We start from the raw sequence: 57671 nt of genomic DNA, 5'->3' as shown, positions 1-57671 counted from the left end.
CGAGCCACGGTCTCAAACCGAGATAACCACTCGGTTAATCAGTCAGTCTCACTGTTTTCATGCATTCTCCCTGTATCTGGGGATGCTGCCCAGTTGTTTCAAGCATAACAACCTTTTGCCCATTCGCTAACACGGAAAAAGAGCTTAGCCGATAATTTGCCGATTAATTAAGCAAATAGAGGACAAATCTGTGTACTTAGCGCCAGAAACGAAAAAGCCCGCGACTTTTCAGTCACGGGCTTAGCACTAACGGTTAACGAATAAATCAGGCCGCTGAGGTCTGGTTCATCAGTTCCTGGAAGTTAGTGGCTTTATCGGTCACTTTGGCTTTCGCCAGTACCGCTTCAACCGCTTGCTCTTCCAGAGCCACGTTACGCATGTTGTTCATCAGCTCGCTGTTCTTGCTGTAGAACTCGATCACTTCCTGCGGATCTTCGTACGCAGAAGCCATCTCTTCGATCAGCGTTTTAACGCGATCTTCGTCAGCCTGCAGTTCGTTGATACGAATTACTTCGCCCAACAGCAGACCCACAACAACGCGACGTTTAGCCTGCTCTTCGAACAGTTCACGTGGCAGTTCCAGCGCTTGCTTCTCGTTGCCACCAAAACGCTGTGCAGCCTGACGACGCAGAACGTCGATTTCGCTGTCGATCAGCGCAACCGGAACGTCGATGTCGTTGGCGTTAACCAGACCGTCGATTGCCTGAGTCTTCACGCGATTACGGATCGCGCCTTTCAGCTCGCGATCCATGTTCTTACGTACTTCAGCACGCAGACCGGCGATTGAACCATCTTCCACGCCAAAGCGCTTGATGAACTCTTCAGTCAGTTCTGGCAGCTCACGGGTTTCAACTTTTTTCAGCACGATTTCAAACTTCGCGTCTTTCCCTTTCAGGTTTTCTGCGTGGTAATCGTCTGGGAATTTCACGTCGATAGTGAAGGTTTCGCCGGCTTTATGGCCAACAACGCCTTCTTCGAAGCCTGGAATCATACGACCCTGGCCCATCGCCAGCACGAAGTCAGAGGCTTTGCCGCCTTCGAACTCTTCGCCGTCAACAGAACCGCTGAAATCGATGGTCGCGCGATCTTCAGCTGTCGCTGCGGCATCGCTCTCTTTCCAGGTCGCCTGCTGCTTCTGCAGGGTTTCCAGCATGGTATCAACGTCAGCGTCAGTCACTTCTACGACTGGCTTCTCGACTTCGATGGCGTCCAGGCCTTTCAGCTCAACTTCTGGATACACTTCGAACTCAACCGCGTAGGTGAAGTCTTCACCTTCTTTATATTCGCCCGGCACATAGTTAGGTGCGCCAGCCGGATTGATTTTCTCTTTGATGATGGCGTCAACGAAGTTGCGCGTCATCAGCTCGCCCAGCACGTCCTGGCGAACAGAAGCACCGTAGCGCTGAGAAATGATGTGTGCCGGCACTTTGCCTTTACGGAAACCGTCGATACGGACTTTCTTAGCCACTTCCACCAGTTCTTTCTTCACTGCGCTTTCGATGCTGTCAGCTGCAACAGTAATCGAAATGCGACGGCCCAGACCCTGAGTGGTTTCTACTGAAACTGTCATCTTGTTACCTCAAAAAATCACGTGCTCGGTCAACTTCAGACACCACACATAAATGCGCCGTATCCAACAACCGGGACGGCCTCTGCAGGCAGAACCTAATCCCTGTCACCAGAAGCGTCCCGAAGACATTCCGGAAAAATAGACGCCGCATTATAGCGGCATCGCTGGAATGAGTCGAGGCTGCAAACTCACCACTTTTTAGCGGTTTTGCTGCTTTTTTGCGCCGTAGATCGCGTTTGAGTGTAATAAATGAAAAGAAAACGGCCCGCAGGCCGTTTTTTGAGAAGGGTGAAGAAAGAAAATCAGGCGAGGGTGCCGGCTCCGCGACAATTCGGTGAAGCCAGAACCGTATCCTGCAATCCATCCCACTCTTTTTGCGTGTAGGTATGCAGTGCCAGCGCATGTACGCTGCCCGCTAATTCAGTTGCCAGTTCGCCATAAATAGCGCGATGACGTTGCAGAAAGCGCTGACCGGTAAATCGATCGCTTACAATCACTACTTTAAAGTGACTTTCAGAACCGGCGGGCACGTTATGACGATAGCTCTCATCATGCACTTCAAGAAGTGCAGGCTCGAAAGCGTTACGCAACTTTTCTTCTATTTGTTCGCGAATCATGATTAACACTCCTTTCCGGCGAGCGCTGTGCCCATCTGTTTAAATATTAGTAGGTTTTACACCGCTTCCGCAGATTAGCCGCAAATAAATCCCCCGGCGCTGCGCATACTAACCTGCTTATCTCATAGGTCAATGACACAGCACTTCACCCTGTGCGAAAAAAGCCTTTACAATCAATTTCCATTGGCCCGGGGCTTTTTTCGCCGCGTCGCAATGCTATGATGGCCGCAGTTTTGCAAACCAACCTATATGCTAACGAGAATGAGTATGTTGAAAAAACTGTTATTCCCTCTGCTGGCTGCTTTTATTTTGGCCGGCTGTGCCAGCAACAACACCACATTGGATATTCAACCGAAGATCCAGTTACCGCAGCAAGATCCAAGCCTGATGGGCGTCACCATCAGCGTTAATGGTGCCGATCAACGTTCCGATCAGGCGCTGGCGAAAGTGAACCGCGATGGGCAGTTAATCACGCTGACACCATCACGCGATCTGCGCTTCCTGCTGCAGGAAGTGTTAGAGAAGCAGATGACGTCACGCGGCTATATGATTGGCCCAAGCGGTGCCGTTGATCTGCAGATTGTCGTTAATGGTCTGTATGCTGATGTGACACAAGGCAACGTGCGCTACAGCATTACCACTAAGGCCGATATTTCCATCATTGCAACCGCGAAAAACGGCAACAAGCAGGTGAAAAATTATCGTCAGACTTACAGCGTAGAAGGCGCGTTCACTGCCACTAACGCTAAGATCACTAACGCGGTTAACTCAACCCTGAGTGACGTGATTGCTGATATGGCGCAAGACACCAGCGTTCACAACTTCATCAAGCAGAACGCCCGCTAATTTCCGCAGTAATTTGCCCGGCTAAACTTCGCCGGGCTTCATTTCAGGTTGGCTATGACATCTCACTATCTGCGTATTTTTACCCAACGTAATGCAGCGGTATTGCTGCTGCTGGGCTTTGCCTCTGGCTTGCCGCTGGCGTTAACCGCCGGGACATTACAGGCGTGGATGACGGTAGAGAATGTTGATCTGAAAACCATCGGTTTCTTTTCCCTTGTCGGCCAGGCATACGTGTTTAAGTTCTTGTGGTCGCCGATGATGGATCGCTACACGCCGCCGTTTCTCGGTCGGCGTCGCGGCTGGCTGCTGGTCACACAGTTAACGCTGATTGGCGGCATTATCGCCATGGGCTTTATGCAACCTTCGCACGACTTAACCCTGCTAGCCGCGCTAGCCGTGCTGGTTGCCTTCTGTTCGGCTTCGCAGGATATCGTGTTTGATGCCTGGAAAACGGACGTGCTGCCCCCGGAAGAACGCGGCAGCGGTGCGGCCATTACCGTGCTGGGTTATCGTCTGGCGATGTTGATTTCAGGCGGATTGGCTCTGTGGTTAGCCGATCGCTATCTCGGCTGGCAAGCCACTTACTGGCTGATGGCGATGCTGATGGTGCCGGGCCTGATTGCGACGCTGCTCGCAAAAGAACCGGTTACGCCAGCGCGCGAACCACACTCGCTCCGACAAGCCGTGACGTTCCCACTCAAAGATTTCTTCCAGCGCAACAATGCCTGGCTGCTAATCACGTTGATTATCCTTTATAAGCTCGGCGACGCCTTTGCTGCCTCGCTCACGACAACCTTCCTGATTCGCGGCGTCGGTTTTAGCGCCGGTGACGTCGGACTGGTGAACAAAACGCTTGGCCTGCTTGCCACCATTATTGGTGCACTGTATGGCGGCGTGCTCATGCAGCGGCTGAGTTTGTTCCGCGCCTTGATGATTTTCGGCGTACTGCAAGCGGTGTCGAACTTTGCTTACTGGTTGTTGGCGGTGACGCCGCCGCATTTGTGGAGCATGGCGAGCGCGGTATTTATTGAAAACCTGTGTGGGGGCATGGGCACCGCGGCATTTGTCGCGCTGTTGATGACGCTGTGCAACAAATCCTTCTCGGCAACCCAATTTGCGCTGCTGTCGGCCCTTTCTGCCGTGGGACGCGTTTACGTCGGTCCCGCCGCCGGTTGGCTGGTTGAAATGTGGGGCTGGCCGACCTTCTATGCCTTCACGGTATTTGCCGGCGTGCCGGGATTGCTGTTGTTGTGGCTGTGTCGTGGCACCTTGCACAGCATTCAGCAAAGCGGGGAGTTTGTGATACGCAGCTTATGGCCACAAGGCTATCGCTGGACGGTACGTCTGTTCAGCATGGGCTGCGGCTTACTGGCGTTGTGGCTGCTGGCGTTGGCGCTCAATGTCAGCGGAATTTTGCAGATCGATGCGCTGCTCACGCCAATCTTTGAAGCCGGTATGGCATTCGCGCTGATCGCCGTCGCGTTGGGTGTGATATTAGATAGTTTGGCATTGAAAAAAGCGGCGCAAGAAAATCTGGGTTAAGTCATCCAATTTTGGTGATGAAATAATTGGCTAAACAATGTCGGTAACTGATTTTACCAATAGCATTTTTTTTAAAGCGAATTAGAAACATTAAATTAACAATTAATGGCGAATATTTAAATCCGGTGCGCAATTACTTTGTATAAAAGTCATCGCTGAAATGATGCAGAAATGTTAAATAAATGAGTATTAAGAGTACGGGTTATACTTTCCCTGATTTTTCTGCGGTTTCTACCATTGTTTTTTGTTATATTAACGCCAACTGCTTGTCGCAGTTAATAATTTGTCACCCTGCGTAACATCTGTGACACCCTTAGCAAAAGGTGTCAACAGCCTTCTGACACATCCTTAAGCTGGTTTACACTGCATAAACCTTCCCGTAAAATGCGCGCACACTTAAACGACAATAGAGCCCTTTGTCATTGAGGTCGTTAAATGAGACTCAGTAAATACAATAAAAGTTTGGGGATTTTGTCATTAATTGCAGGCGCTGTATTACTCAGCGGCTGTGATAGTGCGTTGTTAAATCCCAAAGGACAGATTGCACTGGAGCAACGTTCGTTGATTCTGACAGCTTTCGGCTTGATGATGATCGTAGTTATCCCGGCAGTCTTCATGGCAGTATTCTTTGCCTGGAAATATCGGGCAACCAATACTAACGCAACTTATAGCCCTAACTGGTCACACTCGAACAAAGTGGAAGCCGTGGTCTGGACCATTCCGATCCTGATCATTATCTTCCTCGGCGTTTTGACCTGGAAATCAACCCACGCGCTGGAGCCGAGCAAACCGCTGGTTTCTGACGTTAAACCGGTTGAGATCGATGTAGTCGCGCTGGACTGGAAATGGCTGTTCATTTACCCGGAACAGGGTATTGCCACCGTTAACCAGATTGCCTTCCCGGCAAATACTCCGGTGAACTTCAAGATCACTTCCAACTCCGTGATGAACTCCTTCTTTATTCCTACTCTCGGCAGCCAGATCTATGCGATGGCCGGTATGCAGACCAAACTGCATCTGATCGCCAACGAGCCAGGAACATTTGACGGTATCTCTGCCAACTTCAGTGGTCGTGGTTTCTCTGGTATGAAGTTCAAAGCCATTGCAACGAAAGACGATGCGGAATTCCAGCAGTGGGTTGCCAAAGTTAAAGCGGCACCTAACGCGCTGAACACCATGGATGATTTCGAGAAACTGGCTACGCCAAGCGAAAATCACCCGGTGGAATATTTCTCTACGACGAATCCTGAACTGTTCAAGCAAGTTATTGATAAGTTCAAGATGAGCCACGGGAAGATGGACATGCCAGGACATGAAGGCATGGACATGAGTCACGCCGCTTCCGCGGGAGCCGAGGAATAATACGATGTTCGGAAAATTAACACTGGATGCAGTGCCATACCACGAACCCATTATCGTGGTTACGGTCGCCGCTATCATCTTAGGTGGTCTGGCACTGGTTGCTGCGATTACCTATTTTGGTAAGTGGCAGTACCTGTGGTCAGAATGGTTCACCTCCATTGACCACAAAAAACTGGGTATCATGTACATCATCATGGCTTTCGTCATGTTGCTGCGCGGCTTTGCCGATGCGGTAATGATGCGTACCCAACAAGTGATGGCTTCCGCTGGGGAAGCCGGCATACTCCCGCCACACCACTACGACCAGATCTTCACGGCTCACGGCGTGATCATGATCTTCTTCGTGGCGATGCCATTTGTGGTAGGTCTGATGAACATCGCAGTACCGCTGCAAATCGGTGCACGTGACGTTGCCTTCCCGTTCCTGAACAACCTGAGCTTCTGGTTTACCGCGATCGGTGTGATCCTGGTGAACATCTCTCTGGGTGTGGGCGAGTTTGCACAGACCGGCTGGTTGGCTTATCCGCCGCTTTCGGGTGCGGAGTACAGTCCTGGCGTCGGGGTCGATTACTGGATCTGGAGTCTCCAGCTGTCCGGTATCGGTACCACGCTGACCGGTATCAACTTCTTCGTTACCATTCTGAAGATGCGTGCGCCGGGCATGGACCTGTTCAAAATGCCGGTGTTTACCTGGGCATCACTGTGTACTAACGTCCTGATCATCGCTGCGTTCCCGGTACTGACCGTTACGCTGGCACTGTTGACACTTGACCGTTACCTTGGCTTCCATTTCTTCACCAATGAAATGGGCGGTAACATGATGATGTACGTCAACCTGATTTGGGTCTGGGGTCACCCAGAAGTGTACATCCTTGTTCTGCCGGTATTTGGTGTCTTCGCTGAAGTCACTGCGACCTTCTCTAAAAAGCGTCTGTTCGGTTACACCTCTCTGGTGTGGGCGACCATCGCGATTACCGTACTGTCGTTCATCGTTTGGCTGCACCACTTCTTCACCATGGGTGCAGGCGCTAACGTAAACGCCTTCTTCGGTATTATGACGATGATCATCGCTATCCCGACCGGCGTGAAAATCTTCAACTGGCTGTTCACCATGTATCAGGGTCGCGTTGAGTTCCACTCAGCGATGCTGTGGACCATCGGCTTCCTGGTTACCTTCTCTATTGGTGGTATGACAGGTGTTCTGCTGGCGGTTCCGGGTGCAGACTTCATTCTGCACAACAGCCTGTTCCTGATCGCGCACTTCCATAACGTGATTATCGGTGGTGTGGTGTTCGGTTGTATGGCTGGCGTGACCTACTGGTTCCCGAAAGCATTTGGCTTCACGCTGAATGAAAAATGGGGTATTCGCGCGTTCTGGTTCTGGATCATCGGCTTCTTCGTGGCATTCATGCCGCTGTATGCGCTGGGCTTCATGGGTATGACGCGTCGTATCAGTCAGGATATCGATCCACAGTTCCACTCTCTGCTGGTGGTTGCAGCAGGCGGTGCGGCGCTGATCGCGTGCGGTATTCTGTGCCAGCTGACCCAGTTCTACGTTTCTGTGCGTGACCGCGACCAGAACCGCGATCTGACCGGTGACCCGTGGGGTGGACGTACGCTGGAGTGGGCAACCTCTTCACCGCCGCCGTTCTACAACTTTGCTGTTATCCCTCAGATCCACGAGCGCGATGCGTTCTGGGAAATGAAAGAGAAAGGCGAAGCGTACAAGCAGCCAGAAAAATATGAAGAAATTCATATGCCGAAAAACAGCGGCGCAGCTGTTGTTATCGCGGCCCTGATGACTGTGTTCGGTTTCGCTATGATCTGGCATATCTGGTGGCTGGCTGGCCTCACATTCGTGGGTACTATCGTGACCTGGATTGTGAAGAGCTTCGACGAAGACGTGGATTACTACGTACCGGTTGCCGAAGTCGAGCAGATCGAGAAGAAGCACTTTGACGAAATCAGCAAAGCAGGTCTGAAATAATGTCAACTGAAACTGCAAAACACCACCACGACGCCCATGCGGAGCATGGGCATCACGATGCAGGAGCCAATAAAGTCTTTGGCTTCTGGATCTACCTGATGAGTGACTGCATTATCTTCGCAACCCTGTTTGCGACCTATGCAGTTATGGTCAATAACACTGCCGGTGGCCCGGCAGGTAAAGACATCTTCGAACTGCCGTTCGTCCTGGTCGAAACCGCGCTGCTGCTGCTCAGCTCCATTACCTATGGTATGGCAGTGATCGCGATGAACAACCAGAACAAGGGCTCGGTCATCAGCTGGTTAGCCTTGACCTTCCTGTTCGGTGCGGGCTTCATCGGGATGGAAATCTATGAATTCCATCACCTGATCAAGGAAGGCTTTGGTCCTGACCGCAGCGGCTTCCTGTCAGCGTTCTTTACGCTGGTCGGCACGCACGGTCTGCACGTGACCTCTGGCCTGATCTGGATGGCAGTCATGATGTTCCAGATTTCTAAACGTGGTCTGACTGCAACCAACCGCACCCGTATCATGTGCCTCAGCTTGTTCTGGCACTTCCTGGATGTGGTATGGATCTGCGTATTCACCGTTGTCTACCTGATGGGAGCCATGTAATGAGTCATTCTGTTAACGAACATGGCGCTTCGCACGGTAGCGTGAAGTCTTACATGATCGGCTTCGTCCTCTCTATCATCCTGACCGGTATTCCGTTCTGGATGGTAATGGATGGCGGCGCTTCACACGGCACTATTCTGGGTGTGGTTCTGGTGTGTGCGGTAGTTCAGGTGCTGGTTCACCTGGTCTACTTCCTGCACCTGGACAGCAAATCAGAAGGTGGCTGGAACATGGTGGCCATTGTCTTCTCAGCACTCATCATCTTGATTGTTGTAGTGGGCTCACTGTGGATTATGTGGAACCTCAACTACAACATGATGGCCCACTAAAGAGTCGCGTAATGATTAAGCAATACCTGCAAGTAACAAAACCAGGAATTATTTTCGGCAATTTAATTTCTGTGATCGGTGGATTCCTGCTGGCTTCGAAAGGCAGCATTGATTACACCCTGTTTCTCGCCTCGCTGGTTGGCGTATCGCTGGTTGTCGCATCAGGTTGTGTTTTCAACAACGTGATTGACCGCGATATCGACATCAAAATGGAGAGAACGCGGAACCGTGTTCTGGTCAAAGGCCTGATCTCGGCGAAAGTAAGCCTGGTTTATGCAACCGCATTGGGTATTGCTGGCTTTGCGTTGCTGTATTTCGGCGCTAATCCGCTGGCCATGTGGCTGGCGGTGATGGGCTTCGTGGTCTACGTAGGCGTTTACAGCCTCTATATGAAGCGTAACTCTGTCTACGGCACACTGATTGGTAGCCTTTCTGGCGCTGCGCCGCCGGTAATTGGCTACTGTGCAGTGACCAACCAGTTTGATGCTGGCGCGTTGATTTTACTGGCTATCTTTAGCCTGTGGCAGATGCCGCACTCCTACGCGATTGCCATCTTCCGCTTTAAAGATTATCAGGCGGCCAACATTCCGGTTCTGCCGGTGGTGAAAGGCATCTCGGTGGCAAAAAATCATATTACGCTGTATATCCTGGCGTTCATGATTGCCACGCTGATGCTGACCCTTGGCGGTTACGCGGGCTACAAATATCTGGTGGTGGCTGCGGCCGTTAGCGTGTGGTGGCTCGGCATGGCACTCTCAGGTTACAAAACTTCAAACGATAAAGTTTGGGCGCGTAAACTGTTTGTGTTCTCGATTGTTGCGATAACCGCCCTGAGCGTGATGATGTCGGTTGATTTCATGACGCCAGCATCGAAAGACCTGCTGACTTACGTCTGGTAATTCAGCTCCGCAAAACCAGAAAGGGCGCGATTTTCGCGCCCTTTCTTTTTGTTACCACTGCTTAAGAACAAATGTTTTACCCGCCCTGCCCTGCTGCCTAAAATGGGCGCAGCATAATTTTGAGGTAAACATGAACGACAATAAAATGACGCCAGTAGAGCTTCGCGCTACATGGGGTTTAGGTACGGTTTTTTCCCTGCGCATGCTGGGGATGTTTATGGTCTTGCCGGTACTGACCACGTACGGCATGGCGTTACAGGGCGCCAGTGAAACATTGATTGGTCTCGCCATCGGTATCTATGGTTTGGCACAAGCCCTCTTCCAGATCCCCTTCGGTCTCCTTTCCGATCGCGTTGGCCGTAAGCCGCTGATCGTCGGCGGACTGCTGCTGTTTGTTTTCGGCAGTATCATCGCGGCCACTTCAGATTCCATTTGGGGCATTATTTTAGGCCGCGCCTTACAAGGCTCAGGCGCGATTGCTGCTGCCGTAATGGCGCTGCTGTCAGATTTAACCCGTGAACAGAACCGCACCAAAGCGATGGCGTTTATCGGCATCAGTTTTGGCGTCACCTTTGCCATTGCGATGGTAGTTGGCCCGATAGTGACTCATGCCTTGGGCTTGCACGCGCTATTCTGGATGATCGCTATCCTCGCCACGCTCGGTATTGTGATTACGTTATTAGTGGTGCCGAACGCGCCGAACCATGTATTGAATCGTGAATCGGGCATGGTGAAAGGCAGCATTCGCGCGGTGCTGGCCAATCCAAAACTGTTAAAACTGAATATCGGCATTCTTTGCCTACACATTCTGCTGATGTCGAGCTTCGTCGCGCTGCCGGGACAGTTTGAACAAGCGGGTTTACCGGCAGCCGAACACTGGAAAGTCTATCTGGTGACGATGCTGGTGGCCTTTGTTGCCGTGGTGCCTTTCATCATCTACGCCGAAGTGAAGCGCCGCATGAAGCGCGTGTTCGTTGCCTGTGTGGCCATCATCATCATCGCAGAAATCGTTTTATGGGGCGCAGCGGGCCACTTCTGGACGCTGGTGATTGGTGTGCAGCTGTTCTTCCTCGCCTTCAACCTGATGGAAGCCATTCTGCCGTCGCTGATCAGCAAAGAGTCGCCGCCGGGCTACAAAGGCACCGCGATGGGCATCTACTCCACCAGCCAGTTCATTGGCGTAGCGATTGGCGGCAGTATGGGGGGTTGGATCTTTGGTCACGTCGATGCACAAACTGTATTTCTGGTCGGTGCGATTGTCGCGGCAGCATGGCTGTTTGTGGCGATGTCGATGCAGGAACCGCCTTACGTGAGCAGCCTGCGCATCATGCTCAGCGATGCCGTTTTGGCGGTACCGAACCTTGAAAAGCGTTTGAAAGCACAGCCGGGCGTGGCGTCAGTGTTCATCGTGCCGGAAGAGAAAAGCGCTTACATCAAAATAGACAGTAAAGTGACGAGCCGCGTCGAACTCGAAGCGCTGCTCGCCAGCTGCTAAAGCATCAGCCCGACCGTTGCGTCGGGCTTGTTGTTACAGCGACATATCCACCACGATGCGCCCTTCAATTTTACCGGCGTGCATACGCGCAAAAATATCGTTGATGTTAGCGAGCGGCTCCACCGCCACGGTGGCTTTCACCTTGTGACGACCGGCGAAATCCAGCGCTTCCTGCAGGTCTTTGCGCGTACCGACAATAGAACCACGCACCGTAATGCCATCCAGCACCATATTGAAGATCGACAGATCGAATTTGCCCGGCGGCAAACCGTTCAGCACCATGGTGCCGCCACGACGCAGCGTACCAATCGCCTGTTCAAATGCTTTCGGTGAAACAGCCGTGACCAGCACGCCATGTGCTCCGCCGAAGCTCTCCTGAAACACTTTCGCCGGATCGACATTTTTCGCATTCGCCACCACGCTGGCACCCAGACGTTTCGCGAACGCCAGCTTCTCATCATCGATATCCACTGCTGCGACGTTCAGGCCCATGGCGACCGCATACTGCACCGCCATATGCCCTAAACCGCCGATGCCAGAAATCACCACCCAATCGCCGGGTTTGGTATCGGTCATTTTTAATCCTTTGTACACGGTGACGCCCGCACAAAGGATTGGCGCGATTTCGTTGTAATCGACGTTATCCGGAATGATGCCGACATAGTTGGCATCGGCGAGGCAATATTCCGCGAAGCTGCCATTCACCGAGTAACCGGCATTTTGCTGCGCCAGACACAGTGTTTCCCAACTATCCAGACAGTGTTCGCAGTGGCCGCAGGCGGAATAAAGCCATGGCACGCCGACGCGATCGCCCATTTTCAGATGCTTGACGCCTTCACCCAACGCCACAACCTGACCTACGCCTTCGTGGCCGGGAATAAACGGAGGATTGGGTTTGACTGGCCAGTCACCTTCAGCCGCGTGCAAATCGGTGTGGCACACACCGGTTGCTGCAATCTTCACCAAAACCTGTCCCGGCCCGACCTGCGGTACCGGCACCTGCTCAATCACCAGCGGCTCGCCAAAAGCTTTCACGACAGCGGCTTTCATGGTGGTTTTGATTTGCATATTCATCTTTCACTCTCCATTTGATCGGATGCGGTCTCAGAACAGGCCCAAAGGCGCGGTACCGTAGCTAACCAGCAGATTTTTGGTTTGTTGATAGGCGCTCAATGCCATTTTGTGCGTCTCACGACCCACACCCGATTGCTTGTAGCCGCCGAATGCTGCGTGAGCGGGATAGATGTGATAGCAGTTGGTCCAGACGCGACCGGCTTTGATGCCGCGTCCCATGCGATACGCCAGATTGGTATCGCGCGTCCACACGCCAGCCCCGAGACCGAACTGGGTTTCGTTGGCGATGGCGAGTGCTTCTGCCTCATCCTTAAACGTGGTGACGCCAATCACCGGCCCAAAAATCTCCTCCTGGAAACAGCGCATCTGGTTAGTTCCTTTGATTAACGTCGGCTGAATATAGAATCCGTCATTCAACTCAGCGGCAACGCTTGCGCGATCGCCTCCGGTCAGAATCTGCCCGCCTTCGTCGCGTGCGATGTTGATATACGACAATATTTTGTCGAATTGCTGGCGCGAAGCCTGCGCGCCGATCATGGTGTCAGTATCCAGCGGATCGCCGCGGCGGATGTTCGCCACCTTCGCCATAACGCGATCCATAAAAGGTTGATAAATCGATTCATGAATCAATGCGCGCGATGGACAGGTACAGACTTCGCCCTGATTGAAGAAGCCGAGCACCAACCCTTCCACCGCTTTCTCAATAAACTCATCCTCACCATCCATCACATCGGCGAAGTAGATGTTCGGCGACTTGCCGCCCAGCTCAACGGTGCAGGGAATGATGTTTTCGGCGGCGCAGGCCATAATGTGTCGGCCCACGGGCGTTGAACCGGTAAAGGCGATTTTGGCGATGCGTTTGCTGGTCGCCAGCGCTTCACCCGCTTCACGACCAAAGCCCTGAACCACATTCAACACGCCAGCCGGGAACAGATCGCCAATCACTTCCATCAGCAGCGTAATGCCCAGCGGCGTTTGTTCCGCCGGTTTCAGCACCACACAGTTCCCCGCCGCTAACGCTGGCGCCAGTTTCCACGCCGCCATTAACAGTGGGAAGTTCCACGGAATAATTTGCCCCACTACACCCAGCGGTTCATGGAAGTGGTACGCCACGGTCGTTTCATCGATCTCGGCGGTGCTGCCCTCTTGCGCACGCAGACAACCGGCGAAATAGCGGAAGTGATCCACCGCCAGCGGCAAATCGGCATTCAGGGTTTCGCGGATCGGTTTGCCGTTATCCCAGCTCTCCGCCACCGCCAGTTGTTCGAGATTGGCTTCGATGCGTTCCGCCACCTGCAACAGAATGTTAGCGCGATGCTGCACGCTGGTTTTCCCCCAGGCGTCGGCAGCCTGATGCGCCGCATCCAGCGCTAAATCGATATCGCGCGCATCCGAACGAGGGAACTGCGCGATATCGCTGCCATTCACTGGCGAAGTGTTAGTAAAGTAGTGGCCGCTGAGCGGCTCGACGAATTTGCCCGCAATATAGTTGCCGTAAGTCGCCTGAAATGAAACCAACGCGCCGGGCGTGCCGGGATGTGCATAACGCATCGCAAACTCCTTTATGTAGGGTCAGATAATCTGAAAGGAAAATCTCCCTCCAGATCACTCGCTGTCAAAGGAGCTATTGCAGCGTGCGTGCCAGCTTTTTTCATCAGACGATTATTGGAGAAATTGTTATCTACATCATCATGTTATTCATCTGATCGCAGCATGGCTTGCAGATGTTGTGCAGAAAACTTCACCATCTGTGTTGCGTATCGCAACAGTAAAGAAACTGACTCGCTACAATGCCGCAACACTTTCGCTTGGGCATGAGGTCATCAATGCAGGGAAATCTATCCGCGTCTGCCGTTAACACCAATCCGCTGTTAAGCGACTCCTGGTTCCGTAGCCAGCAGTATGGTCTCGACCGCACCGCCGATGACTTCCCGCGAGTTCGACAAGGTGAGCTTGCCGACTTACTCGCCAGCAATGCCGGCCTGCAACAGTTCGCGCAGCCCGTCATTAAGCAACTGGCGCAAAAGTTAGCCGAGAAACAATCAGTGCTGATTTTGTCGGATGCCACCGGTTTGGTGCTCAATACGTTTGGCGATATGCCCTCAATGAAAAAAGCCCAGCGTTATGCATTGGCGCCGGGTAATTTGTGGAGTGAATGTGGCCGTGGCACCAATGCGATTGGCACCGCGCTGGCGATTGATGACGGCTGTGAGATTGACGGTCATCAGCACTTCCTGACGCTCAATCAAGGCTTGTATTGTGCAGCGATGCCGCTGCAAATGCCGACGGGTCAAATTGCGGGCGTACTGGATATTTCTGGCCCAGCCCACTTCCCCCACCCGCAAACCTTTAACTGGGTCAAAGCGGCAGCAAAACAGATCGAATATCTGTGGGTGAAGCAGAGCCTGCATCCGCAGCAGTGGTTGATGAGCCTGCATTTTCAGCCGCAGGGCATTGATACCAGCGATGAACTGCTGCTGGTGTTCTCAGATAACGTCCTGACCGCCGCCAATCGTCTGGCGATCCGCGAACTGGCGCTCAAGGTCGAGCAACTTGGCAGCGTAACTTTCCAACAGCTGTTCCCGCAGCAGCCGCAACAAGCCAACACCCTTCCCGTTCCGCTTGATTACGCCACGCAGCGCTACTATTTCCGCCTGCGGGCACCACAGCGTAGCCATTTCGCCACGCCGGGCGAGCCCGCCCGCGATCTGCCCTTCCCGCTGAGTCGCGATGGCGAAAAAATGGTGCGCCTGCTCAATGCGGGCGTTTCGTTATGCATTCATGGAGAAACCGGCAGTGGAAAAGAGTATGTCAGCCGCGCACTGCATCAGCAAAGCCGCTGGCGTACAGGCAAGTTTATTGCCATTAACTGCGCAGCGATCCCCGAAGCGCTGATTGAATCCGAGCTGTTTGGTTATCAACCTGGCGCATTTACCGGCGCGAGCAAAAATGGCTACATCGGCAAAATCCGTGAAGCGGATGGCGGCGTGCTGTTTCTTGATGAAATCGGCGATATGCCGCTGACGCTGCAAACTCGCTTACTGCGTGTGCTGCAGGAGAAAGAAGTCGCGCCGCTCGGATCCAGCCGCAGCTGGCCGGTGAATTTTGCGGTGATTTGCGCTACCCACCGTGATTTGGCACAGCGTGTAGCTGAAGGTGAATTCCGTGAAGATTTACTCTATCGGCTGCAGGAATTTTCCATGACCATTCCACCGCTGCGCGATTGGCCCGATGTGGAAGGTTTTATCCGCCGTTTATGGCTGGAACTGGGCGGCGCGGATCGCGATATTCAGATTTCGCCGGCACTGCTGACGGCTCTGGCGCAGCTGCCATGGCCGGGCAACGTGCGGCAATTGCGCAGCTTGCTACGCGTGCTGCTGGCGCTGGCGGATGACGGCGAGGAAGTGACTGAGGTGCATTTACCGGCAGAATATCGTCGCGCAGCGTCGCAGCCACCCTTCGATCGGCAGAGTCATGATGAGCGCTTGATTAGCGAAACGCTGCAGCGCTTCAATGGCAATATCAGTAAAGCGGCGGCCGCATTGGGCGTCGCGCGCAGCACGCTCTATCGTCGTGCGGCGCGCGACAAACGCGATTAGTCGCGGAAGTTTTTGAACTGGAAAGGCTGACCGAGGTTGCCACCGCGCACCAGCGCCATCGCACCTTGCAGATCGTCGCGTGACTTACCGGTGACGCGCAGTTCTTCACCCTGAATCTGCGTCTGCACTTTCAGCTTGCTGTCTTTGATCAGCTTCACCAGCTTTTTCGCGATATCGCTTTCAATACCTTTCTTCAGCTTGGCTTCCACCGACCAGCTTTTACCGCTGTGCACGATCTCTTCTGGCACGTCAATCGCCGCGCCTTCAATACCACGCTTCAGCAGCTTTTCACGCAAAATATCCACCAGCTGTTTGACCTGGAAATCAGATTCACTGCTGAGTTTGATGGTCTCATTCTTTTCGTTGAGCTCAATGGTTGCACTCACGTTACGGAAATCGAAACGGGTTGAGATCTCGCGGCTCGCATTCTCCACGGCATTTCGCACTTCCGACAATTCGACTTCGGAAACGATATCGAAAGATGGCATCTTTTCTTCTCCTGATACTAAAGTGACATGCATAATACGCGTCTTGTGGCGCTAATAAAACACGATACGCGGAAAGCTATACTTACTCGTATCGTGAAAACAGGAACCCGCCCACGGGAGGCAAAATGAAAATTACCGTGTTAGGGTGTGGCGCCTTAGGTCAAATTTGGCTCGCCGCTCTCGCCCGTCAGGGACATGATGTGCAGGGTTGGTTACGTGTGCCGCAGCCGTATTGCTCAGCCAACGTGGTCGATCCGCAAGGCCAGGTGAGTAATCACACCTTTATCGCCAACGATCCGCTGTTCCTCGCCGAAAGCCAGCTGTTACTGGTGACACTTAAAGCGCCGCAGGTTTCACCTGCGGTGAAGAACCTGCAAAGCGTGCTGCCGACGCATGCCCCCATTCTGCTGCTGCATAACGGCATGGGAACGCTGGAGGAGCTGAAAGATCTGCGCCAGCCTCTGCTGCGCGGCATCACCACGCACGCTGCGATGCGCGATGGCACAGTGATCAAACATATTGCGCACGGCATCACGCACATCGGTCCTGCCAATCGGGAGAGCGCCGCGCTAAGCGATGTCGCCGATATTCTGCATCAGGCGCTGCCGGATGTGGCCTGGCATGACAATATTGCCGCCGCCAGCTGGCGCAAACTGGCGATCAACTGCGTCATCAATCCGATGACCGTTGAGCATGATTGCCAGAACGGCGCACTGCGCGCCTGGCCGGCACAAATCGCCACCTTGTGCGAAGAGATCGCCTGGGTGATGGAGCGCGAAGGCCAGCATATAGCGGTGGATAATCTGCGCGACATTATTTACGACGTGATCGATAGCACCGCCGCCAATACCTCATCGATGTTGCAGGATGTGCGGGCGCAGCGTCTGACTGAAATTGATTACATCACTGGCTACCTGTTACGTCGCGCCCGCGCGCAGGGCATTTCGCTGCCGGAAAATACCCGTCTCTACGATCTGATTAAACGTAAGGAGTCCCACTATGAGCGCGAACGCATCGGTTCTGGTTTGCCTGGCACATGGAAGTGAAGAGACCGAAGCGGTCACCACTATCGATTTGCTGGTACGCGGCGGGATAAGCGTCACCACCGCCAGCGTGGAGAGCGATGGCACACGTGAGATCGTCTGTTCGCGCGGCGTGCGCCTGCTGGCGGATGCGCCTTTAGTTGAGGTCGCGGACAACGAATACGACGCGATTGTGCTGCCCGGTGGTTTGAAAGGCGCGGAAACCTTCCGCGATAGTCCATTGCTGGTAGAAACCGTGCGCCAGTTCCATCTCTCCAGCAAGATTGTGGCGGCAATCTGTGCTGCACCGGGCACGGTGTTGGTGCCGCACGATCTCTTTCCCGTTGGCAATATGACCGGCTTTCCCGGCCTGCGTGACACCATTCCGGACAGCAAATGGATGGAGCGTCGCGTGGTGTGGGATCCGCGCGTCAATCTGCTGACCAGTCAGGGACCGGGCACTGCCATTGATTTTGCGTTAAAGCTGATTGATTTGCTGGTGGATAAAGAGACGGCGCGCGAAGTGGCTTCGCAACTGGTGCTGGCGGCGGGCATTTATAACTATCAGGAGTTCGAAGAGCGCTGAATGGCAGAGGTCGCCATGAAGGGCGTAATGACGCCCCATTGAGCATAGAATTGCCTGGTTATGCAGGTGCGCATGAATGCGCACCCTACGAAAACCCAGCGCTGTAAACCCAGGGTCGCCATTTAGGGTGACCCTGGCTATTACGGGCGATAAACCTTCACGTTTTTGAAGCCTTGCTCATGCAGGTAAAGCGCCTGCAGACGACTCATCACACCGCGATCGCAATACAACAGCCAGGTTTTACTCTGGTCCAAATCGCCGAATTGGGTGCTGAGCTTATAAAACGCCAGAGGTTTGACCTCAACGCCTTCCAGCTCCAGCGGCTTCGCGTCCTGCTCATCAGCCGAACGAATATCTAACACCACATCGTTGCTGGTGAAGGAGTCGACGGTTTCAACTTCCACCACTTCTTCTTCCGTCTGCTCGGCGATTTCACGAATATCGACGTTGCTGGCTTCCTGCACCACACGATTCAGTATCTCAAAATCGAAATTCAGCTCTTCTTCTTCGATTTTTGCCTTCACCGCTTTTACGGTTGGGCTCTTCGAAATCACGCCACAATATTCCGGCATGGTACGGGCAAAATCTTCGGTGCCGATCTTACGCGCCACATCAATGATGTGCTCTTTGTCATGGGAAATCAGCGGACGCAGAATCAACGTATCAGAGGCGTTATCGATCAGACGCAGGTTAGTCAACGTCTGGCTGGAAACCTGTCCCAGCGCTTCGCCAGTGACCAGCGCTTGCACGCCATAACGTTCCGCCACCATCGACGCCGCACGCACCATCATGCGTTTCAGCACGACGCCCATCTGGCCGTCGTCCACTTTCTCCAGAATCTCACCCACCACCGGCTCGAAGTTGATCGCCACGAAACGCACGCGATGCGATCGACCAAAACGCTGCCACAGGTAATGTGCGACCTGACGTACGCCAATCTCATGTGCCGCACCGCCAAGGTTGAAGAAGCAGTAATGCACGCGGCAGCCGCGACGCATCAGCATATAGCTGGACACGCCGGAGTCGAAACCGCCCGAAATCAGTGACAATACATCTTCCTGCGTACCAATCGGGAATCCGCCCAAGCCTTCATAGCGTGCGGTGATCAGCAACAGGCGATCGTCGTCGATTTCCAGATTGACCGTTTCATCCGGACGATTGAGTTGCACGCGCGCGCTGGCGATGTGCTGGTTGAGGCCGCCGCCCACGTAACGCTCGACGTCCTGCGAGCTGAAGCTATGCTTACCGCGACGCTTCACGCGAACGCTGAAGCTTTTGCCTTCCAGCCGTTCACGATTCAGCGCCAACGTCTGCTCGAAGATATCGTGCATATCGGTGTACGAGCGATCTTCTACCGCCAGAACGTGGTGAATGCCGGGAATGCGCGTCAGCTCGGTGACAATAGTCTCGCGCAGCGACTCATTCTTAGAACGCACTTCAATGTGGTCCCAGTGACGCACCACCTTGATGTCGTCATCGACGGTGCGCAGGATATTGCGAATGCTGCTGGAAAGAATCTTGATAAAGCGCAGACGCACCGACTGACTTTTGATGGTGATTTCTGGGAACAGCTTGATGATAAACTTCATGGCGACAGGGGTTCGTTTGGGCAAATAAGTGCTAAAAGCATCGGCACTTAGCTGTTAAAATCATATAATTGCGGGTTGATTCAGGAGCCCCCGCATCCGAGGCGCAAAAGTATATCACCTTTGAGGGGTGACTGCTTTAAGCAACCTTCATCACATTCATTATTTTGCTAATTAATCCTCGTCGGCTACCATGACCGATTGCAAGATGATGTTCTAACCTGTGAGTCGACACTGATTATGCCGAAAAAAGCCGAAGCGCCAGCCAGTTTTGAAAGCGCATTACAGCAGCTGGAACAGATTGTCAGCCGCCTGGAAAGTGGCGAGCTGCCGCTCGAGCAGGCGCTGAACGAATTCGAACGCGGCGTACAATTGGCACGTACCGGTCAGCAAACCCTGCAGCAGGCAGAGCAGCGCGTGCAAATCTTGCTCAACGACGAGAAAGACGCCGCTCTCGCCCCTTTTACCCCGGAAAATGAGTAATGGATTTTGCTAAACTGCTGAGCGCGTACCATCAACGCGTCAATCAGGCGTTGACACGCTTAATAGATCCACTTCCTTTTCAGAGTTCTCCTCTGGTGAATGCCATGGAATATGGGGCATTATTAGGCGGTAAGCGTCTGCGTCCCTTTCTGGTGTACGCCACAGGCGAAATGCTAAAGGCCGATACGGCCAGCCTGGATGTGCCGGCCGCGGCCGTAGAGTGCATCCATGCTTATTCCCTGATTCATGACGATCTGCCGGCGATGGATGACGATGCGTTACGCCGCGGTCAGCCAACCTGCCATATTAAATATGGTGAAGATACGGCGATTCTTGCCGGCGATGCTCTGCAAACTCTGGCCTTTTCGATTCTGGCCGATCAGCCGATGCCCGGCGTCAGCGCCGAAGCGCGTATTGCGATGATTTCCGAACTGGCACAGGCCAGCGGCGTGGCAGGTATGTGCGGCGGCCAGGCCTTAGATTTGGCGGCAGAAGGCAAACATATCGATCTGGCGCAGCTGGAACAGATTCACCGTCATAAAACCGGTGCGTTAATTCGTGCTGCGGTGCGATTAGGTGCTTTAGCTGCGGGCGATCGTGGCCGCGCCGCGTTACCGGTATTAGATACCTATGCAAACGCCATCGGACTGGCGTTTCAGGTACAGGACGACATCCTTGATGTCGTCGGCGATACCAGCGTGTTAGGGAAAACGCAGGGCTCGGATCAGGCATTGGGTAAAAGCACCTATCCTGCATTGATGGGGCTGGAAAATGCCCGCAGTAAAGCCTGGGATCTCTATCAAGAGGCACTCGGCGCGCTCGATATTCTGGCGGCACAGTCTTACAACACAATCGCCTTACAAGCGCTGGCAAGCTTCATAATTGAACGCGATAAATAACTTTCATAATGAGTCTCTGATGAGTTTTGATATTGCAAAATACCCGACACTGGCGTTAGCAAACACGGTTCAGGAATTACGTTTATTACCGAAAGAAAAACTTCCGGAGCTGTGTGACGAGCTGCGTCAATATCTGTTGGACAGCGTGAGCCGCTCCTCTGGCCACTTTGCTTCGGGTCTGGGCGTCGTCGAGCTAACAGTGGCGCTACATTATGTTTATAACACCCCGTTTGACCATCTGGTGTGGGACGTGGGCCATCAAGCCTATCCGCACAAGATTCTGACCGGACGCCGCGATCGTATCGGCACTATCCGTCAGAAAAATGGCCTGCATCCGTTCCCGTGGCGCGGTGAGAGTGAATACGACGTGCTAAGCGTGGGTCACTCCTCCACCTCAATCAGCGCCGGCCTCGGTATGGCGGTTGCCGCCGAGCGTGAAGGCAAAGGCCGCCGCACCGCCTGCATTATTGGCGATGGCGCGATCACTGCCGGCATGGCGTTTGAAGCCATGAACCATGCGGGTGACATCAAACCGGATATGCTGGTGATCCTTAACGACAATGAGATGTCGATCTCCGAAAACGTCGGCGCGCTTAACAATCGTTTGGCACAGATCCTCTCCGGGAAAACCTATTCACGCCTGCGCGAAGGCGGCAAGCGCGTGCTAGGCGGTTTACCGCCGATTAAAGAGCTGGTGAAGCGCACCGAAGAGCACCTGAAAGGCATGGTGGTGCCGGGCACGCTGTTTGAAGAGCTGGGCTTCAACTATATCGGTCCGGTGGATGGCCATGACGTGCTGACGCTGGTGAGCACGTTGAAGAACATGCGCGATCTGAAAGGCCCGCAGTTCCTGCACATCATGACCAAAAAAGGCAAAGGTTATGCCCCGGCGGAAGAAGATCCGATCGCCTGGCATGCGGTACCGAAATTTGATCCGGCGAGCTTAGCACTGCCGAAAAGCGTGCCGGGCCTGCCAAGCTACTCGAAAATCTTTGGCAACTGGTTGAGCGAAATGGCCGCCGACGATCCGCGCTTGATGGCGGTGACGCCAGCGATGCGCGAAGGTTCAGGAATGGTGAGCTATTCACGCGATTATCCGCAGCAATATTTTGACGTGGCGATTGCGGAACAGCATGCGGTGACGTTCGCGGCGGGTATGGCGATTGGTGGCTATAAACCGATTGTGGCGATCTACTCCACCTTCCTGCAGCGCGCCTATGATCAGCTGATCCACGATGTCGCCATCCAGAAATTGCCGGTCCTGTTTGCTATCGATCGCGGCGGCATTGTCGGCGCGGATGGTCAAACCCATCAGGGCGCATTTGATATCGCGTTTTTACGCTGCGTGCCAGAGATGGTGATCATGACGCCAAGCGACGAAAACGAGTGTCGTCTGATGCTGTATACCGGTTATCACTATCAGGATGGCCCAAGCGCGGTGCGTTATCCACGCGGTACCGGCACGGGTGCGGTGCTGGAACCACTGGCGAGTTTGCCGCTGGGCAAAGGTATCGTGAAGCGTCGCGGCGAAAAGCTGGCGATCCTTAACTTCGGTACTTTGCTGCCAGAAGCGGCAGCGGCGGCTGAAGCGCTAAACGCCACGCTGGTGGATATGCGTTTTGTGAAGCCGCTCGACGAAGCCTTGCTTGCCGAGCTGGCGGCCAGTCACGATTCGCTGATCACGCTGGAAGAAGGCGCAATCAAAGGTGGTGCCGGTAGCGGCGTCAACGAGTACGTGATGGCAAAACGCCTGCGCGTGCCGGTGCTCAACCTTGGCCTGCCGGATGAGTTCATCCCGCAAGGTACCCAGGAAGAAGTCCGTCAGGATTATCAGCTGGATGCCGCCGGTATTCAGCAGCAAATCGTTGACTGGCTCGCCCAGTAAACTGCCCGACTCGCTCACCGCCCGGTGAGCGAGCCTGCTGCTATGCTTAGGGAACGATTTCCCTCAAGCATAAGAGCAGGAGCCCAAATACATGAAAACCATTCCCTTAGGCCACACCGACTTACAGGTATCGCGTCTCTGTTTAGGCTGCATGACCTATGGCGATCCAACGCGCGGTAATCACGCCTGGACATTGCCGGAAGAGAGCAGCCGACCGCTGATCAAGCAGGCGCTGGAGGCTGGCATTAACTTCTTCGATACCGCAAACAGTTATTCCGACGGCAGCAGCGAAGAGATCGTTGGCCGCGCGCTAAAAGATTTTGCCCGCCGCGATCAGGTTGTGGTCGCCACCAAGGTCTATTTTCCGCTCAGCAATTTGTCACAAGGCTTATCGCGTAAGAATATCCTGCAATCGATTGATGACAGCCTGACGCGCCTGGGCATGGAATATGTCGATCTGTTGCAGATTCACCGCTGGGATTACGACACGCCAATTGAAGAGACGCTGGAAGCACTGCATGAAGTGGTGAAATCCGGCAAGGCGCGCTACATCGGCGCATCATCAATGCATGCATCGCAGTTTGCTCAGGCGCTGGATCTGCAGAAGCAATATAACTGGGCACGCTTTGTCAGCATGCAGGATCAGTACAACCTGATTCAGCGCGAAGAAGAGAACGACATGCATCCGCTGTGTCAGCGCGAAGGGATTGCGGTACTGCCGTGGAGTCCGCTGGCGCGTGGCAAGTTAACGCGTCCCTGGGGCGAAACCACCGCGCGTTCGGTCTCTGATAATGTGATGGAAAAACTGTATACCGGCACCGAAGAGAACGATGCGGCGATTGCCGAGCGTCTGGCGAATGTTGCCGCCGATAAAGGCGTGACGCGCGCGCAAGTGGCGCTAGCGTGGCTGTTGCATAAACCGGCGGTCACCGCACCAATTATTGGTGCCTCGCGCGAGCAGCAGTTTGCCGAGCTGGTTAAAGCGGTAGATGTGGAGTTGAGTGCGAATGAGATTGCAGAGCTGGAAAGCGTTTATCATTCGCATCCAGCGGTGGGATTTGAGTGATTCAGAAACCAGGTCGCCATTTATGGCGACCCTACGGGTTTTGTAGGGTGGCCATTCATGGCCACCACTTTCACCTGGTACCGAAGTGATCAAACCCTTTCACATCCACGCGGCGCGGCTTGCCGTTCTCCAGCAAACTCAGCCCTTCCGATTCCGGGGCAATCTGACCAATGCAGGTATAAGGCACGCCAAAGTGGCCAAGCGCCACGTCCAGCGCACCGCGATTGACTTCCGGCACGGTGAAGCACAGCTCGTAGTCTTCGCCGCCGCTCAGCGCCCATTGCAGCACCAGCTCAGGCTCAAAGTGATCGCGCAGCGCGGGTGAAAGCGGTAACGCGTCGAGATTGAGACGCGCACCGACACGGCTGGCAGTCAGCACATGGCCGAGATCAGAAATCAGGCCATCAGAGATATCGATCGCCGAGGTCGCCAGACCACGCAACGCCTGGCCTTGCAATACACGTGGCATCGGGCGCAGATGACGTTTGATCAACGCTTCGTGCACCGCCGGATCGTTCAGACGATGACGATGTTGCAGCAACGACAAACCGGCCGCGCTGTCACCCAGCGTACCGGTGACAAAAATCCAGTCGCCCGGCTTCGCACCCGAGCGCTTCAGCGCCCTTCCCACCGGCACCAAACCGTGAATGCCGAGCGTCATGCTGAGCGGACCGCGCGTGGTATCACCGCCAATCAGCTGCATATCGTAGTAATCCAGCAGCTCAAACAGGCTATCGCTAAAGGCCGCAACCCAATCTTCATCGATGTCAGGCAGCGTGAGCGCCAGCGTCAGCCAGGCAGGATCGGCGCCCATGGCCGCTAAATCGCTGAGATTAACCGCGACGGCTTTATAGCCGAGATCGGCGGGATGGATATCACGTAAGAAGTGGACGCCCGCAACCAGCGTGTCGGTGCTGATGGCAAGAGTCTGTTTTTCTGGCACGTTGAGTAACGCGCAGTCATCACCAATTCCTTTCTCCACATCGCGGCGGGAGCTGGTGACGCGGTTAAAGTAACGTGCAATCAGTTCAAATTCACCACAAGACATAAATCAGGTCTCAATGAGAAAAAGGCCGGTAAACCGGCCTTTAAAACTATTTTTTATTGGGTCGAATTTGCGGGGCAGCTTTGTCGAGGACACCGTTGACGAATTTGTGGCTATCTTCAGCACCAAACACTTTTGCCAACTCAATGCCTTCGTTGATGGCCACTTTATAGGGCACATCAGAACGCTTGCTCAGCTCATACAGCGAAATACGCAGGATGGCTTTTTCTACCTGGCCCAGCTCTTCCAGCTGACGCGACAGGTAAGGCTTCATCAGACCGTCCAGGTACGCGCTGTTGGTCGCCACACCGGCCAGCAATTCGCGGAAATAACTAATATCGACGTCTTTGACGTCTTGTTCCGCCAGAAACTGGTATTCCACATCGGCAATGTCGTTCTTTGACAACTGCCAGGAGTAAAGCGCCTGAACAGCGCACTCACGGGCGCGACGACGAGCAGCAGGTTTCACAAAATTCCCCTTACAAAAATCAGGCTTTGATGGCTTTCAATACGTTGATCATTTCGAGTGCAGTCAGGGCCGCTTCGGCACCTTTATTCCCTGCTTTCGTGCCGGCGCGTTCAATCGCCTGCTCGATATTTTCAGTGGTCAACACGCCGAAGGTCACCGGGATTTCGCTGGTCATAGCGACGTGCGCAATGCCCGAGCTGGCTTCACCGGCCACATATTCGAAGTGTGCGGTGCCGCCACGGATCACCGTGCCCAACGCAACGATAGCGTCGTGCTTACCGGCATTCGCCAGTGCGCGTGCTGCGAGCGGCAGTTCGTATGCACCTGGAACCCAGACCACAGTGATGTTATCTGCTTTAACCTGGCCGATACGCTTAAGCGCATCAACCGCGCCGTCCAGCAGGCTGTCATTAATGAAGTTGTTAAAACGCGCAATTACGATGGCAATGTTTGCATCAGGCGTGGCAACAGGAGCTTCGATAACTTTCATACATATCCTTTGGGTTGTTTTATGGCCCCGCAGAAGGGGGCGGATTCTATCATACTCTTTGGCGACGCGCTCAGGCTTTTCCGCGCGCTTTCAACGCGGCGTCAGCGTCAGGCGCAGGTCCTCGCCGACCAGGCGGATATCACTAAAATTCAGCGCGGGCGCATCGGCCAATTGTTCCAATCCTGGCAGCGCGCATAAGCCGCGTGCCGTGTTACCCAGCAGCTTCGGTGCCATGTAAACGATCAGTTCATCTACCAGCCCCGCTTGCAGCAGCGCGCCTGCTAAGTTCGCGCCTGCTTCAACCCACACGCTGTTGATCTGTCGCTGACCGAGTAACATCATCATGGCGACCAAATCGAGCTGCTCACCGTGCAGCGGCACCGCAATCTGGCTCACGCTGGCAGGCCACTCCTGTTCATCAGGCTCGCTGCGCATCAGCCAGGTTTCGCCCGGCTGATCAATCAAACGGTGTTGCGGCGAGACGCGCTGTTGGCTGTCGATGACCACGCGCACCGGTTGGCGCAGCTGGCTTTCGTCGAGCTGCGCACGTACCTCTTCATTCAATTCATTCCAGCGCACCGTTAAGGACGGATTATCCGCCAACACCGTGGCGCTGGTGCTAAGGATAGCTGAACTCTGGGCGCGTAAACGTTGCACATCGCGCCTTGCCGCTGCCGAAGTGATCCACTGACTTTCGCCATTAGCCATCGCGGTGCGCCCATCAAGGGATGCGCCGAGTTTCAGTTGAATCCACGGGAAGCCGGTGCGCATGCGTTTCAGAAAACCACGATTCAACGCTTCCGCTTCATTCATCATCAAGCCGTGACTGACATCAATGCCCGCCTGCTGTAAACGATAGAGTCCACGTCCCGCCACTTGCGGATTGGGGTCCTGCATCGCGGCGACTACGCGCGTCACGCCTGCGGCAATCAGCGCATCGCAGCACGGCGGCGTGCGCCCATGATGGCTGCAAGGTTCCAGCGTGACATAGGCGGTTGCGCCATTGGCGCGTTCCCCGGCCATACGCAGCGCGTGCACTTCGGCATGCGGTTCACCGGCGCGCTGATGCCAGCCTTCGCCGACGATCTCGCCCTCGCGCACAATCACACAGCCAACGTTGGGATTCGGTGTCGTCGTAAAGCGTCCGCGGCGCGCCAGTTCCAGCGCGCGCGCCATGTAGCGTTCGTCAGTCATGGATTAGTCCTGTAAGCGGGCGATCTCTTCACCAAAATCGCGAATATCTTCAAAGCTGCGATAGACCGAGGCAAAGCGAATGTAGGCCACTTTATCGAGCTTTTTCAGCTCATCCATCACCAGATTGCCGATCAGCGCGCTCGGCACTTCGCGTTCGCCGGTGGCACGCAGCTGGGTTTTAATATGATTGACCGCGCTTTCAACCGCATCGGCGCTCACCGGGCGTTTTTCCAATGCCTTGATCATGCCGCTGCTGAGTTTATCTTCGTTGAAGGGTTCGCGCACATCGTTGCTTTTCACCACGCGCGGCATCACCAGTTCCGCCACTTCAAAGGTGGTAAAACGCTCATGACAGACCAGACACTGACGACGGCGACGCACCGACGATCCTTCACTAACCAGACGAGAATCAATCACTTTGGTGTCCACAGCGGAGCAGAATGGGCAATGCATGAGGCTTCCTGATGCGAGATAAATAGGCCACACAGTGTAGCGCGATCGCGACACAAAATGTATGTGTGTGGCACAGAATGTGTGAATGGCGGTTTGTGACATTAAGCCAAATGCCAGACATCACCTACATGACCTCAGGCAAAAACCCACTACGCTTATAAAGCCGCCAGCCAGGCGGCCAACATCATAAAAATCTGGAGGATGTATGGGTCTGTTTGATTTCGTGAAAGAGGCTGGAGAAAAACTGTGGGATGCCGTAAGTGGCGGCGGTGACGATGCCAGCAAGAAATTGCAGGATCACATCAACAAACTCGGTTTGCCTGACAGCGATAAGGTGAAGGTGGATGTGAAAGGCGATACGGTGACGGTCACCGGTGATGGCATTTCCCAGGAGCTGAAAGAGAAGATTTTGGTGGCGGCGGGTAACGTTGCAGGGATCACCAAGGTGGATGACAAGGTCACCACCAGCGATTCCGCTACGCCCGCGAAGTTCTATACCGTGAAAAAAGGCGATACCTTGAGTGCGGTATCGAAAGAGGTCTACGGAAATCCTAATCAATACAACAAGATTTTCGAAGCAAACAAGCCAATGCTGACGCATCCTGATAAGATCTACCCTGGCCAGGTTTTACGAATTCCCGAATAAAGAAAGGACATTGCATGACGATCAGGACGTTTTGGGCACCGGCAGCACTCTCTTTGCTGGTTCTCAGTGGTTGTAGTTCAACGCCGGTTTCACCGCAGGTCAAAGAGTTGCATCAGGAAGTAAGTCAGCTTAATCAGCAGATGCGCAAGCTGACTAATCAGGCAACGGCGTTGGAGATTCAGGGTCAGCTGAACAGCCAATCCACTCAGGGCGCGTGGCTGTTGCCGCAGGCCAATACGCCGGTAGAGCTGCAGACGCAGCTCGGTAAATTGCGTTTGTCGCTTACGCAGGTGGCGGGTGAAGCCAGCGGCAGTCGCGCTAACCTGAATATCCGCGCCACGGATGACCAGCCAATTCCGGCACTGCGCGCTACTGTGGTATGGGGCGAAATGGATCCGGCCAGCGGTAAACCGCTTAATGCGGGCAGCCTGAGTCAGACCATCGATGTTCCCGCCGAGTTAATGCCGCGCAGTTCCGTGACTGTGCCGCTGCGGCTTAGCGGATTAACCCCGGATCAGCTCGGCTACGTGCGCGTGCATGATGTTGAGCATACCGCAGCAAAAAACACGCCCTGATCGCCAGGCATAAAAAAACGGGCTGCCACTGGCAGCCCGTTTACTTTCTTACACAGCGTTACGGCAGAATCGAAGGCTGATCTGCGCCCTCTTTTTCCACTTTCTGCACCAGCATGTGTTCACGCTTCATGCCAAGTTTCAGCGCCAGCGCTGAAGAGACATAAATCGATGAAATGGTACCGATGGTGACACCGATCAGCATGGTCAATGAGAAGCCTTTCAGCAACGCACCACCAAACACGAACAGGATCATGATCATCGCCAGCGTGGTGAGGGAGGTGATCAAGGTACGGCTCAGCGTTTGGGTCAGCGACACGTTGGTGATGTCGTAAGAAGACCCGCGGCGAATCTTGCGGAAGTTCTCACGAATACGGTCGGATACCACGATCTTATCGTTAAGCGAGTAACCAATTACCGACATCAGCGAGGCGACAATCGTCAGATCGATCTCCACGCGTGACAGCGACAAAATGCCGCAGGTGATGATCACATCGTGCGCCAGCGCCAGTACGGTGCCGAGCGCCAAACGCCACTCAAAGCGGATGCCGATGTAGATCAAAATCGCAATCAGCGCCGACAACAGCGCCATCGCACCGGCCTGCGCCAGATCGCTTCCCACGCTTGGGCCAACGAACTCGATACGTTTCACGGTGGCGTTCTGCTGCGTGGTCTGGCTGATGGACGCCAACACCTTGTTGCCCAGTTCGGTACCGGCATTGCCGGTCGCCGGTGGCATACGCACCATCACATCGCGGCTGCTACCAAAGTTCTGCACCAGCGGCTCTTCAAAGCCCGCCTTCACCAAACCTTCGCGCAGCGCATCGAGATCCGCCGGTTTTTCCAGGTTAATCTCAATCACCGTTCCGCCGGTAAAGTCGAGGCCCCAGTTGAAGCCTCGCACACCGATAATGGCAATAGACGCCACAATCAGCAGACCGGAGATGATGAAAGCCAGCCGATCCCAGCGCATAAAGTCGACGACTTTACGCCCGTGGTTTAGCTGCTCAATACTATATTCCTGTGCCACAACGCACTCCTCAGATAGACAGCTTGTTGATGCGTTTGCCGCCGTACACCAGGTTAACGATGGCACGGGTGCCGACGATAGCGGTAAACATTGAAGTTGCGATACCGATAGCCGTAGTAATCGCAAAGCCTTTGATTGAACCGGTACCGACCGCATAAAGAATGATGACTTTAATCAGCGTCGTAACGTTGGCATCGACGATACTGGAGAAGGCGCCTTTATAGCCTTCATGAATCGCCTGCTGCACCGAGCGTCCGTTACGCAACTCTTCTTTAATACGTTCGTTAATCAATACGTTAGCATCAACCGCCACCGCCAGCGTCAGCACGATACCGGCGATACCCGGCATGGTGAGCGTGGCGCCAGGCAGCAGTGACATGATGCCGACAATCAGCACCAGGTTACACAGCAGTGCGCTGGTGGCGATAAGGCCAAACTTCTTGTAGAACACCACCATAAAGATGATGGACGCGATCAAACCCCACAGACAGGCTTCGAGACCTTGTGTGATGTTCTGCTGGCCCATGGTTGGACCGATGGTGCGTTCTTCTACAATCTGGATTGGCGCAATCAACGCACCCGCGCGCAGCAGCAGCGACAGCTGGCGTGCTTCGTTCGGGTTATTAATGCCGGTGATACGGAAGCTGTTGCCGAGGCGCGACTGGATGTTCGCCACGTTAATCACTTCTTCCTGTTTCACCAGAATCGAACGGCCGTTGGCATCTTTCTTACCGCTGTCTTTGTACTCCACAAACAGGGTCGCCATCGGCTTACCGATGTTGTCCTTGGTGAAGTTCGACATCATGTTGCCGCCCGCGCCATCCAGTGAAATGTTCACCTGTGGCTGGTTGTACTCATCCATGCTCGACGTAGAGTCGGTGATGTGGTCACCGGTCAGAATGACACGCTTGTACAGCACCACTGGCTGCCCTTCGCGCGTTTTCTTCACTTCCGAATCGCCCGGCACACGGCCGCTGGCTGCGGCAGTAGGATCAACGCTGGTATTAACCAGACGGAATTCCAGCGTGGCAGTTGCGCCCAAAATCTCTTTCGCGCGCGCGGTGTCCTGAATACCCGGCAGTTCTACCACGATGCGGTCAGAACCTTGACGCTGCACCAGCGGTTCGGCGACGCCAAGCTGGTTCACACGGTTACGCAGAATCGTGATGTTTTGCTGCACCGCATATTCACGCGCTTCGCTCAGACGTGCATCGCTCATTACCGCACGCAGCGCATCGCTGCCCTGGCTTGAGATCACCAGATCGCGGTGGCGCGTGGACAAGTAGCTGATTGCCGCGTCACGGCTGGCGCCGTCACGGAAACGCACTTCTACGCCATAGTTCGCGATTTTATTAACGGTGGTATACGGAATGCTTTTGTCGCGCAGGTCGCTGCGCAGGCTGTCGGCGTTCTGCTCTTGCAGTTTGCCCAGAGCCGTATCCATATCCACTTCCATCAGGAAGTGAACGCCGCCGCGCAGATCAAGACCGAGTTTCATCGGCTCCGCGGCCAGCATGCTCAGCCAGCGAGGGGTTGCTGGCGCGAGGTTGAGTGCCACAATGTAGTCTTCGCCCAGCGTGGTGGTGAGTGCATCACGCGCGCGCAGTTGCGCATCCTGGGTCGCAAAGCGGGCCAGAATGGCACCATTTTCCAGAGCGAGGGATTTGCTCTCGATATTGTCTTGTTTTAATACGTTCTGGATCTGATCCAACGTTTGCTCACTGGCGGCGCCACCGCGCGCACCAGTGATCTGAACGGCCGGATCCTCACCATAGAGGTTAGGAAGCGCATAGAGCAGGCCGACGAGAATCACGACGACCAGCATGATGTACTTCCACAAAGGATAACGGTTTAACACGGCAGTTCCCTTCGGGAAGAAAAAATTACAGCGCCTTCATAGTACCTTTCGGCAGAACGGCGGCCACGAAATCACGTTTAACAACTACTTCAGTGGTGTCGTTCAGGGCAATTGAAACATAGCCAGTTTCTGCCACTTTGGTCACACGGCCAACTAAACCACCGCTGGTCAGCACTTCATCACCTTTAGAGATGGAATCCATCAGCTTCTTGTGATCTTTGGTACGCTTCTGCTGTGGACGCAGAATCATGAAGTAGAAGATCAGACCAAATACCACCAGCATGATCACCAGAGAATACGGACTTCCCTGAGACGGTGCGCCTGCTGCGGCTACGGCGTCAGAAATGAAAAAGCTCATTAAATTTCCCTCATTGATGAATTATCAGACGTTCAGCGGAGGAACCGCTTTCCCCGTCCGTTGGTAGAACTCGCTAACAAAGTGCTCTAATTTACCCTCTTCGATAGCCTTACGTAAACCGGCCATCAAACGCTGGTAATAGCGCAGATTGTGAATCGTATTCAGGCGTGCGCCCAGTATTTCGTTACAGCGATCAAGATGATGCAAGTAGGCACGGCTATAATTGCGACAGGTGTAACAATCACACTCAGCATCCAGCGTTGCGGTGTCATCTTTATACTTGGCATTACGGATTTTCACCACGCCATCGGTAACAAACAGATGACCGTTGCGCGCATTGCGCGTTGGCATAACGCAGTCAAACATATCGATACCGCGGCGAACGCCTTCCACCAGATCTTCTGGCTTGCCGACGCCCATCAAATAACGCGGTTTGTCTTGCGGAATTTGCGGACAGACGTGCTCCAGGATTCGGTGCATGTCCTCTTTAGGCTCACCCACCGCCAGGCCGCCCACAGCGTACCCATCAAAGCCAATCTCTACCAGACCTTTAACGGAGACATCTCGTAAATCTTCGTAAACACCGCCCTGAATAATGCCGAACAATGCATTTTTATTTCCCAGCGAATCGAAGCGGTCACGGCTGCGCTGTGCCCAACGTAAAGACATCTCCATCGAACGTTTGGCGTAATCCCAATCCGCAGGATAAGGCGTACATTCGTCGAAGATCATCACTACGTCAGAGCCGAGATCGAACTGAATCTCCATCGACTTTTCCGGATCAAGGAAAATCGGGTCGCCATTGATCGGGTTGCGGAAGTGCACGCCGGCTTCGGTGATCTTGCGGATATCACCGAGGCTGAACACCTGGAAACCGCCTGAATCGGTGAGGATTGGACTTTGCCAGTTCATGAAATCATGCAGATCGCCGTGCAGTTTCATGATCTCCTGGCCTGGGCGCAGCCACAGGTGGAAAGTGTTGCCGAGCAGGATTTGTGCGCCGGTCTCTTTCACTTCTTCCGGCGTCATGCCTTTCACCGTGCCGTAGGTGCCCACGGGCATAAAGGCCGGGGTTTCGACAACGCCACGATCAAAGACCAGACGGCCACGGCGCGCGCGCCCGTCGGTAGTATCTAATTCAAATTTCACATTAACCTCTAATCAGAGAAACAGTCTGATTCAATTACGCACCAACGCTTTCGTCAGGTGCCTGGGGATTACGGGTGATGTACATCGCATCGCCGTAGCTAAAGAAACGGTACTGCTCTGCCACCGCGCTGTGATAAGCCGCCATGGTGTGCTGGTAACCGGCAAAGGCCGATACCAGCATAATCAGGGTCGATTCCGGCAGATGGAAATTGGTGATCAACGCATCAATCACCTGATAGTGGTAGCCGGGATAGATAAAGATCTGGGTGTCATCGAAGAACGGGGCAATCAGCGCATCCTGGCTGGCCTTCGCGGCGCTCTCCAGCGATCTTACCGAGGTGGTGCCGACGGCGACCACTTTATTGCCGCGCGCTTTACACGCCAACACCGCATCCACCACCTCCTGTGGCACTTCCGCGTATTCGGCGTGCATGATGTGATCTTCGATGGTTTCCACGCGCACCGGCTGGAAGGTGCCGGCACCGACGTGCAGCGTGACAAACGCCATTTCAACGCCTTTGGCTTTCAGCGCCTCCAGCAGCGGTTCATCAAAGTGCAAACCGGCGGTGGGTGCGGCAACAGCACCGGGACGCACGCCATACACGGTTTGGTACAGCTCACGGTCGGCATCTTCATCGGGACGATCGATATACGGCGGCAGCGGCATATGGCCGACGCTGTTGAGAATATCCAGCACTGCGCGATCGTCTTCGAAAGCAATTTCAAACAGCGTGTCATGACGCGCCACCATGGTGGCTTTAACGCTTTCGTCATCGCCCAGCAGCAACTCTGCGCCTGGCTTCGGTGCTTTAGAGGCGCGCACATGCGCCAGCACGCGTTTGTCGTCCAGCATGCGCTCAACCAGCATCTCGATTTTCCCGCCGCTGGCTTTACGGCCAAAGACGCGTGCGGGAATCACGCGAGTGTTGTTAAACACCAGCAGATCGCCCGGATTGAGCTTATCCATCACGTCAGTAAATACGCCATGGCTTAACGCGCCGCTTGGGCCATCCAGCGACAGCAAGCGACAACCGCTTCGCTGCGCCTGCGGATAGTGGGCGATTAATGATTCTGGCAACTCAAAGGTAAAATCGGCTACGCGCATGCTTCACTTCTTCAGGACTTAAAATCAGGCGGCATAGTCTAGCTGAAAAGCGGCAAATTCTGAACAACTGGCTGCGCTTCTGTGATTCTGCCTCAACACACCCTCATTCGAGTCAGTGATTCGGGTACATGAAAGCAGCCAACGCACCTGTAACTTGCAGTATGACGTGTATATAATGCGCCATGAACTTTCTCGCTCACCTTCACCTGGCGCAGCTGGCAAACAGCTCTCTGCTGGGCAATCTCATGGCCGATTTCGTGCGCGGCAACGTGCAATCGCAATGGCCCGCGCCCGTCGTGGATGGCATTGCCATGCATCGCCGTCTTGACGTGTTAACCGATAACCTGCCCGAAGTGCGTATTGCGCGTGACCTGTTTCGCCCTGAAACGCGCCGCGTGGCGCCGATCACGCTGGATGTGATTTGGGATCACTTCCTTGCGTTACACTGGGAGAAATTTCATCCCACGCAATCGCTGGCAGAGTTTACGCAGGCGGCTGAACGCAACATCGTGCCGCAGCTGGCCGGTACGCCGGAAGGCTTCATTGAATTGAATGCCGTGATGTGGCGCGAGCGCTGGTTTGAACACTACGCGGAACCGACACGGCTGGCGCGCGTGCTAAGCGGCATGGCACATCGTCGTCCGCGTCTGGTTGCGCTGCGTGATTCCTATCAGGATTTCATCGATCACTATGATCGGCTCGAACCCCTGTTCTTCCAGTTCTATCCGCGCCTGATGGCCGACGCGCGCGCGCAACGACTGTAGAATTCAAGACCCGTCTGTTGGACGGGAAATTTCCCATCCCCTACCCTGCGTGACCTTAATTTTCGTCACACTCAGGGAAATCTTATGCAGCATCTTATTGCAAATCGGCTCGCAGAAGCCGGCCTTAGCTATACGCACATCATGGCATTGGGAATAGTGATTGCCATTATCTTTGCCATCTCGCTTATCACTCACGCCATTCTGCACCGCGCTATCTTGCCGCTGCTGCGTCGTTACACCGAAAAAAGCAGTCGCCAGTGGCCGAAGGCGTTGATTAACAGCCGCCTGTTTAGCCGCAGCGTATGGCTGATGCAAGGCGTGCTATTTAAATTGCAAACCGAATTATTCCTGCATGACAGCAGCCAGTTATACAGTGCGCTGCTGATTGTCGCCCAGCTTTGGATGATGATCTTCGCACTTCTCATGCTGTTCTCCTTGCTGGATCTGCTGCAACAACTCAGCGTTAATAGCATGCTGGCACAGCAATTGCCGCTGCGCGGAATCATCCAAAGCGTGAAACTGATCGCCGCTATTTTAATGGTGATCATGATTATCTCGCTGCTGCTGGGAAAATCTCCGGGCGTATTGATCACCGGACTCGGTGCCATGACGGCGGTGTTGATGCTGGTATTTAAGGATCCCATTCTGGGCCTGGTTGCCGGTATTCAGCTGGCAGCAAATAACATGCTGAAAATGAATGACTGGCTGGAAATGCCGAAATATGGCGCGGACGGTGCGGTGATCGATATTTCACTGACCACGGTAAAAGTACGCAACTGGGATAACACCATTGTCACTATTCCTGCCTATGCGCTTATTTCTGATTCATTTAAAAACTGGCGTGGCATGTCGGAATCGGGCGGACGTCGTATTAAACGCAGTATTCATTTAGATACCACCAGCATTGCCTTTCTCGATGACGCAATGATGCAGCAACTGAAAAGCGCTCATCTGCTGACGCCGTATCTGAACAGTAAAAGTGAAGAGGTCGCTGCATGGAATGCGCAGCTGGGCTGTGATTTGAATTCACCGCTGAATGGACGTCGCTTAACGAACGTTGGTACTTTCCGTGTCTGGTTGCAAAGCTGGCTGGAGCAGCATCCGCGCATTCATAAAGAGATGACGTTAATGGTACGTCAGTTAGCACCGGGTGAGAACGGCTTGCCGCTGGAAGTCTATGTCTTCACCAGCACCACGGTGTGGAAAGAGTATGAAGATATTCAGTCAGATATCTTCGACCATATTTACGCGGTTCTGCCTGCCTTTGGACTGCGCGTTCACCAATCACCAACCGGTAATGACATGCGTCAAATTGGCGTGCGAACCCGCCACTAACGCTTCATCCCGCTTTACCAGCCAGCGAAAATAAAAATTTCGCTGGCTGTGCTTCTCCTCCTCTTGTCAGGCGCGGTCATCTACGGCTTAATGAAGCCTTTCTTAACTTTTGTTAAGTCCGTCACACAGCCAGGACGCCATTTTCGGCGTCAGTTGTTGCTCCTCCAGCCTGACAATCATAAGAGGGAAAGATGTCTTCAGCTTCGCTTACCGAACTCGATGCACGCTATCACTTCGCCTGTGATGTTGCGAAAACCGCCGCCAGCCGTGCTTTATCGTGGTATCAGCAACGTCATCAGCTCGTCGTTGAGCATAAGAAGGATCTCCAGGATGTGGTCAGCGAAGCCGATCGCAACGTTGAACAACTGGTCAAGCATCTGATCCACGAACGTTTTCCTGACGATGCGGTACTGGGCGAAGAGAGCGGCGGCATGACCTCCGGCGCGCGCTTTATCTGGGTGATCGATCCGATTGATGGCACCAGCAGCTTTGTTAATGGCCTGCACAACTGGTGCGTTTCGCTGGCCATTGTCTGTGAAAATGAAGCGGTAATTGGCGTGGTTTGCGATCCCAATCATCAAGAAACTTTTCATGCCTGTCGGGGAAAAGGGGCATGGGTCAATGATAAACGCATTCAATCGCACAGCGCGCAGCAGCTCGATCAGGGATTGCTGGGTCTAGGCAGTTCCAACAGCCAGCCTATTGAACCGCTCACTACCTTTATCGGCGCGTTACTGGCACAGGGTGGCATGTTTATCCGCAACGGTTCTGGCGCGTTGATGAGTGCGTGGGCGGCGGCGGGTCGATTAATGGGTTACTACGAAGCACACATGAATCCTTGGGATGGCTTACCGGGCATTGTGCTGATGCGTGAAGCGGGCGGCATCACCAACGATTATCTCGGTCATGAAGGTTTGCAGCACGGCAATCCGGTGCTACTGGCCAATGCCGTGATTTATCCACAGTTGAAAGCGCTGCTGCCTGCACATGTGACGTTATAATTTTTTTGAGGTTAAGCGCGTTAAATTATGCGAGCTTAACTTTTCAGGAAAATCACTTAAATTAACTGTAAGTAATTCTCTATTCCCATGTGGGAGTTTTCTCTTTTTTTTCTGAACATGCCGACAACAATCAAAATGCGATATGCTGAGTAAGTCAAACATCCCTTAGCATTACTTATTTTCTCCTTTTTTGATGTATTTTCGGCGACAGGATGCGCCGAATTATTTTTTGATCACATCACTGCTTTTGACTATTTAATATTTCTCGTTGTTTTCTACGTTTTATTTTGCGCTTGCGATTAACGCACATTCCGTAGCGGCGCGATTTATCGCGCAATAAATTGCGCCGCTACAAATTGCGATATATCCAATAGGTGCTCACTGATGCGCACCTGAAATAACATCAGCCCTTACGCTTTTTCACCAGCGGCCACGTCAGCAACAGCACGGCAATCCACGCGAAACCAACGTACAGCGACACGCGCGTATCCGGGAAGTAACCAATCAACCCAATAATGAATGCCAGGAACACCACGCCAAACCACGCGGTTGCACTGCCACCCGGCATAGCGAAATCCAACTTCCCAGCTTGCTCATGGCCAATTTTGCGGCGGAAGGCAATTTGCGACAGCAGAATCATGATCCACACCCAAACGGTCGCAAAGGTGGCGAGCGAGGCGATCACCAGGAACACTTTTTCTGGCATCAGGTAGTTGAGATAGACCGCGATTAACATCGCCATCATCATTACTAATACGGTCACCCACGGAATCCCGCGATTAGACACTTTCTGGAATACCTTGGGTGCGTGACCTTGCTGCGCCATACCGTGCAGCATTCGTCCCACGCCAAAGACATCGCTGTTAATCGCCGACAATGAAGCCGTCAGCACCACGAAGTTGAGGATTGAAGCCGCCGCCGCGATACCCAAATGCTGGAAGGTCAGCACGAACGGGCTGCCGGAAGTGCCCACCTGATTCCACGGATAAATCGACATGATGACAAACAGCGTACCCACATAGAACACCAGAATACGCATCGGCACAGAGTTGATAGCGCGAGGAATCGAAGTCTTCGGATCGTCTGCTTCACCGGCCGTAATCCCGATGATCTCAATGCCGCCGTAAGCAAACATCACCATCTGCAGCGACAGCAGCATGCCGACAATGCCGTGCGCGAAGAAGCCGCCGTTGGTCCACAGATTGTGAATGCCGGTCGGTTGCCCTCCGTTACCGATGCCCCAGAAAATCATGCCGAAGCCGGCAAGAATCATGATGATAATGGTGGCGACTTTGAAGAAGGAGAACCAGAACTCCACTTCACCAAACACTTTCACGCTCATCAGGTTGATGGCGCCGATAATCAGTACCACGCTCAGCACCCAAATCCAGTGCGGTACCTCGGGGAACCACACGCCCATGTAGATACCAAACGCCGTTACGTCGGCAATCGCCACGATCAGGATTTCAAAACAGTAGGTCCAGCCGGTAATGTAACCTGCCAGCGGGCCGAGATAATCCTGCGCATAGCGCGAGAATGAGCTGGCCTGCGGGTTGTTGACCGACATCTCACCCAGCGCACGCATGATGATGTACGCCACCGCACCGCCGATGATGTACGCCAGCAACACGCTTGGGCCTGCCATTCTGATGGCATCGGCCGAGCCGTAAAACAGCCCGGTGCCAATCGCCGAACCCAGTGCCATAAAGCGAATATGGCGCGTGCTCAGTCCGCGTTTGAGCTTATTGGTTTCTTGCATAACACTCAGTACCTTGAAAATGAAAAACCACGGGCAAGCCCGTGGTTGGAATTAACAGCAATGTCGCTTACTGATGAACGGCGACCTGCTCACGTCCTTTTGCCCGATCAACCACCGCAGCAATCACCATCATCGCCAGCGATGGCGGCAACCAGGAGAGTCCCTGATCGGCCAGCGGCAGATGCTGACTGAACAGCGGCAGCACATCTTTAAAGCTGGTGGTTTTGATGGCATCAACGATACCGAACAGCAGGCTGACCAACATGGTCGGCGCGATGATACGTGAACTTTTGTTCCACAACTTCAGCGTGAAGCTCAGTACCACCAGCACGATACATGGCGGATAAATCGCCGTCAGCACCGGAATCGAGATCTGAATCAGATGGCTCAGGCCGAGATTCGACACCACCATGGAGAACAGACCCAGAATAAATACCAGCGTTTTATACGACAGCGGAACATATTGCGCAAAGAATTCTGCGCAGGCGCAGGTCAGGCCCACCGCCGTCACCATGCAGGCCACGAAGATCAGCGCTGCAAGGAAGAAGCTGCCCATACCGCCGAAGGTCTGCTGCACGTAAGCATGCAGAATCTCAGCACCATTGGCGCTCTGCGCAACCAACGCACCGCTATCGTTGCCGAGTTTGAACAGCGTCAGGTAAATCAGCGTCAAACCGATACCCGCAATGATGCCGGCCAGCATGGTATAGCGCGTGAGTAATTTGGCATCTTCAACGCCGCGTGAGCGCGCCGCATTGACGATAACAATACCGAACACCAGCGCACCCAGCGTATCCATGGTCAGATAACCATTGACGAAGCCGCTGGAGAAGGCCGCTCGCTGATACTCTTCCGTACCCGGTGAAACGCCACCGGCAGGCCAGATCAGCACGGCGACGCCAAGCACAATCAGCGCCAAAATTTTCAGCGGAGCAAGGAAGTGGCCCACGGTATCCAGCAGTTTGCCTGGATAGAGCGAGATGCCGATCACCAGCGCGAAGTAAATCAGGCTGTAGATCAACAGCGGCAGCGCGCCATCGCCGGTCAGCGGTGCAATGCCGACGGCAAAGGAGACGGTAGCGGTACGCGGCGTGGCAAACAGCGGCCCAACCGCCAGGTAGCAAACCGTCGCCAGCAGCAAACCGGCGGCTTTACCAATCGGTGAGCTCAGCGCATCAATGCCGCCGCCCACGCGCGCCAGCGCGATGACGGTGATCACCGGTAAGCCGACAGCGGTAATCAGGAAGCCGAATGCCGCCACCCAAACGTGTTCGCCAGACTGAATTCCCACCATCGGTGGGAAGATGATATTTCCTGCGCCAACGAACAGGGCAAACGTCATAAAGCCCAGCGCCAGGATATCCTTGGAGGTTAAACGGTGTGTCATAAACTTCTGTACTGCCTGTAGCTGATGTTGCGGTGGAAGTTGGGTTCGTGTTGTCCTCTGGATGCGCTAAAACAAAGCCTTATCAGGCAAGACCAGCGTGATATGCGGTCTAAAACGCTAAAGCGCAGGTGATTTAAACTACTTTTCTTCTGTTCGCAGAGGGATAAATCGACAACGGCGCAAATTAGAACGTTTATAGCGAAGAAAGGCAATACGGGATCGGAAAACCAGAAGGATATAACAAGATAGCGGGATAAAGCAGTGAATCACGGTGGAATAGCGGGAAAACACCCCAGATGATTTGCTAAAACTTTCCTCAGTACGGGAGATTTCTTTGCATAAATCGGCCTTGAGATGCACAAAAGGCGCGATTTACGCGCCTGTTTGTTCAGGTTTACAGCATTACCAGACCGTTCTTGCTATCTCGACCACCAGACGAATCTTCTGCCACTGTTGCTCTTCGTTCAGGCTGTTGCCCTCTTCGGTAGACGCAAAGCCACACTGCGGGCTGAGGCAGATTTGGTTGAGGCTAACAAACTGCGACGCTTCCTGCAGACGCGCTTTCACCTGTGCCGCATCTTCCAGCTCACCGGTTTTGGTGGTGATCAGGCCCAGTACGACCTGCTGATGGCCTGGCTTAAGGAAGCGCAGCGGCTCGAAGCCCCCCGAACGTTCATTGTCGTACTCAAGGTAGAAGGCATCGATATTCACGCCACCAAACAGCACTTCGGCTATCGGCTCATAGCCACCTTCGGAGATCCACGTCGAGCGGAAGTTGCCGCGACACACATGCAGACCAACGGTCAGATCTTCCGGCTTGCCTTCCAGCGCGCTGTTTAGCACTTCAGCATAGATGCGCGCCAGTTCCTGTGGATCTTCGCCACGTTCGCGGATCTGCTGTTGCTGGTCAGTTGAGCACAGGTATGCCCACACGGTGTCATCCAGCTGCAGATAACGGCAGCCCGCGTCGTAAAACGCTTTGATGGCATCTTTGTAGGTCTGCGCCAGATCGGCGAAGTACTCTTTGAGGTCGGGATAAACCGTAGCATCGATCACCTTACGGCCACCGCGGAAGTGCAACACGCTTGGGCTTGGAATGGTCATTTTGGCAACCGCATCGCCCGCCACGCTTTGCAGGAAGCGGAAGTGATCCAGCATCGGGTGTTGAGGATTAAAGGCCACTTTACCGGTGACTTTCACGCCGTGCGCTTTGGTCTGCACGCCGTTGAACTGAATGCCCTGCTCCGCTTCGAACAGCTCTACGCCGTGCAGATCGCCGAAGAAATCGAAGTGCCACCAGGCGCGACGGAATTCACCATCGGTAACGATCTGCAGGCCGTTGGCACGCTGCTGCTCCACAACGTGACGGATTTCGCGATCTTCAACCTGGCGCAATTGATCGGCACTGATTTCGCCATTGGCAAACTGCACACGCGCCTGCTTGATGGCTGCGGGACGCAGAAAACTGCCGACGGTATCGGCACGGAACGGATTATGACGTGGCATCTTCTCTCCTGGCTGAGCGCATAGTTGCGTCAGGGTATAATTTCGCTGAGTTATATCAGCCATCTGGACGGCTATATGTCTAAGAAGAATGCCACGCTGTTACACATTCGGCAACGGAAGAAAATTCAGGTCACATGAAACTATTTCATGTTCAGATGCACGTTCTTCAATTTCCCTCAATTGCCGCGCGTGCTTGTGACATCTGGCTATCCGACAATGGCAGATAACCGGCTTCACTCACCCGACGTTGACCCTGCGGCGACAAGACCTGATGCAGAAACGCATTGACCAGCGGCGGCAGCGGTTTACCCGGCGCTTTATTGACATAGATATAGAGCGGACGCGACCACGGATAGCGGCCGCTGCGAATGGATTCGGCATCCGGCGTCACGCTGTCGCCGTTTGCCGTGACGACCGGCAGCATTTTCACCCCGCTGAGATGAAAGCCAAAACTGGCATAACCAATGCTGTTAGGCGTGGCGGCAACGGCTTGTACCACCGCCGCAGAACCGGGAAATTCGGCAACGTTAGCGCGAAAATCCCCTTTGCACAGCGCCTGCTGCTTGAAAAAGCCCCACGTTCCCGAAGCCGAGTTGCGGCCATAACGTTGAATGCTGCGCGTGGCCCAGCGGCTGTCGCTCAGGCCGAGATCGCCCCAACGTTGCGGCACTTGCCGCCCGCCACACAGGCGGGTAATGGAGAACAGCGCGTCGAGCTGTTGCGGCGCAATGCGCGGCAACGGGTTATCCTGATTGACCACTACCACCAGCGCATCCATCGCCACCGGCACGGCCAGCGGCGGGTAGCCGTAGCGCGCGGTAAAGAGTTGACGTTCATCGATTTGCATCGGGCGGCTCATCGCGCCCAGTTGAGCAGCACCCGCCGCCAGCGCGGTCGGTGCGGTTGAAGATCCCGCCGCCTGCACCTGAACGTTCACGCCCGGCGACTGACGGCTAAAATCCTCGCCCCACAAGGTCATCAGGTAGCCAAGCGTGTCCGATCCGACGCTGCTCAGATTGCCGGTCAGCATGGTTTGTTGGCCATGTGCTAAAGCAGAGCAAAGCAGCATGCAGGAGAGCAACAGCGATTTCATGAGCGGTTCCGCAATTCAATAAGGGCTCTATTCTGTCGCGGCGCGATTTAACGCGCAATAAATTGCGTCATGGCAATCAGTGAGGCACGAAAAGGTCGCCATGAATGGCGTAATGCTGGTCAGTTAAGAGATGAAAACCCCAACTACCTGGCGCACACCTTGTAGCGGCGCAATTTATTGCGCGATAAATCGCGCCGCTACGGAATGTGCGGTAATTAATACGGCGCTTAACTGATCGGCATTACGCCATGAAGGGCGACTCTACGTTTACGGAGCTGGGTTTTCGTAGGGTGCGCATTTATGCGCACCTGAATGCATAGGCAATAAATTGACTCACTCGGTGTTAACGCGCTCTTGAGCCACGTTAGCCACAATCAACCGCTGCGGCAGAAGAAAGCTGAAACAGGTTTCCTGATGCGGCACGCTGGTGATTTCCAGCCGCGCGTTATGATGGCCCAGCGCATGTTTCACAATCGCCAGCCCCAAACCGCTGCCGCCAGTAGCGCGCGAACGCGCTTTATCCACACGGTAGAAACGCTCGGTGAGGCGTGGCAGATGCTGCTCGCTGATGCCCGGCCCGTCATCGCACACCTTAAACTGCGCACCTTGCTTGGTACGCAACCAGCTGATGTCGATGCGCGTGCCTTCCGGCGTATGATTCACCGCGTTGTAGACCAGATTGGAAATGGCGCTACGCAGCTGCTCGTCATTGCCGAACACTTTAAGGTGCGGATCGGTGTGGAAATGGATGGTATGACGTCCCTGACTCAGCGTTTCCGCTTCACGCTGCAACAGCAGCAGCATGCCAGGCACATCCACTGTCTCTTTCAGATCGATGGCCGGAGCCGCTTCAATCCGCGATAAGGTCAGCAGCTGTTTTACCAGGCTGTCCATGCGTCGCGTCTGCTCTTGCATGGTATGCAATGCCTTGCTGCGCGTGCGCTCGTTCATTACCGAGTCGTCCATCATTTCCAGATAACCTTGCAGCACCGTTAGCGGCGTACGCAGTTCATGGCTGACGTTAGCAAAGAAGTTACGTCGCGCGCCTTCCAGCTGGTGCATTTGGGTGACATCACGCGCCACCATCAGCCACTGCCCTTCGCTGTATGGCATCACGCGGAATTCCATATGATGCTGATTATTGAGGATCTGCGTCAGCGGCATGTCGAACTTGCGCTGGCGGATATAACGGGAAAATTCAGGATAACGCAGCAAATTGAGGATGTTCTGGCCGTTATCCTCCGGCCAACGCAAGCCAAGATGCTGTTGCGCCAAACCATTGCACCAGAAAATGGTGCCCTCTTCGGTGGTCAGTACCACGGCATCCGGCAGCGATTCTGCACCGCTGCGGAAACGTTTGATCAGATTACCCAGCTCACGCCGACGCCGCCGGTTGCGCAGCTGCATCTGATACAGACCATAGAACAGCGGTTCCCAACTGCCGCGTCCGGTGGGCGGCGTCATTGAACGATCGACCCACAGCCAGTGTGACAAACGCATCAGATTTCTGAAATGCCACAACATCACGCCGCTCACCGCAATCAGCAGCAGCCACGGCAGATAGCCGAACAACAGACCCAACACCAGCGCAGGTAAACAGACCAGCGCCAGCTCGGTCAAAAGTCTCTTCCAGGAGAGTCGTTCCAGCACGGTAAAAACTCCGTTTACGTTTAGTAGCGGGCTGAGAAACGATACCCTGTTCCGCGAACGGTTTGAACCATGCGATCGTGGCCGGTCAGTTCCAGCGCTTTACGTAAACGGCGAATATGCACATCGACGGTGCGATCTTCGACATACACATTGGTGCCCCACACGTGGTTCAGCAGCTGTTCGCGGCTGTAAACGCGTTCCGGATGCGTCATAAAGAAGTGCAGCAGTTTGTATTCGGTCGGTCCCATCTCCAGCGGCGTGGTTTCCGACATCACGCGGTGCGATGACGGATCGAGGCTCAGCCCCTGCATCTCAATCACCTCTTCCACCGCCATCGGCGAAATACGGCGCATCACCGCTTTGATACGCGCCATCAGCTCTTTTGGCGAAAACGGCTTGGTAATATAGTCATCCGCCCCCACTTCCAGACCGCGCACGCGATCTTCTTCTTCACCGCGCGCCGTCAGCATCATCACCGGAATGTCGCGCGTCATGGCTTCACGCTTCAAATGCTTAATAAACTGGATACCGCTGCCGCCGGGCAACATCCAGTCCAGCAGAATTAAATCAGGCCAGGGTTCGATCAGCTTACCAATCGCGCTGTCATAATCTTCCGCCTCAATAGGCTGGTAATCATTCTGTTCCAGCACGAAACATAACATTTCACGGATGGGAGCTTCGTCTTCCACAACCAAAATGCGCTTAGCCATTGTAACTCCTGCTAGTGTGACACCGTGTCACTGGGATTTGCGGCGTCATTATGCGTCAGTTTTGTGACACTTTTATGAAAAACACTGCCTTAAGATAGATAGATAAAAAACGGAAATGTCACAATAAAAATCTGCTTTTTTTCTTTGTGATCTTAAGTGGTTATAATTCGCCTTCGCTAAACTCAGCACGGAGCAAACATGCGCATCATTCACACCGCTGACTGGCATCTCGGCCAGTTCTTTTACAGCAAAAGTCGCGCCCGGGAACACCAGGCGTTTCTTGACTGGTTGCTGGATCAGATTGTGCAGCATCAGGTGGATGCGCTCATCGTCGCGGGCGATCTGTTTGATACCGGCTCGCCACCGAGCTACGCGCGCGAAATGTTTAACCGTTTTGTGGTGGCGCTGCAGCCGAGCGGCTGTCAACTGGTGGTGCTGGCGGGCAATCACGATTCGGTGGCGACGCTGAATGAATCGCGCGAGCTGCTGGCCTGCCTGAATACCCAGGTGATCACCAGCGCCACACCACAAGGCGAACAGCAGGTGTTAACGCTCACGCAGCGCGATGGCGCGCCGGGTGCGCTGCTGTGCGCCATTCCTTATCTGCGTCCACGCGATATCCTGCGCAGTCAGGCCGGACAATCGGGGCGCGAGAAGCAGATTTCGCTGCTGGAAGCGATCGAGCAGCATTATCAGCACTGCTATGCTGCCGCGCTGGCGCAGCGCGAGGCGCTGGACAGCACGCTGCCGATCATCGCCACCGGCCATCTCACCACTGTCGGCGTGACAAAAAGCGATTCGGTGCGCGACATCTATATCGGCACGCTGGATGCGTTTCCGGCGCAGGCGTTTCCACCCGCGGATTACATCGCGCTCGGTCACATCCATCGCGCGCAGCGCATCGCCAACAGCGAGCATATTCGCTATAGCGGCTCGCCGATTCCGCTCAGTTTTGATGAACTCGGCCGTGAGAAAAGCGTCTTCTTGCTGACGTTCAGCACCACGCTGGAGACGGTCACGCCGCTGACCATTCCGCACTTCCAGCCGATGCAGATGCTGAAAGGCTCAATGGCGGAGATCGAACATCAGCTGGCGCAGTTCCGCGAAAGCGCCAGCGAACAGCCCACGTGGCTGGATATTGAGATCACCACGCAGGAATATCTCAGCGATCTGCAACGCCGTATTGAAGCACTGACCGAAAAACTGCCGGTTGAAGTACTGCTGGTGCGCCGCAGCCGGGAGCAGCGGCAGCGCAGCCTGGAACGGCTGGAGAACGAAACTCTGAGCGAATTAAAAGTGGAAGAGGTCTTTGCCCGCCGCCTGGCGCAGGAAGATCAGCTGGATGCAGAGCAGGCCGAGCAACTCACGCAGCTGTTCCGCACCACCCTCGCGGCGCTGGAGAATCCATCTGCATGAAAATTTTGACGCTACGCTTTAAAAACCTCAATGCACTGCGCGGCGAATGGTTTATCGATTTCCGCCGTGAGCCTTTTGCCAGCAACGGATTATTTGCCATTACCGGCGCCACCGGCGCGGGCAAAACCACCTTGCTTGATGCCATTTGTCTGGCGCTCTATCACCAGACGCCGCGCCTCGGCACGCTGTCGCAAACGCAGAATGAGCTGATCACGCGAGACACCGCCGAGTGTCTGGCCGAAGTGGAGTTTGAGATCAAAGGGGAAGCCTGGCGCGCCTTTTGGAGCCAGAACCGCGCGCGCGGCCTGGCCGACGGCAAGCTACAGGTGCCGCGCGTCGAGCTGGCACGCGTAGCCGATAATCAAATCATCGCCGATAAAGTCGGCGACAAACTGAAAGCAATTGAAACCCTGTCGGGACTCGACTTCGCCCGCTTTACCCGCTCGATGATGCTGTCGCAGGGCCAGTTTGCCGCCTTTCTGAATGCCAAACCCGGCGAACGCGCCGAGCTGCTGGAAGAGCTAACCGGCACCGAAATTTACGGACAAATCTCGGTGCAGATTTACGAGCGCTGGCGCACCGCGCGTGGCGAACTGGAGACGCTGCGCGCCCGCGCCGGCGGCATGTCGCTGCTCGATGAAGCGCGCCGCTCAGAACTGACGCAGCAGTTGGCGGATCTGAGTGTGCAGGAGAAAGCCCTCAGCGAACAGCTAACGCTGGCGCAACAACAGCAACAATGGCTGATGCAGCAACAGCAGCTAATGCAGGAACAGCAGCAGGCGGAACAGACGCTGCTTGCCGCGCAACAGGCCTGGCAGCAGGCCGATGGCGATCGTCAGCGGCTGGCGCGGGCCGAACCGGCAGAAAAACTGCGTGAGAAGCTACAACAGCGCGAACAGTTGCAAAGCGATCGTCGCACGCTGGAACAGCAATCACAGCAGCGACAGGCGCAACAGCAGCAGGCCAAAAGCGCGCTGCAACAGCACGAAAGCCACTATCAGGCAGCGCAGCAGGCACGCGAGCAGGCGTTACAGCAACAGCAGCAGCTAGAAACGCTGCTGACCGAGCAGGTTATCCCGCTCGATCAACGCATCACCACCCTGTCACAGCAGTTGGATGAGCAACAGCGGCTGCATGTGCAGCAGCAACAGGCGCTGCAAACCAGCCAAACCGCGCTCAGCAAGCAACAGCAGGTAAGTGAACATTTACAACAGCAGCTGGCGCAGCAGCAGGAATTCCGCTCCCGAGAAGCTGCAGTGGCCCATTGGGGCGCTGAACTGACCCGCTGGCAGGCGGAGATCGCCCGACTGGATGAACGCGAACAGACGCTAAAACAGTTGATTGCGCAGCAACAGCAGCAGCGCAACCAACTGGAGCAGCATCAACAGGCGCAGACCCAGCGTGAACAGGCGGCGCAACCCTTGCAGCAAGCCGAAGCGCAGGCCGCGCAGCAGCGGCTGCAAGCGGAGCAAGCACTGACTTCGCTTGAGTCTGAAGTCGCCAGTCCGCAGCTGCGTGCTGCCTTGACGCAACATCAAGCGCAGCGTGCTGCGCGGCAGCAGCTCAGCCTGCTCGCCGCGCAGTGGCGCTCGCTACAGCCGCAGCGGGTGCAGCGTCAGCAGAAACTGGCGCAGTTACAGCAGGAACATCAGGAAGCTGAACAGGCGTTGCAGGTATTGCGCGAAGCCTACAAGCGGGAACATCAGGCGCTGCTTGATGTGCGCAAAATCTGCGAGCTGGAGCGCACTATCGCCCAGCTGGCTGATGAGCGCGCGAAACTGCAGCCGGATCAGCCCTGCCCGCTGTGCGGCTCGTGCCAGCATCCGGCTATCGCGCAATATCAGCAGCTTGAGCCAGGCGCCAATCAGCAGCGTCTGGCCGAGCTGGAAACGCGCGTGGCGCAGCTGAAAGAGTCCGGCACCGCCAAAGGCGAGCAGCAAAAATTGTCGCTGCAACAGCAGCAGTCGCTGCAGCAGGAAATCAGCGAATACGACCAGCAGCTCACAACGGTGAACACCCAGTGGCAAGCGCTGTGCGGTGAGCTGGCACTTACCTGCACACTGGAGCAACAGGATGACTTTGCGCAGTGGCAGCAACAGCAGGATGCGCAGGAACAGACACAGCAGCAGCAGCTACAGGTGCGGGAAAACGCCGCACGTGCGGTACAGCAGGCAAAAGACGCCCATCTGCAACAGCAGCAACGGTGGCAACAGCATCAAAATCAGCAGCAGCTGGCGCAGCAGCAGATCATCAGTACGCAGCAGACACTGGATGAAATCATCCAACGCGAAGCCACTGAACGCAGCGCCATGCAGCAACTGGCGCAGCAGCTGGAACAACAATTGTCGCAGCATCAGCTCAGCCTGCCACAAGCGGCAGCGCGGGAAGGCTGGATCAACGCGCTGCAGCAGCGTTGGACTTCATGGCAGGAAAATGAGCGTTTATACAGCGAGTTGCAGCCACAGCTGGCAAAAGCAGAGAGTGAACGCAGCAGCTTGCAGCAGAATTTGGCGCGTGAACAGCAGCGGCTTGATGAGCTGCAGCACTCGCTCAACGCTCTGCAACAGCAGCATCAACAGCAGCAGCAGCAGCGTCAGCAGTTGTTTGGCGATCGTCGGGTGGCGGAAGCACGTCAACAGCAACACGCCGCGCTACAGCAGTGTGAGCAGGCGCTGGCGCAACAATTAGAGCAGTGGCAACAGGCACAAAGCTTGCTGCACAGCCTGAATGGGCAATGTGAGCAAATTGCTGCGCAGCAACACACGTTGAGTGAACGCGTCGCTGCCGCAGAAAATGCCTTCCTTGCCGCGCTGCAGCAAAGTGATTTTGCTGATGAATCGGCACTGCGCGCCGCCCTGCTCGATGAGCGCGAGGTGCAGCAACTCCGCCAGCAGTTGCAGACGCTGGATCAACAGCGCCAGCAGCAACTTACCCTGAGTGAACAGCTTACGCAGCGCGGCATAATGCATCAGCAGCAGCGCCCGGCGGATCTCAGTGATGAAGTCGCCGCCCACATCCAGCACCAGCTGGAACAGCTACGCGTGACCCTGCGTGACAATGCGCGTCAACAGGGCGAGGCACAGCAGCAGTTGCACAGCGATGCGCAACGGCGTCAACAGCAGCAGTCGTTGCTGACGCAAATCGCTACTGATGAAGTGGAGCTGGCGCAGTTGAGCCGCCTGAACGATCTGGTTGGATCGGCCAAAGGCGATAAATTCCGCCGCTTCGCGCAAGGCCTGACGCTCGATCATCTGGTGTGGCTGGCGAACCGTCAGCTCGATCGTCTGCACGGTCGCTACCTGCTGCAACGCCGCGTCAGTGAAGAGCTGGAACTGGAAGTGGTTGATACCTGGCAGGCGGATGCCACGCGCGACACCCGTACGCTGTCGGGCGGTGAGAGCTTCCTTGTCAGCCTGGCGCTGGCGTTAGCGCTGTCGGATTTAGTCAGCCATAAAACGCGCATCGAATCATTATTCCTCGACGAAGGCTTCGGCACGCTGGATGCCGAGACGCTGGATACCGCCTTGGATGCGCTCGACGCCCTGAACGCCAGCGGCAAAACCATTGGCGTGATCAGTCATGTGGAAGCGATGAAAGAGCGTATTCCGGTGCAGATCCGGGTGCGTAAGATGAATGGATTAGGCTACAGCAAACTGGAGTTGCCGGGCGAGTAAAAAACCAGGTCGCCAAAAATGGCGACCCTACGTAGGGTGCGCATTCATGCGCACCGGGTTTTACCTTACTGTCGCCAACTTATAACGCGGGCCGACCAGTAAACCGCCCTGCTCGTTTTGCGCTAATAAACGGGCGCTGGTGACACCGGCGATAGTGTGCGCCTTATCGGACACGTTGCTGGAAATCTGCTTAATCGCAGCGGAGACCAACATGCCGATAATGCCGCCGTTATTGTTGTTGCCGTCTTCCGCGTCGCTGGCGGTGGCAATCCCCTGCCACAGCTCTTTACCGCTGCGCAAATCCACCAGGCGTGCCGTTGCCGACACCTTGGTCACGCTCTGAATGACCTGATAACTGCTGCCGTAATCGGTTACAGAAATGTACAACGCGCTGTCGGCGTGGAAAATATCGTGCAGGCGCTGCGGGCTAACGGCCTGGATTTCATGGCCATTGGTTAATCCGTTCTGCTGGAAGGTTTCATCTACCACCGCCACCGGGAACACGTAATAGCCTGCTTCGGCCAGTGGACGCGTCACCAAAGAGGTGAAGCTGTTGGCCGCATTCACATCGGGCGCACGGTTATCCGCCGGTAGCACCAGAATAGATGCCGGTTTGCTGGCGCGGAAGGCGCTGTAGTCATACGGCTTTTTGTGCGCACAACCGGTCAGCAGCAGTGCGGCGAGCACACCACAAGCAGCAATGATTTTTTTCACTGGGCAACTCCTTGTTTTTTCTTCATCAGAAAGTCCATGTACGGGGCCGATTCCGGGAACAGCTGTTTCTCGGTGGCAAACTGGCCGAAGGCTTTATCGGTATCACCGTTTTTGGCGTACAGCAGCCCCAATTGCGCGTGCAGGCCTGGCGCCACTGGCTTGTTAACCGCTTTGGCTTTTTCGATATCCAGATTCAGTGCCTCAATCTGCTTTTGCGGATCGCTGTCATTTTTGTAGTAGCTGTAGATCTGCTGCTGATAATCGCCCCAGTAGTAGATGGGCTCCGGCCCTTTCGGTGCGCAGCCCGCCAGCACGCCGGCGGCGAACAGCGCCGCACTCAGTTGCAACAATTTCATGCTCAATATCCTTATTTCGCCGGACGCCATGCGCCGCTGTTAATGCCATCGACTAAGTGATCCACCGCTTCACGGATCGCCAGATCCATCACTTTGCCATTCAGCGTCGAGTCATAGCTGGCCGTACCGCCAAACCCGATAACCTCACGCGCCGACAGCTTGAATTCGCCCGCGCCCTGCGCGCTGTACACCACTTCTGAGGTGGTAACATCAACCACATTCAGGTTCACTTTGGCGTAGGCGATTTGGTTCTTACCGCGTCCCAAAATGCCCCACAGCTGCTGATCGCCCACTTCTTTACGGCCAAATTCGGTGATATCGCCGGTGATGATGTAGGTGGCGCCTTTAATGTTTTGCTGGCTCTTCTTAAAGCCCGCTTCCTGCTGCAACTCTTTCAGGTTGCTGCGATCCAGCACGTTGAAGCGATTGGTCTGCTGCAGATGGGTGACCAAAATGGTTTTCGACTGATTGCCAAGACGATCAACGCCGTCGGAGAAGATGCCGTTCATGTACGACGAGCGGTTATCAAACTGGCCGACCGCAATCGGGCTGCGTACGCCTTGGTACGCGGGCTGGCTGGCCGCGCGTACTTGTGGCGCTTCAATAGCACGTGACGATTCGGTGGCGCAACCGCTGAGCACCGAAACGCTTAACAAGGAGAGTGCCGCAAGGGCATATTTTTTCTGCATTTCTAATCCATGAATCAAAAGGAGATAAAGCCGCGAAGTGGCGGCAAATTCTGGTTCTGCCGACAGTCAGAGTAATGCCATAGCATTGATTGAATCGGTCTGTAGACTGTCGGCATTGAGGGAGAGGAACTTTAGTGAAAAGACAGGCATATTAATGAATTTAATTAATCGAATGACGGGATTATTGGGCGGGTTAATGATTGCTTTCGCGCTCAGCGCTTGCCAGCATCCTCAGCCAAAGCAACAGGATAGCATCGCCAATCTCTGTCAGCCGCAGCGCGCGCCGGGTAGCGCATCGTGTAAATGGGCTGATGAAATGCAGCATCAGCTCAACCAACATTTCCGTGATGCCCGGCGTTATGCGGGTCAGCAATGTCTGGTGCGACTCGAATGGCAAAGCAGCGGGCGCTACGCGGTGACGCAGACGCAAGGCGATGAAACGCTGTGCCTGCGCGCCTGGCAATTGATTGGTCAAAACAAAGATTTACCGCCGCCGCCGGATACTAGCCAGCCAGCGTGGTTCGGTTTTGCCCCGGCGACGCCGATCCATCCTGACGCCACTGGCGCGGGCTAATACCAAACCAGCGACGGAACGCACGAGAAAAGGCGCTGACTTCGGAATAGCCGAGCAGCAGCGCCAATTCTGAGATCGGCAGCTGCTTTTGTTGCAAATAGTGAGTCGCCATCTCGCAGCGCACCTTGTCGACCAGCGCCGTGAAACTGATGCCCTCTTCACGCAGCCGCCGTTGCAGCGACCAGCTCGACAGCCCCATTTTATCGGCAATCTCCTCCAGCACCGGCTCGCCTTGCATTAGCGACAGATTGACCTGCGAACGCGCCTGTTCCACCACGCTTTGCAGGCTGGCACAACTGTTGAGACGGCGAATGGCATCCTGCATCACCATCAGCAACATCGGATCCTGTTCTGGCATCGTGCGCAGCAGATCGCGTTTTGGGATCAGTAATGAATTGAAGGGTTGATCGAACCACACTGGCGCATCAAAGACTTTGCAGTGCTCGTGCCACTGCTCCGGGCGCGGGTGTTCAAAATGCACTTCGCGCGGCGCCCAGTGCTTGCCGGCAACATGGCGGATCAGGTTGAGGAACATGCCGAGCGTCAGCTCAGCATCCTGACGTCGTGAGAGAATCGCACCGTGGCGCACCTGATAATCGAGCCGCCAGCACTCGCCTTTATCCACCAGCCGCGTCAGCGTATCGTGCTGATGCCATGGAAACGCATTCACCACGTTGTGCAGCGCCTGCTCCAGCGTGGGCGAACAGAGCCCGATATACCCAATCAAGCCTAATGACTGCGGTTTGAACTGCTTGCCGTAATGCAAACCGAAGTTATCAAAACCGGAATGGCGCGCCGCTTCTTCCATCACGCGGCAGTAGTTCACCAAACCCAGACTCAGCGTGGGGCTTGCCAGCAGTTCGGCGTTGATGCCACTAATGCCAAAGATACGGTCAACATCGCCGCCTTTGTCAGTGATAAAGCCGCTGAGTCCGGTGGCCGCCGCTGCCAAAACGCCGCGGTTACTGGCGTCGACGGTTAAGGCGCTAAAGGCTTCGGTGGGTGTCATCAGAGATTGCATTGGAACCTCACAAGGTGGCGCGAAGGGAACGGATTGAGGATTCCAGCAATTTTCGTACCAGGCGGATGATCTGCGGGTTTTATTGCCAGGTCGCCATGAATGGCGACCCTACGTTTACAGAGCTGGGTTTTCGTAGGGTGCGCATTCATGCGCACCTTGGTACCAACGTCGGCATTACGCCATGAATGGCGACCTCGATTGCGCCGTGACAGCGCAAAGCTGCTCACTGCTGGTGCATCAAACGCCAACCGGCAGCTGATTGGTTTCCAGGTAACGTCGGCACAGCCGCACCGAATGGTCAGCCCAGCGCGGTCCAAGACTCAGCGCCATTTCCGTATCCGCATGCGATCCCATCCACGCCGTCATCTGAATACGCCGCTGGATCAATAACGTCGGCACCAGCGCCATCTCTTCATCGCTGATATGCGCCACTTTTTCGTAACCGAGGATCCAGTTATCGACCCATTCGGCGGCGCGTGGATGATGCTCCACGAAACTGATCGCCGCAGCCAGATCGTGCAGATACCAGCCCAGTCCGCAGTCATCAAAATCGATCACCCGCGTTTCACCTTTGTGCAGCAACAGATTGGTCAGGCGCAGATCGGCGTGGATCAAACCATAACGATCCGCACCTTTACCAAAGCCTTGCAGCTCCTGCCCCACACGCGTCACCGCTTCGGTAACGATGCTGTGATCGGCCGGATTGAGGTTCGGCGCATCCTGCCAGCGTCCCCAATGACTATGATCGCTGACCATGGTGTGATGATCCCAAATGATGCGCTGGAAACCCGCCGGTTTCTGCCAGCTGCGGCTGTGCTGATGCAGGCGCGCAGTGATGTGGCCGAGCTGTTGGAAAGCTTTGGGATCAACGTCGGTGGTGGGCATTTCACCTTCGATCCAGTGGAACAGCACCGCATAACGCTCTGCGCTGTTCGCCATCGGCAGCGTCAACACGCTTTCGCCATCGCTGGCCGGGATCGCCTGCGGCACCATGATGCCGATGTCACGCAGCGCATCCAGCCACAGCAGCTCGCTTTGGATGTCCGCTTTGCTGTGGTAGTTAGGGCGATGCAGGCGCAGCGCATAGCGTTTGCCCGCCGCCTGCAACAGAAAGGTGGCATTTTCCGAGCGGCATAGCAGCTTCAGCTCGCCACGCAGCGCGGCGGGATAACAGGCCAGCGCCTGATGCGCCAGCAGGGTGATTTCAGCATCGGTTAAGCTATCGGATTGTTCGGCACTCATTCATCAGTCTCCAGCATCAAGCACGTGTTATCAGCATGGGATGACGTCGTCCTGACTGCTTGACCGCAGACAACCCAAAGTTGACCGCAGCGTGCATCTGGCACTTTTCTTGCCTCAGAGTTGACCGTGGAGGACAAAACTCACTGCGCCCGCGTCAAGTTTTCCCGCGCCAGGCCACGGCATTATCACTTCACTGTAGCGTAAAGATAAAAAAGCGCGGTGAAGCTGCCGCACCAACAATGACGACGGGGAGAAGATGATGACGAATAAGCTCAAACCCACGCTGGGCACCCTGCATTTGTGGGGCATCGCGGTTGGACTGGTGATTTCCGGTGAATATTTTGGCTGGAGTTATGGCTGGGGCGTGGCGGGCACGCTGGGATTTTTGATCACCACCGCAATGATCGCCACCCTGTATACCTGCTTCATTTTTAGCTTTACCGAACTGACCACCGCGATTCCCCATGCCGGTGGCCCATTTGCTTATAGCCGCCGCGCGTTCGGTGAAACCGGTGGTTTGATTGCCGGCCTGGCCACGCTGATTGAGTTCGTGTTCGCCCCACCCGCTATTGCGATGGCGATTGGTGCCTACCTCAACGTGCAATATCCCGATCTCAATCCGAAAACCGCTGCGGTGGGTGCCTACATCGTGTTTATGACGCTGAACATTCTCGGCGTAAAGCTGGCGGCGATGTTCGAATTGGTGGTCACGGTGCTGGCGGTTCTGGAGCTATTGGTGTTTATGGGCGTGGTGTCGCCGGGCTTCAGCCTCGCCAACTTTGCCGCCAACGGCTGGGCGGGCAGCGATCACTTTGGCATGCCGGCAATGTCGGGCATCTTCGCCGCCATTCCCTTCGCCATCTGGTTCTTCCTCGCGATTGAAGGCGCTGCGATGGCGGCGGAAGAGGCCAAAGACCCGAAACGCACCATTCCCAAAGCCTATATCACCGGCATTTTGACGCTGGTGGTGCTGGCGATTGGCGTGATGTTGCTGGCGGGCGGTGCAGGTGACTGGCGCAAGCTGTCAGATATCAACGATCCTTTGCCACAGGCGATGAAGATGATCGTGGGTGAAAACTCTAACTGGATGCATATGCTGGTGTGGATTGGCCTGTTTGGTCTGATTGCCAGCTTCCACGGTATTATTCTCGGCTATTCGCGCCAGTTCTTCGCCCTCGCCCGCGCCGGTTATCTGCCGCCCAGTTTAGCGAAACTGTCACGCTTCCAGACGCCGCATCGCGCAATTATCGCCGGTGGTTTGATTGGTATGGCCGCGATCTACAGTGATGGCTTCATCAATTTGCAAGGTATGACGCTGACGGCCGCGATGATCACCATGGCGGTGTTCGGCGCGATAGTGATGTATCTGATGAGCATGCTGAGCCTGTTTAAACTGCGCCGGACGGCGCCGGAGATGGAACGCAGCTTCCGCGCGCCAGGTTATCCGATTGTGCCGGGTATCGCGCTGGTGCTATCGCTGGTGTGTCTGGTGGCAATGCTGTGGTTTAACCCGGTGATTGGTGCCTTATTTGTGGCGATTATGGCGGTGGGATACGTCTACTTCCTGGCAACCAAAGCCCAGCGCGATAATGCACCGCAGGATTCGATGTTAGTGGGTGAGTGATGTTAGCAGGTCGCCATAAATGGCGACCTTACGGAATGTGTCGGGTGTGTAGGGTCGCCATTTATGGCGACCTCTGTTAACTCTTTACCGGCCACAGCCACGCCGCACCACGCACACCACTCGAATCACCGTGAACCGCCTTCAGCACCGGTGTTTCACACTCGCGGCCAAACACCCACTGCTTCATCAGCGCTGGCACGGTTTGATACAAGCGATCGTTATTGCTCATACCGCCACCCAGCACAATCACATCGGGATCGAGCAAGTTCACCACTTGCGCCAGTGATTTCGCCAGACGCATTTCGTAGCGATTCATCGCCAGTTCCGCCACGGGATCCTGCTGCTCAATCAGCTTGATGATTTCCGCACCTTTTAACGTTTTGCCGCTCAGACGCTGATAATCGATGGCAAAACCCGTGCCCGACACGAAGGTCTCGATGCAGCCCTGCAAGCCGCAATAACACGGCACTTCAGCGCGATGGCGCAGTTCATCCTCGTCCATCCACGGCAGCGGATTGTGGCCCCACTCACCCGCATTGCCGTTACCGCCAATGCGCGACTCACCGCCAATCGCCACGCCTGCACCAGAACCGGTGCCGATAATCACGGCAAACACCAGCGGTTGACCCGCGCCCGCACCATCAACGGCTTCGGAAACCGCCAGACAATTCGCGTCATTGGCGATGCGCACGTCACGATTCAGCGCCTGGGCTAAATTCTTATCCAGCGGCTGACCGTTTAACCAGGTTGAGTTGGCATTCTTCACCCGCTGCGTATACGGGGAAATCGTGCCGGGAATGCCGATGCCGACCGTGCCCTGCTGACCGGTTTTTTCTTC

Annotated in this window: 52 protein-coding genes (1 of these 52 cut by a window edge); 24 read left to right on the top strand and 28 right to left on the bottom strand. The window is 54.9% G+C overall.

The window, feature by feature from the left end; translation table 11 throughout:
• Positions 1-265 precede the first annotated feature (265 nt).
• Both tig and bolA read right to left on the bottom strand, forming a co-directional pair.
• Positions 266-1570, bottom strand: a complete 1305-nt coding sequence (tig, locus tag AC6I8K_RS04665) for a trigger factor (protein WP_007886973.1) — start codon at positions 1568-1570, stop codon at positions 266-268.
• 302 nt (positions 1571-1872) lie between these two features.
• Positions 1873-2190 carry a transcriptional regulator BolA gene (gene bolA, locus AC6I8K_RS04660; protein ID WP_196762377.1) on the bottom strand — a complete coding sequence of 106 codons (318 nt, stop codon included), beginning with the start codon at positions 2188-2190 and terminating at the stop codon, positions 1873-1875.
• 264 nt (positions 2191-2454) lie between these two features.
• On the opposite strand from bolA, the gene AC6I8K_RS04655 reads away from it, so the two are divergent.
• From AC6I8K_RS04655 to AC6I8K_RS04620, 8 genes are all read left to right on the top strand, one after another.
• Positions 2455-3033 carry a lipoprotein gene (locus tag AC6I8K_RS04655; RefSeq protein WP_007886975.1) on the top strand — a complete coding sequence of 193 codons (579 nt, stop codon included), beginning with the start codon at positions 2455-2457 and terminating at the stop codon, positions 3031-3033.
• Between the two features lie 54 nt (positions 3034-3087).
• Positions 3088-4575, top strand: a complete 1488-nt coding sequence (gene ampG / locus AC6I8K_RS04650) for a muropeptide MFS transporter AmpG (protein WP_483816917.1) — start codon at positions 3088-3090, stop codon at positions 4573-4575.
• A gap of 435 nt (positions 4576-5010) precedes the next feature.
• Entirely contained in the window at positions 5011-5937 is a 927-nt protein-coding gene (cyoA, locus tag AC6I8K_RS04645; RefSeq protein WP_064740451.1) for a cytochrome o ubiquinol oxidase subunit II, read from the top strand.
• Between the two features lie 4 nt (positions 5938-5941).
• Positions 5942-7924 (top strand): cytochrome o ubiquinol oxidase subunit I, encoded by a 1983-nt coding sequence (cyoB, locus tag AC6I8K_RS04640; RefSeq protein ID WP_064740450.1) that lies wholly within the window; start codon positions 5942-5944, stop codon positions 7922-7924.
• Positions 7924-8538: a cytochrome o ubiquinol oxidase subunit III gene (locus AC6I8K_RS04635; RefSeq protein ID WP_007886985.1), complete on the top strand. Its 615-nt coding sequence runs from the start codon at positions 7924-7926 to the stop codon at positions 8536-8538. The genes cyoB and AC6I8K_RS04635 overlap by 1 nt, the downstream gene beginning before the upstream one ends.
• The gene (locus AC6I8K_RS04630) at positions 8538-8867 is read left to right on the top strand and encodes a cytochrome o ubiquinol oxidase subunit IV (RefSeq protein WP_007886986.1); all 330 of its coding nucleotides are present in this window, start codon (positions 8538-8540) and stop codon (positions 8865-8867) included. The genes AC6I8K_RS04635 and AC6I8K_RS04630 overlap by 1 nt, the downstream gene beginning before the upstream one ends.
• 11 nt (positions 8868-8878) lie before the next feature.
• Positions 8879-9766 (top strand): heme o synthase, encoded by an 888-nt coding sequence (gene cyoE, locus AC6I8K_RS04625; protein WP_008103945.1) that lies wholly within the window; start codon positions 8879-8881, stop codon positions 9764-9766.
• Between the two features lie 130 nt (positions 9767-9896).
• Complete coding sequence (locus tag AC6I8K_RS04620) at positions 9897-11261, top strand: MFS transporter (protein ID WP_064740448.1); 1365 nt, start codon at positions 9897-9899, stop codon at positions 11259-11261.
• Between the two features lie 33 nt (positions 11262-11294).
• Here AC6I8K_RS04620 and adhP read toward each other — a convergent pair whose 3' ends face one another.
• Positions 11295-12329, bottom strand: coding sequence for an alcohol dehydrogenase AdhP (gene adhP, locus AC6I8K_RS04615; protein ID WP_494517262.1), 1035 nt, complete (start codon positions 12327-12329; stop codon positions 11295-11297).
• A gap of 36 nt (positions 12330-12365) precedes the next feature.
• A complete protein-coding gene (exaC, locus tag AC6I8K_RS04610; RefSeq protein WP_497826292.1) occupies positions 12366-13886 on the bottom strand; it encodes an acetaldehyde dehydrogenase ExaC in 1521 nt (506 codons plus the stop codon).
• Between the two features lie 275 nt (positions 13887-14161).
• Here exaC and AC6I8K_RS04605 point away from each other — a divergent pair, with 275 nt between their 5' ends.
• Positions 14162-15934, top strand: a complete 1773-nt coding sequence (locus tag AC6I8K_RS04605) for a sigma-54-dependent Fis family transcriptional regulator (protein ID WP_497826291.1) — start codon at positions 14162-14164, stop codon at positions 15932-15934.
• Here AC6I8K_RS04605 and AC6I8K_RS04600 read toward each other — a convergent pair.
• Positions 15931-16422 carry a YajQ family cyclic di-GMP-binding protein gene (locus AC6I8K_RS04600; protein ID WP_064740444.1) on the bottom strand — a complete coding sequence of 164 codons (492 nt, stop codon included), beginning with the start codon at positions 16420-16422 and terminating at the stop codon, positions 15931-15933. The genes AC6I8K_RS04605 and AC6I8K_RS04600 overlap by 4 nt on opposite strands.
• Before the next feature lie 125 nt (positions 16423-16547).
• On the opposite strand from AC6I8K_RS04600, the gene panE reads away from it, so the two are divergent.
• Together panE and yajL are read left to right on the top strand one after the other, a co-directional pair.
• On the top strand, positions 16548-17468 hold the full coding sequence (panE, locus tag AC6I8K_RS04595) for a 2-dehydropantoate 2-reductase (protein ID WP_064740443.1): 921 nt from the start codon (positions 16548-16550) through the stop codon (positions 17466-17468).
• Positions 17422-18030 carry a protein deglycase YajL gene (yajL, locus tag AC6I8K_RS04590; RefSeq protein WP_483816914.1) on the top strand — a complete coding sequence of 203 codons (609 nt, stop codon included), beginning with the start codon at positions 17422-17424 and terminating at the stop codon, positions 18028-18030. The genes panE and yajL overlap by 47 nt, the downstream gene beginning before the upstream one ends.
• 140 nt (positions 18031-18170) lie before the next feature.
• Here the strand turns inward: yajL and thiI are convergent, their stop codons facing one another.
• A complete protein-coding gene (thiI, locus tag AC6I8K_RS04585; RefSeq protein ID WP_064740441.1) occupies positions 18171-19619 on the bottom strand; it encodes a tRNA uracil 4-sulfurtransferase ThiI in 1449 nt (482 codons plus the stop codon).
• Between the two features lie 237 nt (positions 19620-19856).
• Between thiI and xseB the strand changes: the two genes are divergently transcribed.
• The 4 genes from xseB (at position 19857) to AC6I8K_RS04565 (ending at position 23949) form a co-directional block, all read left to right on the top strand.
• Positions 19857-20099, top strand: a complete 243-nt coding sequence (gene xseB, locus AC6I8K_RS04580) for an exodeoxyribonuclease VII small subunit (RefSeq protein WP_064740440.1) — start codon at positions 19857-19859, stop codon at positions 20097-20099.
• Positions 20099-20998 carry a (2E,6E)-farnesyl diphosphate synthase gene (gene ispA / locus AC6I8K_RS04575; protein WP_483816913.1) on the top strand — a complete coding sequence of 300 codons (900 nt, stop codon included), beginning with the start codon at positions 20099-20101 and terminating at the stop codon, positions 20996-20998. The genes xseB and ispA overlap by 1 nt, the downstream gene beginning before the upstream one ends.
• A 19-nt stretch (positions 20999-21017) precedes the next feature.
• Positions 21018-22883, top strand: coding sequence for a 1-deoxy-D-xylulose-5-phosphate synthase (dxs, locus tag AC6I8K_RS04570; RefSeq protein ID WP_497826290.1), 1866 nt, complete (start codon positions 21018-21020; stop codon positions 22881-22883).
• A gap of 91 nt (positions 22884-22974) precedes the next feature.
• Positions 22975-23949, top strand: a complete 975-nt coding sequence (locus tag AC6I8K_RS04565; protein WP_497826289.1) for an aldo/keto reductase — start codon at positions 22975-22977, stop codon at positions 23947-23949.
• A gap of 70 nt (positions 23950-24019) precedes the next feature.
• Here the strand turns inward: AC6I8K_RS04565 and thiL are convergent, their stop codons facing one another.
• The 5 genes from thiL to nrdR all read right to left on the bottom strand — a co-directional run bounded on the left by thiL (position 24020) and on the right by nrdR (position 27600).
• Positions 24020-24997 carry a thiamine-phosphate kinase gene (thiL, locus tag AC6I8K_RS04560; protein WP_483816911.1) on the bottom strand — a complete coding sequence of 326 codons (978 nt, stop codon included), beginning with the start codon at positions 24995-24997 and terminating at the stop codon, positions 24020-24022.
• A gap of 46 nt (positions 24998-25043) precedes the next feature.
• A complete protein-coding gene (gene nusB / locus AC6I8K_RS04555) occupies positions 25044-25463 on the bottom strand; it encodes a transcription antitermination factor NusB (protein WP_007887007.1) in 420 nt (139 codons plus the stop codon).
• Between the two features lie 19 nt (positions 25464-25482).
• A complete protein-coding gene (ribH, locus tag AC6I8K_RS04550) occupies positions 25483-25953 on the bottom strand; it encodes a 6,7-dimethyl-8-ribityllumazine synthase (RefSeq protein WP_064740435.1) in 471 nt (156 codons plus the stop codon).
• A gap of 90 nt (positions 25954-26043) precedes the next feature.
• A complete protein-coding gene (gene ribD, locus AC6I8K_RS04545; protein ID WP_483816910.1) occupies positions 26044-27147 on the bottom strand; it encodes a bifunctional diaminohydroxyphosphoribosylaminopyrimidine deaminase/5-amino-6-(5-phosphoribosylamino)uracil reductase RibD in 1104 nt (367 codons plus the stop codon).
• Between the two features lie 3 nt (positions 27148-27150).
• Positions 27151-27600 carry a transcriptional regulator NrdR gene (gene nrdR / locus AC6I8K_RS04540; RefSeq protein ID WP_008103978.1) on the bottom strand — a complete coding sequence of 150 codons (450 nt, stop codon included), beginning with the start codon at positions 27598-27600 and terminating at the stop codon, positions 27151-27153.
• A gap of 205 nt (positions 27601-27805) precedes the next feature.
• Here nrdR and lysM point away from each other — a divergent pair, with 205 nt between their 5' ends.
• Together lysM and AC6I8K_RS04530 are read left to right on the top strand one after the other, a co-directional pair.
• Positions 27806-28246: a peptidoglycan-binding protein LysM gene (gene lysM, locus AC6I8K_RS04535; RefSeq protein ID WP_064740433.1), complete on the top strand. Its 441-nt coding sequence runs from the start codon at positions 27806-27808 to the stop codon at positions 28244-28246.
• A 14-nt stretch (positions 28247-28260) separates the two neighbouring features.
• Positions 28261-28821, top strand: coding sequence for a SadB/YajI family lipoprotein (locus tag AC6I8K_RS04530; RefSeq protein WP_483816909.1), 561 nt, complete (start codon positions 28261-28263; stop codon positions 28819-28821).
• A gap of 58 nt (positions 28822-28879) precedes the next feature.
• Here the strand turns inward: AC6I8K_RS04530 and secF are convergent, their stop codons facing one another.
• Genes secF through queA form a run of 5 tightly spaced genes read right to left on the bottom strand, consistent with a single transcriptional unit; the run spans position 28880 to position 34318 of the window.
• Positions 28880-29848, bottom strand: coding sequence for a protein translocase subunit SecF (secF, locus tag AC6I8K_RS04525; RefSeq protein ID WP_483816908.1), 969 nt, complete (start codon positions 29846-29848; stop codon positions 28880-28882).
• Positions 29849-29858: 10 nt separating this feature from the next.
• Positions 29859-31706, bottom strand: coding sequence for a protein translocase subunit SecD (gene secD, locus AC6I8K_RS04520; RefSeq protein ID WP_073991694.1), 1848 nt, complete (start codon positions 31704-31706; stop codon positions 29859-29861).
• Positions 31707-31731: 25 nt separating this feature from the next.
• Complete coding sequence (gene yajC, locus AC6I8K_RS04515; RefSeq protein WP_064740429.1) at positions 31732-32064, bottom strand: preprotein translocase subunit YajC; 333 nt, start codon at positions 32062-32064, stop codon at positions 31732-31734.
• A gap of 24 nt (positions 32065-32088) precedes the next feature.
• Positions 32089-33213, bottom strand: coding sequence for a tRNA guanosine(34) transglycosylase Tgt (gene tgt / locus AC6I8K_RS04510; protein ID WP_497826288.1), 1125 nt, complete (start codon positions 33211-33213; stop codon positions 32089-32091).
• A 34-nt stretch (positions 33214-33247) separates the two neighbouring features.
• Positions 33248-34318: a tRNA preQ1(34) S-adenosylmethionine ribosyltransferase-isomerase QueA gene (gene queA, locus AC6I8K_RS04505; protein WP_064740427.1), complete on the bottom strand. Its 1071-nt coding sequence runs from the start codon at positions 34316-34318 to the stop codon at positions 33248-33250.
• A gap of 182 nt (positions 34319-34500) precedes the next feature.
• Between queA and AC6I8K_RS04500 the strand changes: the two genes are divergently transcribed.
• From AC6I8K_RS04500 to AC6I8K_RS04490, 3 genes are all read left to right on the top strand, one after another.
• The gene (locus tag AC6I8K_RS04500) at positions 34501-35082 is read left to right on the top strand and encodes an ACP phosphodiesterase (RefSeq protein WP_064740426.1); all 582 of its coding nucleotides are present in this window, start codon (positions 34501-34503) and stop codon (positions 35080-35082) included.
• Positions 35083-35166: 84 nt separating this feature from the next.
• Positions 35167-36417: a mechanosensitive ion channel family protein gene (locus AC6I8K_RS04495; RefSeq protein ID WP_064740425.1), complete on the top strand. Its 1251-nt coding sequence runs from the start codon at positions 35167-35169 to the stop codon at positions 36415-36417.
• 191 nt (positions 36418-36608) lie between these two features.
• On the top strand, positions 36609-37418 hold the full coding sequence (locus AC6I8K_RS04490; protein WP_483816906.1) for an inositol monophosphatase family protein: 810 nt from the start codon (positions 36609-36611) through the stop codon (positions 37416-37418).
• Positions 37419-37821: 403 nt separating this feature from the next.
• On the opposite strand, the gene proY is transcribed toward AC6I8K_RS04490, so the two are convergent.
• The 6 genes from proY to phoB form a co-directional block, all read right to left on the bottom strand.
• A complete protein-coding gene (gene proY / locus AC6I8K_RS04485) occupies positions 37822-39177 on the bottom strand; it encodes a proline-specific permease ProY (RefSeq protein ID WP_483816905.1) in 1356 nt (451 codons plus the stop codon).
• A gap of 67 nt (positions 39178-39244) precedes the next feature.
• Positions 39245-40564, bottom strand: a complete 1320-nt coding sequence (brnQ, locus tag AC6I8K_RS04480) for a branched-chain amino acid transport system II carrier protein (RefSeq protein ID WP_064740422.1) — start codon at positions 40562-40564, stop codon at positions 39245-39247.
• A gap of 402 nt (positions 40565-40966) precedes the next feature.
• Complete coding sequence (locus AC6I8K_RS04475; protein WP_497826287.1) at positions 40967-42070, bottom strand: cobalamin-independent methionine synthase II family protein; 1104 nt, start codon at positions 42068-42070, stop codon at positions 40967-40969.
• Between the two features lie 166 nt (positions 42071-42236).
• Positions 42237-43163, bottom strand: a complete 927-nt coding sequence (locus tag AC6I8K_RS04470) for a PstS family phosphate ABC transporter substrate-binding protein (RefSeq protein ID WP_497826286.1) — start codon at positions 43161-43163, stop codon at positions 42237-42239.
• Positions 43164-43496: 333 nt separating this feature from the next.
• Complete coding sequence (phoR, locus tag AC6I8K_RS04465) at positions 43497-44813, bottom strand: phosphate regulon sensor histidine kinase PhoR (protein ID WP_483816901.1); 1317 nt, start codon at positions 44811-44813, stop codon at positions 43497-43499.
• 20 nt (positions 44814-44833) lie between these two features.
• The gene (phoB, locus tag AC6I8K_RS04460; RefSeq protein WP_007887040.1) at positions 44834-45523 is read right to left on the bottom strand and encodes a phosphate response regulator transcription factor PhoB; all 690 of its coding nucleotides are present in this window, start codon (positions 45521-45523) and stop codon (positions 44834-44836) included.
• Positions 45524-45721: 198 nt separating this feature from the next.
• On the opposite strand from phoB, the gene sbcD reads away from it, so the two are divergent.
• On the top strand, positions 45722-46939 hold the full coding sequence (gene sbcD / locus AC6I8K_RS04455) for an exonuclease subunit SbcD (protein ID WP_483816900.1): 1218 nt from the start codon (positions 45722-45724) through the stop codon (positions 46937-46939).
• On the top strand, positions 46936-50613 hold the full coding sequence (locus AC6I8K_RS04450; RefSeq protein WP_483816899.1) for an SbcC/MukB-like Walker B domain-containing protein: 3678 nt from the start codon (positions 46936-46938) through the stop codon (positions 50611-50613). Before sbcD ends, AC6I8K_RS04450 begins: the two co-directional genes overlap by 4 nt.
• 60 nt (positions 50614-50673) lie before the next feature.
• Here the strand turns inward: AC6I8K_RS04450 and AC6I8K_RS04445 are convergent, their stop codons facing one another.
• From AC6I8K_RS04445 to AC6I8K_RS04435, 3 genes are read right to left on the bottom strand one after another with little or no spacing between them, the layout of a single operon-like run.
• Positions 50674-51327 carry a DUF799 domain-containing protein gene (locus tag AC6I8K_RS04445; protein ID WP_483816898.1) on the bottom strand — a complete coding sequence of 218 codons (654 nt, stop codon included), beginning with the start codon at positions 51325-51327 and terminating at the stop codon, positions 50674-50676.
• A complete protein-coding gene (locus AC6I8K_RS04440) occupies positions 51324-51683 on the bottom strand; it encodes a DUF4810 domain-containing protein (RefSeq protein WP_483816897.1) in 360 nt (119 codons plus the stop codon). The genes AC6I8K_RS04445 and AC6I8K_RS04440 overlap by 4 nt, the downstream gene beginning before the upstream one ends.
• Before the next feature lie 11 nt (positions 51684-51694).
• Positions 51695-52372 (bottom strand): CsgG/HfaB family protein, encoded by a 678-nt coding sequence (locus AC6I8K_RS04435; protein ID WP_064740414.1) that lies wholly within the window; start codon positions 52370-52372, stop codon positions 51695-51697.
• Between the two features lie 154 nt (positions 52373-52526).
• On the opposite strand from AC6I8K_RS04435, the gene AC6I8K_RS04430 reads away from it, so the two are divergent.
• Positions 52527-52946: a cell envelope integrity TolA family protein gene (locus tag AC6I8K_RS04430; protein WP_073991693.1), complete on the top strand. Its 420-nt coding sequence runs from the start codon at positions 52527-52529 to the stop codon at positions 52944-52946.
• Here AC6I8K_RS04430 and qhpR read toward each other — a convergent pair.
• Both qhpR and AC6I8K_RS04420 read right to left on the bottom strand, forming a co-directional pair.
• Positions 52876-53967: an AraC-like transcriptional regulator QhpR gene (gene qhpR / locus AC6I8K_RS04425; RefSeq protein WP_483816894.1), complete on the bottom strand. Its 1092-nt coding sequence runs from the start codon at positions 53965-53967 to the stop codon at positions 52876-52878. The two genes, AC6I8K_RS04430 and qhpR, sit on opposite strands and share 71 nt — an antisense overlap.
• Before the next feature lie 237 nt (positions 53968-54204).
• Complete coding sequence (locus AC6I8K_RS04420) at positions 54205-55209, bottom strand: phosphotransferase enzyme family protein (protein ID WP_064740412.1); 1005 nt, start codon at positions 55207-55209, stop codon at positions 54205-54207.
• Between the two features lie 259 nt (positions 55210-55468).
• Here AC6I8K_RS04420 and eat point away from each other — a divergent pair, with 259 nt between their 5' ends.
• On the top strand, positions 55469-56833 hold the full coding sequence (gene eat, locus AC6I8K_RS04415) for an ethanolamine permease (RefSeq protein WP_497827219.1): 1365 nt from the start codon (positions 55469-55471) through the stop codon (positions 56831-56833).
• A gap of 76 nt (positions 56834-56909) precedes the next feature.
• Here the strand turns inward: eat and mak are convergent, their stop codons facing one another.
• Positions 56910-57671, bottom strand: partial view of a fructokinase gene (gene mak, locus AC6I8K_RS04410; RefSeq protein WP_497826285.1) — the 3' portion only. The gene runs 150 nt beyond the window's last position; only the last 762 of its 912 coding nucleotides appear in the window; its start codon lies beyond the right edge, outside the window; the stop codon is at positions 56910-56912.

This window comes from Pantoea sp. X-Soil-ISGK-421 (assembly GCF_059730785.1).
Note: the sequence above shows the minus strand (reverse complement) of the source record. Positions and strands in the feature narration are given on the sequence as shown.

Bases quoted from the DNA above. Each gene is read 5' to 3' on its own strand.
- AC6I8K_RS04605 (WP_497826291.1), top strand. From the start codon at position 14,162: ATGCAGGGAAATCTATCCGCGTCTGCCGTTAACACCAATCCGCTGTTA.
- qhpR (WP_483816894.1), bottom strand. From the start codon at position 53,967: ATGCAATCTCTGATGACACCCACCGAAGCCTTTAGCGCCTTAACCGTC.
- AC6I8K_RS04530 (WP_483816909.1), top strand. From the start codon at position 28,261: ATGACGATCAGGACGTTTTGGGCACCGGCAGCACTCTCTTTGCTGGTT.
- dxs (WP_497826290.1), top strand. From the start codon at position 21,018: ATGAGTTTTGATATTGCAAAATACCCGACACTGGCGTTAGCAAACACG.
- cyoE (WP_008103945.1), top strand. From the start codon at position 8,879: ATGATTAAGCAATACCTGCAAGTAACAAAACCAGGAATTATTTTCGGC.
- sbcD (WP_483816900.1), top strand. From the start codon at position 45,722: ATGCGCATCATTCACACCGCTGACTGGCATCTCGGCCAGTTCTTTTAC.
- yajC (WP_064740429.1), bottom strand. From the start codon at position 32,064: ATGAGCTTTTTCATTTCTGACGCCGTAGCCGCAGCAGGCGCACCGTCT.
- phoB (WP_007887040.1), bottom strand. From the start codon at position 45,523: ATGGCTAAGCGCATTTTGGTTGTGGAAGACGAAGCTCCCATCCGTGAA.
- ampG (WP_483816917.1), top strand. From the start codon at position 3,088: ATGACATCTCACTATCTGCGTATTTTTACCCAACGTAATGCAGCGGTA.
- exaC (WP_497826292.1), bottom strand. From the start codon at position 13,886: ATGCGTTATGCACATCCCGGCACGCCCGGCGCGTTGGTTTCATTTCAG.
- AC6I8K_RS04630 (WP_007886986.1), top strand. From the start codon at position 8,538: ATGAGTCATTCTGTTAACGAACATGGCGCTTCGCACGGTAGCGTGAAG.
- eat (WP_497827219.1), top strand. From the start codon at position 55,469: ATGACGAATAAGCTCAAACCCACGCTGGGCACCCTGCATTTGTGGGGC.
- AC6I8K_RS04635 (WP_007886985.1), top strand. From the start codon at position 7,924: ATGTCAACTGAAACTGCAAAACACCACCACGACGCCCATGCGGAGCAT.
- cyoA (WP_064740451.1), top strand. From the start codon at position 5,011: ATGAGACTCAGTAAATACAATAAAAGTTTGGGGATTTTGTCATTAATT.
- AC6I8K_RS04450 (WP_483816899.1), top strand. From the start codon at position 46,936: ATGAAAATTTTGACGCTACGCTTTAAAAACCTCAATGCACTGCGCGGC.
- proY (WP_483816905.1), bottom strand. From the start codon at position 39,177: ATGCAAGAAACCAATAAGCTCAAACGCGGACTGAGCACGCGCCATATT.
- tig (WP_007886973.1), bottom strand. From the start codon at position 1,570: ATGACAGTTTCAGTAGAAACCACTCAGGGTCTGGGCCGTCGCATTTCG.
- queA (WP_064740427.1), bottom strand. From the start codon at position 34,318: ATGCGCGTAGCCGATTTTACCTTTGAGTTGCCAGAATCATTAATCGCC.
- AC6I8K_RS04430 (WP_073991693.1), top strand. From the start codon at position 52,527: ATGAATTTAATTAATCGAATGACGGGATTATTGGGCGGGTTAATGATT.
- brnQ (WP_064740422.1), bottom strand. From the start codon at position 40,564: ATGACACACCGTTTAACCTCCAAGGATATCCTGGCGCTGGGCTTTATG.
- ribH (WP_064740435.1), bottom strand. From the start codon at position 25,953: ATGAAAGTTATCGAAGCTCCTGTTGCCACGCCTGATGCAAACATTGCC.
- AC6I8K_RS04500 (WP_064740426.1), top strand. From the start codon at position 34,501: ATGAACTTTCTCGCTCACCTTCACCTGGCGCAGCTGGCAAACAGCTCT.
- AC6I8K_RS04475 (WP_497826287.1), bottom strand. From the start codon at position 42,070: ATGCCACGTCATAATCCGTTCCGTGCCGATACCGTCGGCAGTTTTCTG.
- ispA (WP_483816913.1), top strand. From the start codon at position 20,099: ATGGATTTTGCTAAACTGCTGAGCGCGTACCATCAACGCGTCAATCAG.
- ribD (WP_483816910.1), bottom strand. From the start codon at position 27,147: ATGACTGACGAACGCTACATGGCGCGCGCGCTGGAACTGGCGCGCCGC.
- cyoB (WP_064740450.1), top strand. From the start codon at position 5,942: ATGTTCGGAAAATTAACACTGGATGCAGTGCCATACCACGAACCCATT.
- AC6I8K_RS04420 (WP_064740412.1), bottom strand. From the start codon at position 55,209: ATGAGTGCCGAACAATCCGATAGCTTAACCGATGCTGAAATCACCCTG.
- AC6I8K_RS04620 (WP_064740448.1), top strand. From the start codon at position 9,897: ATGAACGACAATAAAATGACGCCAGTAGAGCTTCGCGCTACATGGGGT.
- nrdR (WP_008103978.1), bottom strand. From the start codon at position 27,600: ATGCATTGCCCATTCTGCTCCGCTGTGGACACCAAAGTGATTGATTCT.
- xseB (WP_064740440.1), top strand. From the start codon at position 19,857: ATGCCGAAAAAAGCCGAAGCGCCAGCCAGTTTTGAAAGCGCATTACAG.
- yajL (WP_483816914.1), top strand. From the start codon at position 17,422: ATGAGCGCGAACGCATCGGTTCTGGTTTGCCTGGCACATGGAAGTGAA.
- AC6I8K_RS04495 (WP_064740425.1), top strand. From the start codon at position 35,167: ATGCAGCATCTTATTGCAAATCGGCTCGCAGAAGCCGGCCTTAGCTAT.
- AC6I8K_RS04565 (WP_497826289.1), top strand. From the start codon at position 22,975: ATGAAAACCATTCCCTTAGGCCACACCGACTTACAGGTATCGCGTCTC.
- AC6I8K_RS04440 (WP_483816897.1), bottom strand. From the start codon at position 51,683: ATGAAATTGTTGCAACTGAGTGCGGCGCTGTTCGCCGCCGGCGTGCTG.
- AC6I8K_RS04600 (WP_064740444.1), bottom strand. From the start codon at position 16,422: ATGCCATCTTTCGATATCGTTTCCGAAGTCGAATTGTCGGAAGTGCGA.
- lysM (WP_064740433.1), top strand. From the start codon at position 27,806: ATGGGTCTGTTTGATTTCGTGAAAGAGGCTGGAGAAAAACTGTGGGAT.
- thiI (WP_064740441.1), bottom strand. From the start codon at position 19,619: ATGAAGTTTATCATCAAGCTGTTCCCAGAAATCACCATCAAAAGTCAG.
- thiL (WP_483816911.1), bottom strand. From the start codon at position 24,997: ATGTCTTGTGGTGAATTTGAACTGATTGCACGTTACTTTAACCGCGTC.
- adhP (WP_494517262.1), bottom strand. From the start codon at position 12,329: ATGCAAATCAAAACCACCATGAAAGCCGCTGTCGTGAAAGCTTTTGGC.
- panE (WP_064740443.1), top strand. From the start codon at position 16,548: ATGAAAATTACCGTGTTAGGGTGTGGCGCCTTAGGTCAAATTTGGCTC.
- AC6I8K_RS04490 (WP_483816906.1), top strand. From the start codon at position 36,609: ATGTCTTCAGCTTCGCTTACCGAACTCGATGCACGCTATCACTTCGCC.
- AC6I8K_RS04655 (WP_007886975.1), top strand. From the start codon at position 2,455: ATGTTGAAAAAACTGTTATTCCCTCTGCTGGCTGCTTTTATTTTGGCC.
- AC6I8K_RS04435 (WP_064740414.1), bottom strand. From the start codon at position 52,372: ATGCAGAAAAAATATGCCCTTGCGGCACTCTCCTTGTTAAGCGTTTCG.
- AC6I8K_RS04470 (WP_497826286.1), bottom strand. From the start codon at position 43,163: ATGAAATCGCTGTTGCTCTCCTGCATGCTGCTTTGCTCTGCTTTAGCA.